Annotated in this window: 48 protein-coding genes and 1 pseudogene; 30 read left to right on the top strand and 19 right to left on the bottom strand. The window is 62.0% G+C overall.

Features of this window, described 5'->3' with window-relative positions; translation table 11 throughout:
* From CQ12_RS17245 to serA, 6 genes are all read left to right on the top strand, one after another.
* Window positions 1–1,165 (top strand): PQQ-dependent sugar dehydrogenase (locus CQ12_RS17245; RefSeq protein ID WP_347337432.1); only part of this gene is annotated, 1,165 nt, incomplete at its 5' end.
* A 124-nt stretch (window positions 1,166–1,289) separates the two neighbouring features.
* The gene (locus tag CQ12_RS17240) at window positions 1,290–1,856 is read left to right on the top strand and encodes a c-type cytochrome (protein ID WP_057836493.1); all 567 of its coding nucleotides are present in this window, start codon (window positions 1,290–1,292) and stop codon (window positions 1,854–1,856) included.
* A 250-nt stretch (window positions 1,857–2,106) separates the two neighbouring features.
* A complete protein-coding gene (locus CQ12_RS17235; RefSeq protein ID WP_057836492.1) occupies window positions 2,107–3,498 on the top strand; it encodes an amidase family protein in 1,392 nt (463 codons plus the stop codon).
* An 11-nt stretch (window positions 3,499–3,509) separates the two neighbouring features.
* Window positions 3,510–3,986, top strand: coding sequence for a glutathione peroxidase (locus tag CQ12_RS17230; protein ID WP_057836491.1), 477 nt, complete (start codon window positions 3,510–3,512; stop codon window positions 3,984–3,986).
* Window positions 3,983–4,252, top strand: a complete 270-nt coding sequence (locus CQ12_RS17225; RefSeq protein ID WP_157088269.1) for a DUF3297 family protein — start codon at window positions 3,983–3,985, stop codon at window positions 4,250–4,252. The genes CQ12_RS17230 and CQ12_RS17225 overlap by 4 nt, the downstream gene beginning before the upstream one ends.
* Before the next feature lie 247 nt (window positions 4,253–4,499).
* The gene (gene serA / locus CQ12_RS17220) at window positions 4,500–5,786 is read left to right on the top strand and encodes a phosphoglycerate dehydrogenase (RefSeq protein WP_430642228.1); all 1,287 of its coding nucleotides are present in this window, start codon (window positions 4,500–4,502) and stop codon (window positions 5,784–5,786) included.
* 24 nt (window positions 5,787–5,810) lie between these two features.
* On the opposite strand, the gene CQ12_RS17215 is transcribed toward serA, so the two are convergent.
* From CQ12_RS17215 to CQ12_RS17205, 3 genes are all read right to left on the bottom strand, one after another.
* Complete coding sequence (locus tag CQ12_RS17215) at window positions 5,811–6,242, bottom strand: GNAT family N-acetyltransferase (protein WP_057836490.1); 432 nt, start codon at window positions 6,240–6,242, stop codon at window positions 5,811–5,813.
* 169 nt (window positions 6,243–6,411) lie between these two features.
* Window positions 6,412–7,764: a malonyl-CoA decarboxylase gene (locus CQ12_RS17210; protein ID WP_057836489.1), complete on the bottom strand. Its 1,353-nt coding sequence runs from the start codon at window positions 7,762–7,764 to the stop codon at window positions 6,412–6,414.
* Window positions 7,765–7,883: 119 nt separating this feature from the next.
* Window positions 7,884–8,684 carry an AraC family transcriptional regulator gene (locus CQ12_RS17205; protein WP_057836500.1) on the bottom strand — a complete coding sequence of 267 codons (801 nt, stop codon included), beginning with the start codon at window positions 8,682–8,684 and terminating at the stop codon, window positions 7,884–7,886.
* A 68-nt stretch (window positions 8,685–8,752) separates the two neighbouring features.
* Between CQ12_RS17205 and CQ12_RS17200 the strand changes: the two genes are divergently transcribed.
* Entirely contained in the window at window positions 8,753–9,934 is a 1,182-nt protein-coding gene (locus tag CQ12_RS17200; protein WP_057836488.1) for an MFS transporter, read from the top strand.
* A 4-nt stretch (window positions 9,935–9,938) separates the two neighbouring features.
* Here CQ12_RS17200 and CQ12_RS17195 read toward each other — a convergent pair whose 3' ends face one another.
* Window positions 9,939–10,697 (bottom strand): bestrophin-like domain, encoded by a 759-nt coding sequence (locus CQ12_RS17195; RefSeq protein WP_057836487.1) that lies wholly within the window; start codon window positions 10,695–10,697, stop codon window positions 9,939–9,941.
* 177 nt (window positions 10,698–10,874) lie between these two features.
* Between CQ12_RS17195 and CQ12_RS17190 the strand changes: the two genes are divergently transcribed.
* The 3 genes from CQ12_RS17190 (at window position 10,875) to CQ12_RS17180 (ending at window position 12,824) form a co-directional block, all read left to right on the top strand.
* Window positions 10,875–11,291: a hypothetical protein gene (locus tag CQ12_RS17190; protein ID WP_063799762.1), complete on the top strand. Its 417-nt coding sequence runs from the start codon at window positions 10,875–10,877 to the stop codon at window positions 11,289–11,291.
* The gene (locus CQ12_RS17185; protein ID WP_057836485.1) at window positions 11,288–11,971 is read left to right on the top strand and encodes an OmpA family protein; all 684 of its coding nucleotides are present in this window, start codon (window positions 11,288–11,290) and stop codon (window positions 11,969–11,971) included. The genes CQ12_RS17190 and CQ12_RS17185 overlap by 4 nt, the downstream gene beginning before the upstream one ends.
* Window positions 11,972–12,044: 73 nt before the next feature.
* A complete protein-coding gene (locus tag CQ12_RS17180; RefSeq protein ID WP_057836499.1) occupies window positions 12,045–12,824 on the top strand; it encodes a transporter substrate-binding domain-containing protein in 780 nt (259 codons plus the stop codon).
* Between the two features lie 105 nt (window positions 12,825–12,929).
* Here CQ12_RS17180 and CQ12_RS17175 read toward each other — a convergent pair whose 3' ends face one another.
* Window positions 12,930–13,433 carry a methyltransferase family protein gene (locus tag CQ12_RS17175; protein ID WP_057836484.1) on the bottom strand — a complete coding sequence of 168 codons (504 nt, stop codon included), beginning with the start codon at window positions 13,431–13,433 and terminating at the stop codon, window positions 12,930–12,932.
* 346 nt (window positions 13,434–13,779) lie between these two features.
* Between CQ12_RS17175 and CQ12_RS17170 the strand changes: the two genes are divergently transcribed.
* The gene (locus tag CQ12_RS17170; RefSeq protein WP_245309968.1) at window positions 13,780–14,040 is read left to right on the top strand and encodes a hypothetical protein; all 261 of its coding nucleotides are present in this window, start codon (window positions 13,780–13,782) and stop codon (window positions 14,038–14,040) included.
* Window positions 14,041–14,473: 433 nt separating this feature from the next.
* Window positions 14,474–14,692: a hypothetical protein gene (locus tag CQ12_RS17160; RefSeq protein ID WP_057836482.1), complete on the top strand. Its 219-nt coding sequence runs from the start codon at window positions 14,474–14,476 to the stop codon at window positions 14,690–14,692.
* A 178-nt stretch (window positions 14,693–14,870) separates the two neighbouring features.
* On the opposite strand, the gene CQ12_RS17155 is transcribed toward CQ12_RS17160, so the two are convergent.
* Window positions 14,871–15,161 (bottom strand): GYD domain-containing protein, encoded by a 291-nt coding sequence (locus tag CQ12_RS17155; RefSeq protein WP_057836498.1) that lies wholly within the window; start codon window positions 15,159–15,161, stop codon window positions 14,871–14,873.
* Window positions 15,162–15,390: 229 nt separating this feature from the next.
* Between CQ12_RS17155 and CQ12_RS17150 the strand changes: the two genes are divergently transcribed.
* Window positions 15,391–15,813: a lipocalin-like domain-containing protein gene (locus CQ12_RS17150; RefSeq protein WP_198164184.1), complete on the top strand. Its 423-nt coding sequence runs from the start codon at window positions 15,391–15,393 to the stop codon at window positions 15,811–15,813.
* A 216-nt stretch (window positions 15,814–16,029) separates the two neighbouring features.
* Here the strand turns inward: CQ12_RS17150 and CQ12_RS17145 are convergent, their stop codons facing one another.
* Window positions 16,030–16,383 (bottom strand): cupin domain-containing protein, encoded by a 354-nt coding sequence (locus CQ12_RS17145; protein WP_057836497.1) that lies wholly within the window; start codon window positions 16,381–16,383, stop codon window positions 16,030–16,032.
* Between the two features lie 610 nt (window positions 16,384–16,993).
* Here CQ12_RS17145 and CQ12_RS17140 point away from each other — a divergent pair.
* The gene (locus CQ12_RS17140) at window positions 16,994–17,833 is read left to right on the top strand and encodes a formate/nitrite transporter family protein (protein WP_057836480.1); all 840 of its coding nucleotides are present in this window, start codon (window positions 16,994–16,996) and stop codon (window positions 17,831–17,833) included.
* 39 nt (window positions 17,834–17,872) lie between these two features.
* Window positions 17,873–19,606: a bifunctional protein-serine/threonine kinase/phosphatase gene (locus tag CQ12_RS17135; RefSeq protein ID WP_057836479.1), complete on the top strand. Its 1,734-nt coding sequence runs from the start codon at window positions 17,873–17,875 to the stop codon at window positions 19,604–19,606.
* A gap of 696 nt (window positions 19,607–20,302) precedes the next feature.
* Here CQ12_RS17135 and CQ12_RS17130 read toward each other — a convergent pair.
* The gene (locus CQ12_RS17130) at window positions 20,303–20,533 is read right to left on the bottom strand and encodes a hypothetical protein (RefSeq protein ID WP_057836496.1); all 231 of its coding nucleotides are present in this window, start codon (window positions 20,531–20,533) and stop codon (window positions 20,303–20,305) included.
* Window positions 20,534–21,200: 667 nt separating this feature from the next.
* Between CQ12_RS17130 and CQ12_RS17120 the strand changes: the two genes are divergently transcribed.
* Window positions 21,201–21,734 carry a phasin family protein gene (locus CQ12_RS17120; protein WP_057836477.1) on the top strand — a complete coding sequence of 178 codons (534 nt, stop codon included), beginning with the start codon at window positions 21,201–21,203 and terminating at the stop codon, window positions 21,732–21,734.
* Window positions 21,735–21,881: 147 nt separating this feature from the next.
* On the opposite strand, the gene CQ12_RS17115 is transcribed toward CQ12_RS17120, so the two are convergent.
* Complete coding sequence (locus CQ12_RS17115) at window positions 21,882–22,676, bottom strand: substrate-binding domain-containing protein (RefSeq protein WP_057836476.1); 795 nt, start codon at window positions 22,674–22,676, stop codon at window positions 21,882–21,884.
* 192 nt (window positions 22,677–22,868) lie between these two features.
* Window positions 22,869–24,092, bottom strand: coding sequence for a polyhydroxyalkanoate depolymerase (locus tag CQ12_RS17110; RefSeq protein ID WP_157088267.1), 1,224 nt, complete (start codon window positions 24,090–24,092; stop codon window positions 22,869–22,871).
* A 187-nt stretch (window positions 24,093–24,279) separates the two neighbouring features.
* On the opposite strand from CQ12_RS17110, the gene CQ12_RS17105 reads away from it, so the two are divergent.
* A complete protein-coding gene (locus CQ12_RS17105) occupies window positions 24,280–24,933 on the top strand; it encodes a glutathione S-transferase family protein (RefSeq protein ID WP_057836475.1) in 654 nt (217 codons plus the stop codon).
* A 305-nt stretch (window positions 24,934–25,238) separates the two neighbouring features.
* Window positions 25,239–25,673: a cupin domain-containing protein gene (locus CQ12_RS17100; protein WP_057836474.1), complete on the top strand. Its 435-nt coding sequence runs from the start codon at window positions 25,239–25,241 to the stop codon at window positions 25,671–25,673.
* 251 nt (window positions 25,674–25,924) lie between these two features.
* On the opposite strand, the gene CQ12_RS17095 is transcribed toward CQ12_RS17100, so the two are convergent.
* Window positions 25,925–26,140 carry a hypothetical protein gene (locus CQ12_RS17095; RefSeq protein WP_057836473.1) on the bottom strand — a complete coding sequence of 72 codons (216 nt, stop codon included), beginning with the start codon at window positions 26,138–26,140 and terminating at the stop codon, window positions 25,925–25,927.
* A gap of 195 nt (window positions 26,141–26,335) precedes the next feature.
* Here CQ12_RS17095 and CQ12_RS17090 point away from each other — a divergent pair, with 195 nt between their 5' ends.
* Window positions 26,336–26,722 carry a hypothetical protein gene (locus CQ12_RS17090; RefSeq protein WP_057836472.1) on the top strand — a complete coding sequence of 129 codons (387 nt, stop codon included), beginning with the start codon at window positions 26,336–26,338 and terminating at the stop codon, window positions 26,720–26,722.
* A 2-nt stretch (window positions 26,723–26,724) separates the two neighbouring features.
* Here the strand turns inward: CQ12_RS17090 and CQ12_RS17085 are convergent, their stop codons facing one another.
* Window positions 26,725–27,831, bottom strand: a complete 1,107-nt coding sequence (locus CQ12_RS17085) for a mandelate racemase/muconate lactonizing enzyme family protein (protein ID WP_057836471.1) — start codon at window positions 27,829–27,831, stop codon at window positions 26,725–26,727.
* Between the two features lie 119 nt (window positions 27,832–27,950).
* Between CQ12_RS17085 and CQ12_RS17080 the strand changes: the two genes are divergently transcribed.
* The 6 genes from CQ12_RS17080 to CQ12_RS17055 all read left to right on the top strand — a co-directional run bounded on the left by CQ12_RS17080 (window position 27,951) and on the right by CQ12_RS17055 (window position 35,234).
* Entirely contained in the window at window positions 27,951–28,787 is an 837-nt protein-coding gene (locus CQ12_RS17080; protein ID WP_057836470.1) for an AraC family transcriptional regulator, read from the top strand.
* 248 nt (window positions 28,788–29,035) lie between these two features.
* A complete protein-coding gene (locus tag CQ12_RS17075) occupies window positions 29,036–29,962 on the top strand; it encodes an SMP-30/gluconolactonase/LRE family protein (protein WP_057836469.1) in 927 nt (308 codons plus the stop codon).
* A gap of 113 nt (window positions 29,963–30,075) precedes the next feature.
* Window positions 30,076–30,669 (top strand): GNAT family N-acetyltransferase, encoded by a 594-nt coding sequence (locus CQ12_RS17070; protein ID WP_057836468.1) that lies wholly within the window; start codon window positions 30,076–30,078, stop codon window positions 30,667–30,669.
* A 24-nt stretch (window positions 30,670–30,693) separates the two neighbouring features.
* Window positions 30,694–32,337, top strand: coding sequence for a GMC family oxidoreductase (locus tag CQ12_RS17065; RefSeq protein ID WP_057836467.1), 1,644 nt, complete (start codon window positions 30,694–30,696; stop codon window positions 32,335–32,337).
* 264 nt (window positions 32,338–32,601) lie between these two features.
* On the top strand, window positions 32,602–34,185 hold the full coding sequence (locus CQ12_RS17060; RefSeq protein ID WP_057836466.1) for a response regulator: 1,584 nt from the start codon (window positions 32,602–32,604) through the stop codon (window positions 34,183–34,185).
* Between the two features lie 554 nt (window positions 34,186–34,739).
* Window positions 34,740–35,234 carry an RlpA-like double-psi beta-barrel domain-containing protein gene (locus CQ12_RS17055; protein WP_198164183.1) on the top strand — a complete coding sequence of 165 codons (495 nt, stop codon included), beginning with the start codon at window positions 34,740–34,742 and terminating at the stop codon, window positions 35,232–35,234.
* A 16-nt stretch (window positions 35,235–35,250) separates the two neighbouring features.
* Here the strand turns inward: CQ12_RS17055 and CQ12_RS17050 are convergent, their stop codons facing one another.
* From CQ12_RS17050 to CQ12_RS17040, 3 genes are read right to left on the bottom strand one after another with little or no spacing between them, the layout of a single operon-like run.
* A complete protein-coding gene (locus tag CQ12_RS17050) occupies window positions 35,251–36,231 on the bottom strand; it encodes a PDR/VanB family oxidoreductase (RefSeq protein WP_057836465.1) in 981 nt (326 codons plus the stop codon).
* A gap of 8 nt (window positions 36,232–36,239) precedes the next feature.
* Complete coding sequence (locus CQ12_RS17045) at window positions 36,240–36,992, bottom strand: GntR family transcriptional regulator (protein ID WP_057836464.1); 753 nt, start codon at window positions 36,990–36,992, stop codon at window positions 36,240–36,242.
* Between the two features lie 3 nt (window positions 36,993–36,995).
* Window positions 36,996–38,045 (bottom strand): aromatic ring-hydroxylating dioxygenase subunit alpha, encoded by a 1,050-nt coding sequence (locus CQ12_RS17040; protein WP_057836463.1) that lies wholly within the window; start codon window positions 38,043–38,045, stop codon window positions 36,996–36,998.
* A gap of 244 nt (window positions 38,046–38,289) precedes the next feature.
* Between CQ12_RS17040 and CQ12_RS17035 the strand changes: the two genes are divergently transcribed.
* Window positions 38,290–39,306: a methyltransferase gene (locus CQ12_RS17035; protein WP_063799761.1), complete on the top strand. Its 1,017-nt coding sequence runs from the start codon at window positions 38,290–38,292 to the stop codon at window positions 39,304–39,306.
* A gap of 218 nt (window positions 39,307–39,524) precedes the next feature.
* On the opposite strand, the gene CQ12_RS17030 is transcribed toward CQ12_RS17035, so the two are convergent.
* The 3 genes from CQ12_RS17030 to CQ12_RS17020 all read right to left on the bottom strand — a co-directional run bounded on the left by CQ12_RS17030 (window position 39,525) and on the right by CQ12_RS17020 (window position 42,291).
* Entirely contained in the window at window positions 39,525–41,027 is a 1,503-nt protein-coding gene (locus CQ12_RS17030) for a flavin-containing monooxygenase (RefSeq protein ID WP_057836461.1), read from the bottom strand.
* An 80-nt stretch (window positions 41,028–41,107) separates the two neighbouring features.
* Window positions 41,108–41,950 (bottom strand): AAA family ATPase, encoded by an 843-nt coding sequence (locus CQ12_RS17025; protein WP_057836460.1) that lies wholly within the window; start codon window positions 41,948–41,950, stop codon window positions 41,108–41,110.
* Between the two features lie 98 nt (window positions 41,951–42,048).
* Window positions 42,049–42,291, bottom strand: a complete 243-nt coding sequence (locus CQ12_RS17020) for a GlsB/YeaQ/YmgE family stress response membrane protein (RefSeq protein ID WP_057836459.1) — start codon at window positions 42,289–42,291, stop codon at window positions 42,049–42,051.
* Between the two features lie 141 nt (window positions 42,292–42,432).
* On the opposite strand from CQ12_RS17020, the gene CQ12_RS17015 reads away from it, so the two are divergent.
* The 3 genes from CQ12_RS17015 (at window position 42,433) to sseA (ending at window position 45,125) form a co-directional block, all read left to right on the top strand.
* Window positions 42,433–43,608 carry a vWA domain-containing protein gene (locus CQ12_RS17015; RefSeq protein WP_057836458.1) on the top strand — a complete coding sequence of 392 codons (1,176 nt, stop codon included), beginning with the start codon at window positions 42,433–42,435 and terminating at the stop codon, window positions 43,606–43,608.
* Between the two features lie 129 nt (window positions 43,609–43,737).
* Window positions 43,738–44,151, top strand: coding sequence for a rhodanese-like domain-containing protein (locus CQ12_RS17010; RefSeq protein WP_057836457.1), 414 nt, complete (start codon window positions 43,738–43,740; stop codon window positions 44,149–44,151).
* Window positions 44,152–44,270: 119 nt separating this feature from the next.
* A complete protein-coding gene (gene sseA, locus CQ12_RS17005) occupies window positions 44,271–45,125 on the top strand; it encodes a 3-mercaptopyruvate sulfurtransferase (RefSeq protein WP_057836456.1) in 855 nt (284 codons plus the stop codon).
* Between the two features lie 18 nt (window positions 45,126–45,143).
* On the opposite strand, the gene CQ12_RS17000 is transcribed toward sseA, so the two are convergent.
* Window positions 45,144–45,977 (bottom strand): hypothetical protein, encoded by an 834-nt coding sequence (locus CQ12_RS17000; protein ID WP_057836455.1) that lies wholly within the window; start codon window positions 45,975–45,977, stop codon window positions 45,144–45,146.
* Between the two features lie 349 nt (window positions 45,978–46,326).
* Between CQ12_RS17000 and CQ12_RS16995 the strand changes: the two are divergent.
* Window positions 46,327–46,964 (top strand): annotated as a pseudogene (locus CQ12_RS16995) (hypothetical protein); the annotation flags it as partial.

Raw genomic sequence — 46,964 nt, 5'->3', positions numbered from 1 at the left:
TGCGGCCTCGCCGGCGCTGCCTCCAGGCTCGCCGTTGATCGGCCGTCCTGCCGGCAACGATGCCGCCGCCAAGCTTGCGCCGATCGCGCCGCCGCCGATCGCAGCCGCGCCGGATAAATTGCCGACGGCGAAGCTCAAGGTGCCGGCCGGTTTCAACATCGAGGTGTATGCCGCCGGCATGGCGAACGCCCGCTCGCTCGCGCTCGGCGACAAGGGCACGGTGTTCGTCGGCAGCCGTCTGGTCGACAAGGTCTATGCCATCGTCAACAAGGACGGCAAACGCGAGGTCAAGGTGCTGGCCTCCGGCCTCTATCGTCCGAACGGCCTCGCCTTCAAGGACGGCACGCTGTACATCGCCGAACTATCCAAGGTCTCCAAGATCGAGAAGGTCGAGGATAACCTGGACAATCCGCCGAAGCCGACCGTGATCTTCGACAAGCTGCCGAAGGACGAGGCCCATGGCTGGAAGTTCATCGGCATCGGACCCGACAACAAGCTTTACGTTCCGGTCGGCCAGCCCGGCAACAACGTGCTGAACAGCGATGAGCACGGCCTCATCAGGCGGATGAACCTCGACGGCTCCGGCGCGGAAGTGATCGCCCGCGGCGTCCGCAACACCGTCGGCTTCGACTGGCATCCGGAAACCAAGCAGCTCTACTTCACTGACAACGGCCGCGACTGGATGTCGGAAGACGTGCCGGAGGACGAGCTCAACCGCATCACCAAGGTCGGCGAACATTTCGGCGCGCCGTTCTGCCTGCAGGGCAACATCGTCGATCCCGAATTCGGCTGGGGTAAATCCTGCAGCGAATATACCGCGCCGGTGGGTCTGCTGGGGCCGCATTCCGCGGCGCTTGGCATGCGCTTCTACACCGGAAGCATGTTCCCGAAGGCCTACAAGAACGTGGCCATCATCGCCCGGCACGGCTCCTGGAACCGCTCCAAGAAAGTGGGCGGCGATCTCGTGATGGCCAAGTTCAACAAGGACGGCACGATGAAGTCGATGGAGCCGTTCCTCACCGGCTTCCTGGAAGACAACAAATATATCGGCCGCCCGGTCAATGTACTGCAGATGAAGGACGGCTCGCTCTTGGTCTCCGACGACTGGAACGGCGCCGTCTACCGAATCACCTACGGCAAGCAGAAGGTGGCGGGGAAGTCGTAGTCTCAATCGTCATTGTGAGTAGCAGTCATTCCGGGATGGTGCGTAAGCACCAGACCCGGAATCTCGAGGTTCCGGGTTCGATGCTTCGCATCGCCCCGGAACGACGAAATGCCGGGAATAGCCGATGCGTAAGACGATAGCCGCACTTGCGTTTGCGTTGATTGCAACATCTGCATCGGCCGAAACCATCGAACAGCGCATCGCGCCCTGCCTCGCCTGTCACGGCGAGAAGGGCCAGTCCGAAACCGAAAACACGCCCTCGCTCGGAGGCCAGCAGGCGCCGTACACGCTGATCCAGCTCTTCATGTTCCGCGAGAAGCTGCGCGTCTTCGAGCCGATGAACGAGATGGCGAAGGGGCTGACCGACGACGATCTCCGCCTGTTCTCGGACTACGTCGCCAAGATGCCGAAGCCCGAGGCGCCAGGGGAAAATGGCGATCCCGCGCGGATGCAGCGCGGCCAGGCGCTGGTCCAGCAGCACCGTTGCGATACCTGCCACAACCCTGATCTCTCGGGGAAGGAAAACGTCCCGCGTATCGCCAACCAGCGCGAGGATTATCTCGCCAAGACGCTTGGCGAGTACAAGGACAACAGCCGCCGCGGCTACGACGCCAGCATGGCCGACGTGATGGCGCCGATTGCGACCGCGCAGATCGCCGATCTCGCCTATTACATCGCCCACATGCGCTAGCTTTGCTCAACCTCGCCCCGCTTGCGGGGAGAGGTCGGATTGCGGAGCAATCCGGGTGAGGGGGTACGGGTCTCACCGCACACGGAGCTCGCGGAAGCAGCCCCTTACCCCAGCCCTCCCAGCGCCAGCTTTGCTCGTCGCGGCCCCGAAATAGCGGGGCGAGGGAGCCGCGCTCGCTCGCCGCCACTTCCTCCCGCTGGCATTGCCCTGCGCCCGGCGCTAAAAGGGCGGCAATCAAACGGAGTTTTGCATGCAGGATCTCTGGCGTCTGTCGGCCGCGGAAATGGCCTCGCTGATCAGGTCGAAGAAAGTCTCGGCCAGGGAGGCGGCGACCGCCGCGCTGGCGCGGCTCGATGCGGTCAATCCCAAAATCAATGCCGTGGTCGACCACCGGCCCGAGGACGTTCTGGCTCAGGCTTCCGCCATCGATGCCGCCATCGCGCGCGGCGAAGACACAGGCCCCCTCGGTGGCGTGCCCGTCACGGTAAAGGTCAATATCGACCAGGAAGGCTTTGCCACCACCAACGGGCTGAAACTGCAGCGCGATACCATCGCGAAGAGCAACAGTCCGGTGATCGACAATCTGCACAAGGCAGGCGCCGTCATTCTGGGGCGCACCAATTGCCCGGCCTTCTCCTATCGCTGGTTCACTACCAACCTCATCCATGGCGACACCAAGAACCCGCGCGATCCCTCGATCACGCCGGGCGGCTCGTCCGGCGGCGCGGGGGCCGCGGTCGCGGCCGGCATCGGGCATATCGCGCACGGCACTGATATCGCGGGCTCGATCCGCTACCCGGCTTACGCCTGCGGCGTGCACGGCCTGCGGCCGACCTTGGGGCGCATCGCGGCATTCAACGCGGCGCTCCCGGACCGGCCGATCGGGCCGCAGATCAGCGCCGTCTCAGGCCCGCTGGCCCGCACCATCGGCGATATCAGGATTGCGCTGGCGGCGATGTCGGCGAAGGATTATCGCGATCCATGGTGGGTGCCGGCGCCGCTGGAAGGGCCGGCGATGCCCAAGCGCGTCGCGATGTGTCTCAATCCCGATGGCCTCGATCCCGTGCCCGAGGTGAGGGCTGCGGTCGCCGACGCCGGCAAGCGGCTGGAGCGCGCCGGCTGGATCGTCGAGGAGATCGCGAATACGCCGCCGCTGCGCGAGCCGGCCGACCTGCAGACAAAGCTCTGGCTCGGCGACGGCTACGAGGCGCAGCTCGAAGCGGCCGAGCGCGAAGGCGATCCCGGCGCGCTGACCTGCCTGCGCGGCAACCGCGCAAAAGTGCATCCGTTCGATCTGTCGAAGGCGTTGACACGGCGCGCGACGCTGACGCGCGAATGGCTGGCGTTCTTCGAAAACTATGCCGTGCTGCTGATGCCGGTATCGGGCGAATTGCCGTTCCCCGATCAGCTCGATCGCAAGGACGAGGCGTCGTTCGCGCGCGTCTGGCATGCGCAATTGCCGCAGATCGCCATTCCCTTCATGGGGCTTCCCGGGCTAACGGTTTCGACGGGATTGGTGGGACGTATTCCCGTCGGTGTGCAACTGGTTTCCGGGCGTTACCGCGAGGATCTCTGTCTCGCCGCGGGCGAGGCGGTGGAAGCCGGCGGAACGCCCGCGGCCGCGATCGATCCTGCCGGCTGATAGAGAGGACCATGCCAGGCGTCTATGATTTTACGGCGCAGTCGCTTGTTGGCGACGAGGTTCCGCTGAAACGGTTTGAAGGTCAGGTGCTCCTGATCGTCAATACCGCGAGTGCCTGCGGGTTCACGCCGCAATACAAGGGCCTGGAGCAGCTGCATCGTGACTTCGCGCCACGCGGCTTTGCGGTGCTCGGTTTTCCCTGTAACCAGTTCGGCGGCCAGGAACCGGGCGACGCCAAACAGATCGAGACGTTCTGCACGAGCAAGTACGACGTGACGTTTCCGATGTTCGCCAAGATCGACGTCAACGGCAGCCAGGCGCATCCGTTGTTCAACCATCTGAAGAGCGCGAAATCGGGATTGTTGGGTCCGTCGATCAAATGGAATTTCACCAAATTCCTGGTCGACCGGTCGGGCAAGGCGATCGGGCGTTACGCGCCGACCGCTACCCCCGAAGGATTGAGAAAAGAAATCGAGGCACTGCTGTGAGCGAGACCAACAAAGCGATGAACGACCAATTCCCCGACCGTCTCTCGGTCGATCCGAACAGCCCGTACTACAACGCCGAGATTCTCGCGCGCGATGTCGGCATCCGCTTCAAGGGCGTCGAGAAGACCAATGTCGAGGAATACTGCATCAGCGAGGGCTGGGTGCGCGTCACCGCCGGCAATGCCAAGGACCGCTACGGTAATCCGCTGACCATCAAGGTGCACGGCCCGGTCGAGCCGTATTTTCGCGACAAGCCGAAGGCTTGAGGAGGAGAAGGTCTCTCGTTCGTCATTGCGAGCGAAGCGAAGCAATCCATATCTCCGCTTGCTGAAGCATGGATTGCTTTGTCGCTTCGCTCCTCGCAATGACGGTGGAGGCACATAATCCGATCTCAAAAGGAAATGAAGGCGCTGGCGGCGTAGGGCGGGATCGCATAGGAAGGGGCAAAACCAGAGGCCCAGACCGGGCGTTCTCTCTGCCTCAGATCGCTGATTTCCGGGCCGCCAGTTTACGATTCATCCATTGAAGGACGCCGCGATCTTGGCCACCACGCTTCCCCAACTCTCGCTTGCGAAGGACAAGATTCGGGTCTTGCTCCTTGAAGGTGTCAACGACAGTGCCGCGCAGATGATCGAGGCTGCCGGCTATTCCAACATGGTGCGCCTGCCCAAGGCGCTTGAGGGCGATGCACTGAAGGAGGCGATCAAGGGCGTGCATCTGCTCGGCATCCGCTCGCGCACGCAAATCACCACGGATGTTCTCGACGCCGCGGACCGGCTGATCGCGGTCGGATGTTTCAGTGTCGGCACCAACCAGGTGGACCTCGACGCCACGCGCCGGGCCGGCATTCCGGTGTTCAACGCGCCGTTCTCCAACACGCGCAGCGTGGCCGAGCTCGTGATTGGCGAGATCGTCTTCCTGCTGCGCCGGATCGTCGCGCGCTCCAATGCGGCCCATGAGGGGCGTTGGGACAAGTCGGCCAACGACAGTTACGAGGTGAGGGGCAAGACGCTCGGCATCGTCGGCTACGGCAATATCGGCTCGCAGCTCTCCAACCTCGCCGAAGCGCTGGGCATGCGCGTGATCTTCTATGATCACACCGACAGGCTTCGTCACGGCAACACCGAGCCGACCGCGAGCCTGCATGAACTGCTGGCGCAAAGCGACGTCGTGAGCCTGCATGTGCCGGAAACTCCCGCCACGCACGGTATGATCGGGCGCAACGAGATTCGCGCGATCAAACAAGGAGCGTATTTCATCAACAACAGCCGCGGCACGGTCGTGGACCTCGAGGCGCTTGCCGAGGCGCTGCGCGAGAGCAGGCTTCGCGGCGCCGCGGTCGACGTCTTTCCGGTCGAGCCGCGCTCGAACGCCGAGCGCTTCGTCTCGCCGCTGCAGGGACTGGAGAACGTCATCCTGACGCCGCATATCGGCGGCTCGACCGAAGAGGCGCAGGAGCGCATCGGCGCCGAAGTCGCACGCAAGCTGGTCGATTACAGCGATTCCGGCTCAACCATGGGCGCCGTCAACTTCCCGCAGGTTCAATTGCCGCCGCGGCCCTTAGGCACGCGTTTCATTCAGGTGCAGCGTAACCTGCCGGGTATGCTCGGGCGCTTGAACGAAGTGCTGGCGCGTCATGCCGTTAACATCGCCGCGCAATATTACGAGACCGCCCACGACGTCGGCTACGTGGTGCTTGACGTCGACGCGTCGGCCGCCGACGGCCAGCGCGTGCTCGCGGACATTCGGGCGCTGGAAGGCACCATTCGGGCCCGGTTGCTCTATGAGTACAAGACCTGAAACGAAAACGCGCGATCGCTCCGATCAATTCTCGGACAACAGCCCCTTTTCGATCGCCGATTGCCGGTTTCGGAAGATCGCCATCGCGGTCTTCATCCGCAGGAAGCCGAACTTCGCATAGAACGGCTCGCGGCCGGCGACCGCATAAAGAATGATCTTGGTGTGTCCTTGCGACCTGGCGAGCAGCCGATCGACGATCTGTTTTCCCAGACCCGTCCCCTGATAACTCGGCAGGACCGCTACGTCGCAGAGATAGGCGCAGTCGCGTCCGTCAGCCAGGACGCGGCCGGCGCCGACCAGGCGGCCGTTGTCGCGGGCAAAGCAGCAGAACATGCTGTTGCCGAACACTACCTTCAGATCGTCCGCATTCTTGTTGCCAAGCGGCGCGGCGCGATAGAGCGCCTCCAGCTCATGCCAGTCCACGCTCGTCCGGTCGTCGGTCCAGTCTATCGTCATCGCGCGGCCTCAATTGATGAATGCAGCGTCGGCTGTCGCACACCATACATCAGTGTGCGCCACAGCCATTCGATAGCGCCGCAGCCGCGCGCGTCGCGGGCCAGGCGTAAGGCCGTTGGAAACCATGCGTGATGAATTCCAGTTGAGGCCGGCGCAGGAAGCGCGCCGGCTACGACAGCCGCATATCCAGCAACCGCCGCCCCTCGGTCTTGAGCAGCTTCTTCACCGCGCTGGAGGCAGCAATTTCGCCCTGGTTGGCGTACGCCTCGTGGTTCTTCTCGATATCCTCGAGCCGGTAGAGGTAGTTGACCATGACGCTTGCGGATTCGCGCAGGCCCTTGGGCGAGAGATCGCCGAGCCAGTCGATCTTCTCCAGCCGCGCGCCGTTGCCAATGTGGAAGCGCGCCACCGAATCGATCAGCCGGCCTTTTGAGGTGCGCGCTTTCAGGAAATAATGCGCCGCCAAGGGCTCGATCACGGCGCGCAATTGCGCGGTCAGTTCTGCATCCTCGAACCAGTCCGGCCTGTCGAGGGCCTCCAGCAGCGTGCGCTCCTCGTCGGTGAGGGGAACGTCGTCGCCCTTCTTCACCCACTGCATGAAGCCCGGCACCGGTGACAGCGTGATGAACGTATCGAGCTTCGGCAATTCGCGCCGCAATTCCTCGGCCACCTGCTTGATCAGGAAACTGCCGAAGGAAATGCCGCCAAGCCCCTTCTGGGTGTTCGAGATCGAATAGAACACGGCGGTGCGTGCGCGCTCGATCGGCACCGGCTGGCGCTCGGCGGCGAGCAGCGGCGCGATCGCGGTTGGAATGGTCTCGGTCAGCGCGACCTCGACGAAGATCAGCGGTTCGTCGTTGAGCTGGGGATGGAAGAAGGCGTAGCAGCGGCGGTCGACCGGGTCGATGCGGCGGCGTAAATCGTTCCAGTCGCGGATTTCGTGCACGGCCTCGTAGCGAATGATCTGTTCCAGAATATTGGCCGGCGTCGACCAGTCTATCCTTCGCAGCACAAGAAATCCCCTGTTGAACCAAGAAGACAGCAGATGCACGACGTCGCGGTCGAGCGCGGCCAGATCCTTGTTGCCCTTCATCAGGGCAAGCAGGTCGGCGCGCATCGCCACGAGGTCACTGGTGCCGCCGGGCGCGCGGTTGAGCCGGCGGATCAGCTCCTGACGCCGCGGCTCGGAAGCAAAGTGAAGGTTGCTGGCATCAGAGTCGTTCGGCTGACTGCGCCAGCTCTCGATCGCCTGCGACAACTTCTCACGGTCCGGCCCGAAGTCGCGGGCCAGCGCCTCGAAGAAGGTGAGGCGATGGGCGGGGTCGAGGTCGTGGTAGCGATCGAGCACGTCGCGCGCCAGTGCGGTCGCTGACGCTTCGCCGCGGCCCGACAGCAGCGCCTCGCAGAGTTCAAGCAGTTCGGAGGAGTCCTGGCGGGCGACCGACGGATCGCCCCTGCGCAGCAGCGTACGGCCGCGTTCTGAGATCGTTGCGAGTAGGTCGGAGAAAAAGGCGTTGGCCATGCGGTTAAGTCGAATCCAGAGAGGGGTGCCGGAATCTTATACGGAATTTAGGGCGGTGCCGATCACAATCAAGCGTATGGACCGTACGGAAATATGTCATGTCTCCGCAAAGGGATTACTCACTCCTTGCCGGCGAATTCCGTCGGCGTTTTTCCGGTAACCTGCCGGAAGGCATGGGAAAACGCAGGCACGCTGGCATAGCCCAGATCCGAGGCAAGTTGCTTGACCGAGACACCGGCCTCGGTCGACAGTTTCTCGATGGCGGCCGCAATCCGGGCGCGCTGGCACCAGCTCTTGAAGCTCAATTGCGTTTCCGCCGAGAACAGCCGCGACAGCGTCCGCGCCGAGGTGCCGACCTCGCGCGCCAGCGTTTCGATTTCGTGGTCGCTGGTTACGTCCGCGAGCACGATGTCGGCGGCGCGCCGACAGCGCGGCTCGTGCGGCAGCGGAATGAAGGTCGCGGAATCCTCGGCCTGATCAAGCTCCATCATGGCCAACCGCAGCAAAAGCTCCGTTCGCTCGCGGTCGCCGCGATCGTCGAACAGAGCGAGGATGGTCTGGTGCAGCAGCGGCGACACCCGCACCACGAATTCCGCGTCAAGACTGTGGCTGCGTGCCTCGCGCCGCAGCCAGTCGAGTTCGAAATACAGCGTCCGCATCTCGATATCGGCCAGCACGTCGATGGCATGTTCCGATAGCGCCGGGACCCACACCGCGCGGTCCGGTGGCACCAGCCAGCGGCCTTTCGGCGTCGTCACCTGCATCGTCCCCTTGGCCGCATAGACCAGCTGCGCCTCGCGGTGCATGTGGGTGTGGATCCGAAAGCCCTTCTTGTAGCTGTTGGCGATCATGTGGATGCCGTCGCCGGTCGAGGTGAGGCGTCCGATAATGGCGGCAATTGGCTTTTCGGCGATATTCATTGGCGACATCCCGTCAGGACATCCCCGTATAACCTATTTCAGGACATTACGGGATTCGGGAATCGACCATGAACAGCCCCAGCCGGGTCATCACTTTCGTCAATGCCGCGCATTTCATCGACCATTATGCGATGCTCATTTTTGCGGCCGCCGTCATCATCATGGGGCCGGCGCTTGGCATGGCCTATTCGGAGCTGCTGCCGTATGCCACCCCCGGTTTCGTCGCCTTCGGGGCCGGCTCGCTGATCACCGGCTGGCTCGGTGACCGCTGGAGCCGGCGCCACATGATGGTGATCTTCTTTCTCGGGATTGGCGCCTCGATGATCTCGGTCGGCTTCGTGCAGACCCCGCTGCAACTCGGCGCGGCGCTGCTGGCGATCGGCCTGTTTGCCTCGATCTATCATCCGGTCGGCACCGCGATGATCGTGTCCTATGCCGACCGGCTCGGCCGCGAGATGGGGCTGAACGGCGTCTGGGGCAATCTCGGCGTGGCTTCCTCGGCGCTGGTCACCGGCGTGATCGGGCAATATCTCGGCTGGCGCTGGGCCTTCATCGCCCCGGGCATCATCACCATCCTGCTCGGGATCGCCTTTGCGCTGATGGTGGTGCACGAGGACCGGACCGGCACCAAACAGGCGGCGGCGCAGGCGCGCATTGCGAAGCAGGACATGTGGCGGGTGCTGCTGGCGCTGCTGATCGTGGTGATCGCGATATCCACCACCTTCAACGCCATCACGGTGGCGATGCCAAAGCTGTTCGCGGAGCGGCTGGCCGGCGTGACCAACAGCCCGGCGCTGCTCGGGGTCATCGCGGCCGGCGTTTACGTGTTCGGCGCGATGACGCAGTATACGATCGGCAAATTGATCGATCATTATTCGCTGAAGACCGTGATGCTGCCGCTGTCGTTCCTGCTGGCGCCGTTCATGTATTTCGCGGCCACGCTGTCGAACCTGCCGCTGATCGTCGCGTCCATCGGCATCGTGATGGGCGCGTTCGGCCAGGTCACCGTCAACGACGCCATGGTCGGCAAATACACCACCGAGGAATGGCGCTCGCGCGCCTATTCGGTGCGCTACTTCGTCGGCTTCACCGCAGCCGGCGCCTCCGTCGGCCTGGTGGCGTGGCTCTATGAAAAGGGCGGCTTCTCCACCATGCTGCAGGCGTTCGGCGCGCTGTGCCTGCTGGTAATCGTGGCCGCGATCATCCTGCCGCGGGAGATCAAGGTGCCGGCGGCGCAAACCGCGCCATAGAAGTTCATTCGATCTTCGGCAGCACCATCTGCAGGTGATGGTTCGAGACCTGCATCAGGCCCTGGAAGGGGTGGCTGAGATCGACGATCAAGAACAGCGCGCTCGATACCGAGAGCGCGAAAACGAGCGTTGATATCACGACGATCAGCCCCGGTTCCGCGAACAGGCTGAAGCTCGCGAAGATCACCGCCAGCCAGAACACCAGCACGATAAAGAACGGCAGCGGTATCGCGTCGTCGGCTTGCGTGAACACGAGAAGCCGCGTCCGACCCATGTCGGTGGTGATCTGGATGATGCGGGATTTCAGCGAGGTCTGTTCCGCGTTGGCGGGATTGAGGCCCTCGACCGCCCGGTAGAATCGCTCGGCCGTCTCGCTGACGACGAAATCTGGATCGCCGCCTTTGCCTGCGGCGTTCTCCCGCCAGATGCGGGCGGTCGCGGACGGGATGATTTCCCGGAGCAGCGTGCGCGCCGCTTTCGCCTGCGGCCCATATTTGGTCAGCATCTCGTCGACCAGCACCGCATTGGTGCCGAGCTGCCTGATATTGCTGTTCTGGTTGTCGTAGGTGTTCTTCGCCGACGCGATCATCAGGCCGATCACGAGTGCGGCCAATGTGGAGAGGAAACCGGCGCTGAGGCGGATCGCTTCCTTGGCGCCGCCTTCGAGCAGTTCGGTCGGCAGGGCGCGCCTCAGGCCCGTGCCGAGGGCCGCGCCGATCAGGATCGCGGCGAAGGAGGCGAGGAACGCGGCGGTCGAACTCATGCTGTCATCACTCTGTCATGCTGCAGGCGGCTGGATGGTCATTCGCAGCCTAGCAAGTCCGGCCTGTCCGGTGGCCCGCCTTGCGACGATTTGTTGCGGCGCAATAGATCGAGGAGAACGTAGCCAAATCAAACAGAACACTTGACCATCGCCATCCTCCTTGTGTGAGGTGCGCGCATGACCCGAATCCGGCTTTTCCTTTGCATCATTGCGATGTCAGTGCCTTCGCTGGCGGCAGCGCAGACCATGAATTTCGAAAAGGCGGGGGCCATGCTGGCCGCAAGCTGCGGCAAGGACATCGATGACAATTGCCGCGGCGTCAATCTCGACGCGACGCGCCTGCGGGAGTGCCTGGGTCGCAACCAGGACGTGGTGTCGGCGAAGTGCAAGACCGATTATCCCCAGGCCCTCGGCGCCATCCAGGCGCGCATTACCGCGCGCACTTCCCTTGTAAAGCTGTGCAATTGGGAGCTGAACCGTTTTTGCGGCGAGGTGCGGCAGGACCCCGTCAAGGGCCTGCAATGCCTGTTGGAATCGACCAAGAAGGCGACCCCGAACTGTAACAAGGCAATCAGCGCGGCGGGGTATCAATGATGCGGTGGACAAGCGGAAAGCTGCGCGGCATCGGCCTTTTGCTAGGCGCCCTGTCCCTGATGGTATTGCCGACGGCCGCGGCGCGTGCGCAAACGGCGACGTCGACCGCAGATATCATTGAGAAGCTTGCCGTCGAAGCCGAATCGGATCTCGACGTGACTGCGTTGCGCCAGCAGGCTGCCGATCGCATCAAGGCGAGGGCGGATGCCCAGCCGCAAAAGCGGCCGCCGATCGCGCCGCAATTGACCAAACTGCCACAGCTCCGTTTCGACGTCGTGTTCGACCAGGACTCTTCCCTGATCCGGCCGGCCTCATACCAGACCATCGGCAGCATCGCCGACGCGCTCACGGACCCGAAGACGCGGCCCTACCGCTATCTGATCGTCGATCATGTCGAATCCGCTGGAAGGCGCGACCATAATCTGATCCTGAGCCAGCGCCGCGCGGAATCGATCCGCGACGTGCTGGTGAACACCTTCAAGGTGGCACCGAAACGGCTGCAGGCGCTTGGCTTGGGCGAAGAACAGTTGCAGGATGTCAACCGTCCGGCGTCGCCTGCCAATGCGCGCGTGCAGATCATCGTGGTCGGCAAGTTCGAAACGGCCGAGCCGGCCAAGCCGGCAACCCCGGCCGCGGCGACACAAAAAGGCACCGCTGGGGCAAAGAAAAAGAAGCAGTGATCATCCGTGAAAGGATGGGCGGCGCCAGCCGCCAGGGGAGGAGCTCCCGATGTTCAATCAGTTCCGGCCGGGAATGCCCGGCCTCTTTCTGGGATTAGCCATCATGACGACAACGCCCGCCGGCGCCGACGCGCTGAAAGACGAGATCGCGCCGACGGGCAAGCTACGGGTGGCGATCGCGATCAGTCCGGCCGGCGGCGCGTTCTGGTCGACCAGGACCGCAACCGGCTACGCCGGCGTACCGGTCGATCTCGGCAAGGCAATGGCGGAGCAACTCGGCGTTCCCGTCGAATATATCGCGCACAACAATTCCGGGCAGATCGTCGATGCGGCCTCGAAAGGCACCTGGGACATCACCTTCCTGCCGAAGGATCCCGAGCGGGAGGGCCGGATGTCGTTCGGCCCGATCTATGAAGTTGCGGATGCGACCTACATCGTCAAGCCGGGTTCGATGGTGACGAATTTTGCGACGCTGGATCAACCCGGCATCAAGGTCGCGGCGGTCAACAACACGACCACCATGCGCGGCGCGATCGCGCATCTGAAGAACGCCAAGGTTACGGGCTACCAGACCTACGACGAAATCTTCGGCCTGCTCAAGGCCGGCGAGATCGACGCGTTCGCGTTGTCGCGCGACCAGCTCAACGCGATGGCGAAGCAGATCCCGGGCACCCGCGTGCTGGACGAAACCTTCAAGCAAACGGTCACGGCGGTCGCGGTGCCGCCCAATCATCCGCTGTCGCTCGCGTTCGCGGTCAAGTTTCTGAACGAAGCGATCGCCAACGGTATGCTGCGCAAGGCCTATGACAATAACGGCCTGAAGGACCGGCCGGTGCGGACGCAGACGAAGTAGGCTGTGCGCCCATAAGCCGGGGCGAGGCCGCTAGGCGCGCTTGCTACGCTTCGCCGTCTCGCACTGTTTGTTGCAGCCGGCATCGAGCCGCTTGCAACGATTGCTTTATGCGGCTCGCCATGGCGTCAACCGCGGAATCCAGCGCGGCACATTAGTCCGAAAGCTCTCGTACTCCGTGCCGAATGTTTGCTTGAGCGTCGGTTCTTCGATCATCACCACCCAGACATGAAAAAAAAGCCAGAGTAGCACGCCGTACCAGAGGAGACGCCAGTCACCGAACAAAAGGGCCTGACCAAGAATGACTGCGACGACCGCGATGTAGATCGGATTTCGCACGTAGCGATAAAGGCCAGTCACTACGAGCTTTTGTGTCGGCGCGACCGGGGCGGGCGTCCCCAGCCCCTCCAGCGCAAAACGGGCAAATGAATCCACAACTCCGGGCACTCCGACGATGATCAATATACCGCCGAGGATGCGGGTTAGGTCGACGCCGAAAAAAGCTGGCCGAAATTCCCACTGCGTGACCCACCAGGGGACGAAGCCTGCCAGCACCAACGGCGCAATGACGAAGAACAGAGCGGAGCCCAAGACGGCAATTGCTTTCGACATTGCGCGCTCCCACGACCCGACAAGAATAGCTTGGCAAATCACTTTCTGCTACGAGCATTGAACTCGGTTCCACAATCAGTTGTCCCGGCCGTCGAGTTCTCTTCACCTCGCTTCTGATCTTCAGGCTGAGTCCGGTATGGGTCATCTTCAGCTGATTCAGCCATGACTATCGGCCGGCTAACGCCCGCTTTACCCCAGTGAGCGACCAAACTTGCGCGGTGGCGCAATATGTCGCGAAGGCCTGAAGCCGACATAGACAAATGTGAAGCTTTTCGGAAATTGCTCAGCCAAGCCTTAACTACTTTCGACTAATAAGGTGGCCGTTACCACCTTAAGGCGAGCCACAATGGACATGTTGACGCGTCCTGCAGAGATCACCGGCATCGCGTTCGGCGTTGTTGCCCTTATTGCGGTGGGCCTCGGCATCTATTGGCTCTTCAACAAGCGAGCAAGGCTGAAACATCTGGCCGAGCTGAGGAGGAGGCTTGATGACCTCAGACCTGCCGACCCTGAATACGGCGCGGTTAGAGCACTTTACACGTCCATGGTTATAGATGCGCACCGCTGGGGCTCTTTTTCATTCCGAGACTGGATCAAGCGACGGTAGCGGGAGCGCCCATCACAGCGGCGACGACAGCTCTGGCGGGGGCGGAGATCACTAATGATGTGTAACCGGACATGAGTACAGAATTGCTCTGTCAAGCCATAGCAGCGCGAGCAATGGTGTCGTTCACGCATCGAGGCGAACGGTACAGCGTTGAACCCTTTTCGATTGGATACGAGGAGGAGCGGGATGAGCGCGGCCGGCCGCTCCTTCTCCGCGCATGGCATGACGTCGCGTGGCGAGATTTCGAAGTCAAATTCATGAGCCAAATCGAAATTGACGGGCGACATTTTAGTGCTGACAGGCAGGGTCATGAGGCGATGACCATCGTCCTCTGCGATGTCTATGGAAGGACGTGGCCGAAACAACCACCTTCCGTAGATTGACCTCCTGATATGAAAAAGATCTGCCAACTGATGCGGCCGAATGGTGTGACATGAAGATCGGGGATCGCGTTGAAGTCGTAGCGGTGCCGGCGTCGCTGCCGTCCGGAATGGGCACCCAGGCGTTGTTCGAAGCTTGCGTAGGTCGCGTCTTTCCTGTTGAGGGCATCGAAAACGGGCTTCTGGAGCTGCACGTAGGCGAAGTCGTTGGCGAGAAGGGCTTCATGCACTCCATCTGGATTGAGCCAGAGTGCGTCCGTCTGCGCCCCTGATGCGGACAGTAATCGATTCAGCCAGGACCATCGTCCAGCTAATGTCCGCTTGGCCCCGTGAGCGCCCCAAACTTGCGCGGCGTCGCAATGTGTCGCGAAGGGCCACAAGGAGACATGCGTCATTAAGCAAAACCCCGGCAGCACGGCCGGGGTTTTGTATTTGAGAGATGCAGTTCGCTTACAATGATGCAGCCATTTTCCTGTAGTCGTCCTCGGCGAACGCTCGACAAGTCTGCGTCCGTACAAATCCGAGAGCTGCCGTCCCCATGGCGAGTTTTGTCGCCACTTCGTCATTCGGCGCTTCGATAATGGACACGGCATCATATTGGCCGGTTACGAGGTAGAAGGCTTTCATTTCGGCACCGGCATCGCGGAGGCGTTGCTTTGCTGCATCGAGGCGCTTGGGCCCGTCCTTGATTGCTTCGGCGCCCTTCTGAGTGAAGTTGATTAAGGAGATATAGGTGGGCATGGGTAAGCCTCCCTGGTCATTATCAGGTTGACCGGTCTTCGGCATTCCGTGTGCACAGACCAGACAGCATAACGCGGAATGCCTGTCTTTGACTTAAATCAAACCACGCGTCCGTTGCTGATCACGAAAGCGGATGCGACGCGACGCAATTGGCATGTCTCAAATGGGCCAATGGGCGACCAGCGCATGTTGGGTTAGCATCGCCGTTCTCAACGTACGGGAGTGGCCCATGGACCTCTGCGGAACGTACAGACTCGTCGATAGCTCGCGACAGATCGTTGAGACCGGCGAGAAGATGGACGCCTTCGGGAAGAATGCGAAAGGTCTGATCATGTATGGGAAAGACGGGCATTTTCTGGCGCTCATTACAAACGACGATCGGCCGCAACCTGTGTCGGTCGGTTCAATGACTGATCAGCAACGCGCTGACTTGCACCGCACGATGAGCGCCTATGGTGGTACGTACGCTTTCGATGGCAAAAAAGTTGAACATCACGTCGACCTCTCATGGAACGAAGTGTGGACCGGCACCACGGTTGTTCGAGACATCGCGGCAGAAGGCGATCGATTGATCTACACGACTCGGCCAGCCCCATTTACAGGTGATGGCAAGATTAGCGTCGTCACTGTGGTCTGGGAAAAGGTAAACTAGCCGCGTTGTAAACACTGCAACTGCAAGAGCTCGGGCTGACTTTCCCCGTCCGGCCGTTTGATGGCGTTGCAGTGTTGGCTCAGACTTACGCTTTGGGTCATTTTCGACGGATTCAGCTGAGACCATCGGGCCGGCTAATGTCCTTTTGACCCGTGAGCGACCAAGCTTGCGCGGTGGCGCAATATGTCGGGAAGGGCGACAAGGAGACGTGATGCGCTACGCAGTCTTGTGTGGCGCCGCCGTTTTGGCATCGCCGGTATTTGGCGTTCCGGTCGGTTCGATGAGCAGCAGGTGGACTTCCTCGCGGGCAACCGGGCGATGCTCGACGCCCTTTGGCACGATGTACATTTCGCCGGGGCCGAGCGTGATCGTTCGGTCGCGCAACTGGATGTCGAGAACGCCCTTCAGGACGAGAAAGAAATCATCCGTGTCATCGTGCTTGTGCCAGACGAACTCGTCCTTCACCTTCACGACCATGACGTCATAGTCATTGAGTTGCGCCACGGTTCTTGGCGACCAATACTCATTGAACGTGGACAGCTTGTCGGTCAGGCTGATCTTGTCTTTCATCGTTGCACCTTCCAGTCCTTGAGGCAGGCTCACCGTCGAGGTTATGAGGATAGCCATTACGTCATTCCGGGGCGACGCAAAGCAGCGACGCCCAGATCCATTGCGCCTCGAACGTACCGAAATCGATTCCGCCCGCGCCGTGCGTGCTTCGGAATGAATGATGGCGCCGGCCGCGCGGCAGGCGCAACATCTGTGCAACTGCACAAATACAAGGCATCAATCCTCATCGGGACATCCCCGACAGGGCCATAACCACGTAGAAATACGCGCATTTTCGAGGCCTGCGGCGCGATTTCGGGTTGGCACATCGATTGCTTAATCCTGTCTCAGTCAATGACGACTGCCGTCCTTTCGGATTGCCAAGGCCAGCGTTGGCCGAAGGCGTTGGGATCAAGCAGCCTCGCGTGAGGCGCTTCGAGCAGTCATCGGGACCACTTCACGATAGCTCGCGCATCCCAAGTCCCTGATCGGGCGTGACCGCGTCGTTCTGTTCCGCTCGGGAGCGGCACGGGACTCGTCGCGCGCGAGGACGGCAAGGATTTTCACACATCGGTGCACGGCTGCGCAGCATCCGGCGCGCTCTCACGTTGTCTCGAAAAGGGGAACAGGAATGGCCTATCTCGCGCCTTCGGAATTTGTGACCAAGATGGTCGACGCCGGAGAATCCAAGATCTTCATGTCGACGCGCGATACGGTCATCCGCGCCTACATGGCCGGTGCGATCCTCTCGCTTGCCGCTGCGTTTGCCGTCACCGTCAACGTGTCGACGGGCGTTCCGATCGTCGGCGCGGCGCTGTTTCCGGTCGGGTTCTGCATGCTCTATCTGCTCGGTTTCGACCTGCTCACCGGCGTGTTCGTGCTGGCGCCGCTGGCGCTGATCGACAGGCGCCCGGGCGTGACGCTCGGCGGCGTGCTGCGCAACTGGGGCCTCGTCTTCATCGGCAATTTCGCCGGCGCCTTCACCGTGGCGGTGATGATGGCGATCGTCTTCACCTTCGGCTGGTCGCAGCCGCCGGACAAGGTCGGCACGGTGATCGGCCATATCGGCGAGGGCCGCACCGTCGGCTATGCGGCGCACGGCGCGTCCGGCATGCTCACGCTGTTCATTCGCGGCGTGCTCTGCAACTGGATGGTCTCGGCCGGTGTCGTCGGCGCGATGATCTCCACCACGGTCAGCGGCAAGGTGATCGCGATGTGGATGCCGATCATGCTGTTCTTCTTCATGACCTTCGAGCATTCGATCGTGAACATGTTCCTGTTTCCGTCCGGGCTGTTGCTCGGCGCCAAGTTCACGCTGATGGACTACCTGATCTGGAACGAAATCCCGACCGTGATCGGCAACCTCGTTGGCGGTCTCGCCTTCACCGGGCTGACGCTGTACGCGACGCATGTCAAAACAGCGCCGAAGCGGTCTGCCTCGCAGCAGGCTTCCTCGCGCCTGGCGGCTTGATCTCGCGATGCGAGAGACCCATTGTCGTGAAAGCCGGGAATGCCGCGCCAGCTGAAAATATCGGTCGGACAATTTTCCGACAAGGGAGCCAAGGAAACCAATCAGGATTTCCATGGCGTCCTGATTCCGGACGAGCCGCTGCTCAGCCTCAAGGGCATTTCCATCGTGCTGGCCGACGGCATCAGCACGAGCAAGGTCAGCCGGGTCGCGGCGGAATCCGCGGTCAAGGGCTTCTTGACCGACTATTACTGCACCTCGGAATCCTGGTCGGTGCGCACCTCGGCGCAGCGCGTGCTGCAGGCGACCAATTCCTGGCTGCATTCGCAGACGCGCAGCCAGTATGCCTATGACAAGGACCGCGGTTACGTCTGTACGCTCTCCGCCATCGTCATCAAGTCGACCACGGCGCACCTCTTTCACATCGGCGATTCCCGCATCTATCGTCTCTCCGGCAATACGCTGGAGCAACTGACCAACGACCATCGCATCGTCATCTCCTCGCAGCAGAGCTATCTCGGCCGGGCGCTCGGTGTAAATCCGCAGATCGAGATCGATTACCAAATGCTGCGGATCGAGCCGGGCGACGTCTTTGTGCTCGCGACCGACGGCATCTACGAGCATCTCAGCGCCCGTCGCATCGCAAAGGCGGTGAACGAAGGCGGCGCCGATCTCGATGCGGCCGCAAAGGGGATAGTCGATCAGGCTTTTGAAGCCGGCAGCACAGACAATCTCACCGTCCAGATCGTCCGCGTCGACGAGGTGCCCGATGGCGCCGCGGCCGAAGTGTTCGCGCAGCCGCACGAACTGCCGCTGCCGCCGCTGCTGGAGGCGCGGGCGGCGTTCGACGGCTACCGCATCGTGCGCGAACTGCACGGCTCCAGCCGGAGCCACATCTACCTCGCCGTCGACATCGAGACCGATGCCGTCGTCACCATCAAGATCCCCTCGATCGATCTGCGCGACGATCCTGCTTACCTGAAGCGGTTCATGATGGAGGAGTGGGTGGCGCGGCGGATCGACAGTCCGCATGTGCTCAAACCCTGCCTGCTGCAGCGCAAGCGCAACTTCCTCTATGTCGCGACCGAATACATCGACGGCCAGACCCTGACGCAGTGGATGATCGACAATCCGAAGCCGAATCTAGAGACCGTGCGCGACATCGTCGAGCAGATCGCCAAGGGGCTGCGCGCCTTCCACCGCAAGGAGATGCTGCACCAGGATATCAGACCCGACAACATCATGATCGACGCCACTGGCACGGTGAAAATCATCGATTTTGGGTCGACCAAGATCACCGGCGTCGTCGAGGCCGAGCCGTCAGGCATGCGCGACGATATTCTCGGCACCCAGCAATACACCGCGCCCGAGTATTTTCTCGGCGAGCCGGCGACGATGCGCTCGGACCTGTTTTCGCTCGGCGTCATCACCTACCAGATGATGACGGGGAAACTGCCCTACGGCGCACAGATCGCACAGGCGCGAACGCGGTCGCAGTTCAACAAGCTGGTCTATCGCCCGGCGTCGCATAGCGACCGCGAATTGCCGCAGTGGATCGACGGCACGCTGGAGAAGGCGGTGCACCCCAATCCCCTCAAGCGCTACGACAGTTTTTCGGAATTCCTGTTCGACCTCAGGCATCCCAATGCGAACTATCTCTCCACGTCGCGGACGCCGCTGATCGAGCGCAATCCGCTGCTGTTCTGGAAGAGCACGACTATCGTGCTGGCGCTCGCGGTGATCGTGCTGCTCGCCATGCAGCACATGCATCGGTAGTTTCGTCACGTCCCGCCTTGTGCGCAATTGCGCATTGGGGCGGTCATCCAGCGCTCCGTGCCGTCAGTTTGCTTCACCGTTAGCGCCACGGCGTACTGGATCGCCCGGTGATGTAGTGCGTCAAGCCAAACGGCAAGACTGCTGACCTATTAGGAACGACCCTCCCGCCATGGATGTTAAAGTTGGTCACCGCATCGCCCAAAGGCACCACGGTGAGCAGAACGCAAGCAGAGAGTAAGCGATGGAGCAAGAGCCCTTCAATCAAGTCTATCGTTTCGATCAAAGCCCATCTGCGCAGGCAGCGCGGCTGCGCAAGGAAGCCCGCGGCACTCCCGCAGGGGTCAAGCGAGAGCAGTTGTTGCGCAGAGCGCGTCAGATGGAAAGCAGGGCACGTGTGGAGGGCCGGCTGAAGTCGCCCGACCCTGGAACGCCGACCTGACCGATGGATGAATATTCGGGCAATGCCCTTGCAGCAATGTCACGTCACATCAGGCCCAAGTAAAGGGCCCAAGACGAATTGATTGAAACCGATGTGATCCTGCTTGCAACTAGCTGGATTTGCCCTCAGCAGGCAGGCTCCAGCTTTCCCGATATCGGCTCCTGACCTAACGCCGATCACGTACGCGGTTCGCAAAATTGACCGAGCAGCGCGACATTATGCCGTACAAAGCCAGCTGGGACTCCGCCTCCGCGAATTTACGCGGCGCGTTGCTTGTCTGTCTGTTCCTCGACGGTGGTCGCGGTTTCTTGTAGCGCCTTTTCGTAATTGCCCGCGAATCTCGCGATGCTATCAGTCCACATTCTCAGCATCGAGACCTGAAAGTGAACGATTGGCTTCAAGGCATTCACGCCGATTTGCTTTCGCTGCGGTGAAGCGTCTTGTGGCTCGCGCGCGGAATGGTTCGCGTTAGTGGTGTCGACTGCCATGCTGTTCGTCCTTCTGCTCTTGTGCATGGTCCAAAAACTAAGTGTCTGCTCGCGCACGACCCGACTCTAAACGCTCGGCCAAAACTTGATCTGTCGCGAGTCTAGCGCCTTGGTCGTCATGCAACTCGTCCAGTTTTCTCAAGTACGCGACTGCCGCGATTTGCAGGAGATCGAAATCATATTCGGCGGCGTCACGAAGATCGGTGAGGTAGCGATAGAGCGCGGAACGCCTGCTATCGTTCTCGCTGATACTGCTGTGTCGGAGCAAGTAGTTCCGCCAAGCGAACGCACATGCACCCTCTATGGCCTGAGAAGTCATGGGCACCTCCCAAAGATCAGAGAAAGACTGAAGAGCCGTTTCGTTCCGCGAACTTCTCAGGTGTAATGCTGTTCCGTAGCTGCGCTGCAAGGTGTTTGCCCGCGGGCGATACCGGTGATGCCTCGATGGCCGCAAGCTGCACCTCCTTAAGGCGCATCTGAGCGAACAGCACGACCGAAGGGCGCTGAGGTGTTCAACAGCCTCAACGTTCGTCAGTGGGCGTTGCTATCTGAAACCACCGTTGAGATCACGAACGTCCCATCATTCGGAGTTTGGAACGCTACACCGCAAGGCCTGTTGTCTTTTCAGAAATGACCGTCGGCTTTTCCATTCCATTTGGAGCGTCATATGAGCAAGCGTAAACCAGCCATGGCGTCGAAGCGCCCCCGAGGCCAGAAAATGGCCGCCCGGGCGCAGCGGAACAAGCAGGCAATTGTTAGAAGCCCGAAAGAAGGCCACCTGCGCGCTGTCGCCGCAGGCTCTGCTGACTCGCCTCTCAAGCGCCATGAGGAAGCAAAGCAAACGCACCCCATCATTGAGCATCCGATGGCTGTCTTTAAAGCGGCTGCCTTACCCGATGGCGGCAGTCAGATGATGAGGGATGACAATCAAGAGAAACCTTTCGATTTTTCGTTAGCGACGGCTAGCATACCGGCTTATCAAGCGAAGCTTCTGGAAACGGCACAAGCCAACATGGAGTTTGCTTTTGAATTCAGCCAGAGGCTTGCGGCGATCAGGTCGCCATTCGAAGCTTTCGACGTCATTGCAGAGTTTACACGCAGGTGGATCGCCATGTTCGGGAAGTATTCGAAAGAAATGGCTGGATATCCGCTCTGGGGGATCGCTGCGTGCCGAGAGCTTACGACTCTGCCGGGGCGATGACTTCAAGCCGTACCGCTGTGGCAAAGGGATGCCGCATCCGATCAAATGTCACGACGCAATCCGCTCCAGGCATGTTAAGAGACGTTGCTGACCGCATTCAAACAAATCTCCGGGGTACCTGAAATCTCAGGTTCATGAGATCATGGCCTAGTTCGTCGCTCCCGTCGCGATCGGATCGAGTCCGCTCTTGACGATTTCGCCGCGCGCCGCAGGCGAGGCGAGAAACTTGATCAGTGCCTTGCCGGCGTCGGGCTCCTTGGAAACGCTGGCGAGCCCCGCGGAAAATACCGTGATCTTCTGCAGTTCGTCCGGCAACGGGCCGACGATGTCGATGCCCTCCACCGGCTTCAGTTCACTCATCTGCTGGAAGCCGATCTCGGCCTCGCCGCGGGCGACGATCTCGCCGACGGGCGTAGCCGGAATCTTCCGCGCCTTGTCCTTCATTTCGTCGGCAATGCCGAGCTTGCCGAACATCTCGGTCGAGACGTAAACGCCGCTGGCGCTGTCGGAATAGGCGACGGTCCTCACCGCCAGCAGCGCGCGCTTCACCGCGTCCGCGTTGCTGATGTCCGGCTTCGGCGCGCCCGATTTCACGGCAACGCCGATCGGTGACTTCACGAGATCGACGCTGGTGCCGGCGGTTACCTTGCCCTTCTTGGCGAGATCCTCGAGCGCATAGCCGACCATGATCAAGACGTCCGCCGGCTCGCCCCGCTCCAGCCGCACGGGAATGGCATTGGTCGTCGTGCCCATCGACGGCCCGTAGGCGGTCAGCACCTTGTGGCCCGTGGCCCGCTCGAATTCCGGCACCAGCGCCTTGTAGGCCGCCGACAATCCGCCGGAGATCATCACGCGCACTTCCGCGGCCGAGGCCGTGACGGATAGCAGGACGGCGCTGACGACGCCGAGTGCGAGGGCGCGAAGGTTTGCTGAAAGTCGCATGATGATTTCCTCCCGGGACGACTCTTGAGTGGTCGGCCTTGGGAGGGTTGTACAGGGTGAGGGGGAAGGCCGCTAGTGCTGCCACGCCGTCATTGCGAGGAGCGAAGCGACGAAGCAATCCATCCATCCGCGTATGCCGCGCGATGGATTGCTTCGCTTCGCTCGCAATGACGCAGAGGGTGAGCAGGCCTCTCACGAATTCCCATGTACGAAATCCCGCAGCAGCGGATAGATCTCGTTATTCCACTTCTTGCCCGAAAACACGCCGTAATGGCCGACGCCGGCCTGCATGTGGTGCACCTTGCGATAGGCGCGCACGCCGGTGCAGAGGTCCTGCGCGGCCAGCGTTTGCCCGATCGAGCAAATGTCGTCCTTCTCGCCTTCGACCGTCATCAGGCCCATGCGCCGGATCGAGGCCGGGTTCACAGGCCGGCCGCGATGCATCAGTTTGCCCTGCGGCAGCAGATGCTCCTGAAACACATCGCGCACGGTCTCGATGTAGAATTCGGCGGGCAGGTCCATCACGGCGAAATATTCGTCGTAGAAGGTCTTGATGACTGCCGCCTTCTCCTTCTCGCCCTTCGCCAGATGATTGGCGAGGTCGATGTGCTGCTTGATGTGCCGCTCCAGGTTCATCGAGACGAAGGCGGTCAGCTGCACGAAGCCGGGATAGACTTTTCGGAATGCGCCCTTGCATTGCACCGGCACGTAATTGATCAGGTTCTTCTCGAACCAGTTGAGCGGCTTGCTCTTGGCGAATTCGTTGACCCTGGTCGGCTGGATCCGGGTGTCGATCGGTCCGGCCATCAGCGTCAGCGTCGCCGGGCGGGCAGGGTGGTTGTCCTCCGACATCACGGCTGCCGCAGCCAGCGCCGAGACCGACGGCTGGCAGATCGCCACCATGTGCGCGCGCGGGCCGATCTTGTCGAGGAAAGCGATGAGGTGATCGGTGTAATCCTCGAGGCCGAACCGGCCGTGGCCAAGCGGAATGTCGCGCGGATTGTGCCAGTCGGTGATGTAGACGTCGTGGTCCTGCAGCAGCGTCTTCACCGTGCTGCGCAGCAGGGTGGCGAAATGGCCGGACATCGGCGCCACCAGCAACAGCCGCGGCTGCTCGGGCGCGTTCTCCTTCTTGAAGTGCAGCAGCGAGCCGAACGGGGTCGCATAGGTGACCTCCTCGGTCACCTCCATCTCCTGGTTGCCGACCAGTACCCGGTCGATGCCGTAGGCCGGCCGGTGATAGGTGAGGGAGGAGCGCGAGATCAGCTCGAGCGAGGCGGCCAGCCGGCCGAACAGTTTGTCCGATACGCCCTGCGGCACCAGATTGAGGTATTTCAGCGCCGCCGACGCCCCGGTCCGCCATGGTGCCGTCAGGTCCATGTGGTTCTGATAGGTCTGGTACATCATTGACATCATTCACATCAGCCCCTGTCCTAGGTGGCCATGCAATATCGACGCCAGAGCTGCGGTGGCCGCCTCTAGAACTGGCACGTGGCTTGCTGTGGAACATTCACGACGCACAGGCATTAGGCGGCGGCGTATTGGTGCGGCCCGTTGCCGGTGTCCGGGCGGCGGACGACGCTTCGCTGAGGGAAAAGGCCATATGGCAAAGACGACACTGACCATCTCCAGCAAGAACTACTCGTCCTGGTCGCTACGCGGCTGGCTGCTCGCGAAATTCTCCGGGCTCGAGTTCGAGGAGGTGGTCACCGCCCCGGACGATGCCTCGGCGCGGGCCGAAATCCTGCTGCTGTCGTCGTCGATCCTGGTGCCGTGCCTGCGCCATGACGGCGCCACCATCTGGGATACGCTGGCGATCGCGGAATACCTCAACGAGGTCAGGCCGGACGCCGGCTTGCTGCCGGGGGATCGGATCCGGCGGGCGCATTGCCGCTCGATCTGCGGCGAAATCCATTCCGGCTTCACCACGCTGCGCGCCTCGCTGCCGGTCAACCTCAAGGGCCATTTCCCCGGCTTCAAGATCTGGTCGCGCGCGCAGGCCGATATCGACCGGGTCTGCACCATCTGGCGCGAATGCCTCGCCGAATCAGGCGGGCCGTTCCTGTTCGGTGAGCGCAGCATGGCGGACGCCATGTACGCTCCCGTCGTCACCCGCTTCATGACCTATGACGTGAAGCTCGAACCGGCGCTCAGAGCCTACGCCAGCACCATCATGGCGATGCCCGAAATGCAGGAATGGATCGAGGCCGCCAGGGCCGAGCCCACCGATATCGAAGAGCTCGAGGTCGAATATTAGGCAGGGGCGCGAAGCCTTGCCCGTTTGAACGGCTCAGGCAACGCGCAGGCCTTGCCCAAGCCGATGTCAGCCGAGAACGGTGCGTGGCGTCGTCCCTGGCCGTTTGCACAGGCTGCCGAAACCGGATTCCTGCCTCCAGCCAATCGGTTCGGCGCATCGCGGCCATAGTCTCGCCGCAGTGCAACGCGGCTGGCGCGGATTTCGCATAGCAACATGTCAGCCGTGACGCGACGATGCGAGGCTGCCGAAAATTTGGACGCTCTCCGTACCTCGCGATCCCGCCAACGCGAACCGTGGAGGCTTCCATGAACAAGCAGGCTGTCGTCAGCAAATTCTCTCACGTCAAACCGGGCGATACCGAATTCAAGGGCGGAGGTCTGCGCGACTTCTTCCTGTATCGCGATCTCGGTATTGCGGATGCCACCGGCGGGCAGGTGATCTGCCACCTGGTCAAGGCCAACCCCGACCTGCCGCCCGAGGAGGGCACCGGCTGGCATCGTCACGAATGCGAATTCCAGATCGTGATCATGACCAAGGGCTGGGCGCGCTTCATGTATGAGGACAAGTCGACCCTGGTGCAGGCCGGCGATGTCGTGCACCAGCGGCCCGGCATCACGCATTACCTGTACGATTACTCCGAGGACATGGAATACCTCGAGATCGTCAGCCCCGCCGATTTCAAAACGATCGATGTGCCACCTGCCGTCGACAACGTGCCGCCGCCCACCCCCTGGAGCTGACCGCCATGTCCTCCCCCGAGGAATTAACGCTTGTCCTTGGCCGTTGGCTGCGCCCGGTTGTGATGGTGCTTTATGTTGTGCGTCGTCTCGGATGGCGGCCGACATCTAGCCGTGAACAACGGCGTACGGCGCTCAATCAGTGATTCGGGCGCGGTTCGTTCCGTCAGCGTTCCGAACATTAACGCCGCGCGTGTTCCCGTCGCATTCTGGCACAAATGCGGGGCGCGGCTGACCGCACCCCGCGATTTTCCTCACATCGCGCCGGAGCGCGGCAGCCGCCAGCCGACCACCGTGGCCTCGACCATGCCGCCGGTCCTGTCGTTGCGCCATTGACCATCGATCCAGCGGCAGGCGAAAGGCAGTTGATAGGTTCCGCTGTGATCCTCGCAAAGAACTTCCACCGGCAGGTTCTGCGGCGGGTCTCCGTTGCCGTCGAACTGCGCCAGGCGCTTTTCACGCGTTGCCATACAATCAATCTCCACTGCCGCGGCCGGTGAACACCGGTCTGAGGTTCGCGGCTAAATCCATCCACGTTAAGGGGATGAAGCACAGCGCCTGAATGAGGTATCAGTATGGTATCTCTGAGGTCGGGGACCTGCTTCGCGCAAATTGCCGTGATAGATGTTCCCGCTGCGCCAGATGCCTTTTGGAACGAGGATTTGATGATTGCTCCGAAGATCGCTTTCGCCGCTCTCGCGCTGCTGATGATCTCACTGCCTTCGACCGTGCACGCGCAGGACGTTCCCGGTATCGAGATCTGCACCGTCGAAAAAACCATGGAGCGGCGCACCTCCTGCCTGCAGAGCAATGTCGACTTCCTGCAGAAGACGATCACCAAGCTCACGACCGATCATCAGCAGAAATCGGATGCCGCCAACCGGCAGATCGAGGCGCTGAAGGGCGCGGTCATCAGCCTGCAGAAGGTGGTCAGCGATTTGCAGGCAGCACAGAACAAGGCGGCGGAGGATGCGAAGAAGGCAACGCCCGCATCGAAGGATGCGACGCCCGCTGCAAAGGATGCGCCTCCGGCAAAGGACGGCGCGAAGTAAGTTCACGCCACGCGATATTGCTCCATGACGGCCTTGTCCGGCTCATAACCGAGTCCCGGCTCCTGCGGTACCTCGACATTGCCATCGGCATCGACATCGATGCGGCCGCGCCACAAGCAGGCGGCGCGTTTCATGGAGAACACTTCGACGAAGCTTGCATCGTCGCGCAGCGACATCAGGTGCAGCGTCGCCAGGAAGCCCGGTCCGAAATATGGCGAATGCGGCGCAAGCCTGACGCCGAGTTCGTCGGCCAACGCGACGACCTTGAGATGTTCGGTGATGCCGCCGACCTTGATGACGGAAGGTTGCGCATGGCTCACCGCGCCGGCCTTCATCATCTGTCTGAACTGATGCACCGTGCAGGCGTTCTCGCCCGCCGCCACATTGAGCCCGCCTTTGGTTCGCACGTCGGCCAGCGTTGTAAAATCTTCCGGCGGCCAGACCGGCTCCTCCAGGAACATCGGCGCCGCGTCGCGGCAGGAATGCGCGAACGAGATCGCCTCCTCGCCGTTCAGCGGACAGTTCATGTCGACCATCAGCGGAATGTCAGGGCCGATCGCCTGTCGCGCAGCAAATACCGCGGACGTTGTAGTCTCATGCAGTTTGATCGCCTTGTAGCCCTGCCGCAGCGCCGTCTCGCACTCGCGTGCGATGAGTTCGGGTTTGCCGATCCGCAGCAGGCTCGCATAGGCGGGAATCCGCGCGCGCCTGGCGTCGCCGATCAGGCGATGCAGCGGCACACCCTCGACCTTGGCGGCAAGGTCCCACAGCGCGATATCCAGCGCGGAGATGGCAAACATGGTGATGCCGTAGCGGCCGAACAGATGCAGGTTGCGCTGGATCTGTTCCATGAACGCGGGAATGCCGGCGGCGTCGGGGGCTTCCTGCCCCTGCGCCTGCGGCGCAATCATCTCTTCGATCGCAGCATAGCTGGTGCGCGGGCAGACATAGGCAAAGGCATCGTCCCAGCCGGTGATGCCGGCGTCGGTGGAAACCTCCACCATGACGATTTCCAGCGCCGAGATGGCGGACGCACCTTGCTTGAAACTGGCCACGCCGGCGTCATAGGGAATGCGAATATGATGGGCCCGAACCTTCGTGATGAGCATGGAACCCCTCCCAAAGTTTCACATAGAGTGTCAGTGGTGAGATCAGAGAGCAAGGACTGTCAAACGACGCGCCGCGCCATCGATCATACTGCGGTCGCTTCGCATGAAAGCTGTCAGTCATGAATCCGGCCCAGAAAGCACTCTGGTACATTGAAAGTCATCTCGCCGAGCCGCTGACGCTCGATGATGTCGCTGGCATCGCCGGCGTCTCGCGCTTTCATCTGGTGCGGGCCTTTGCCGCCGCCACCGGCCTTTCGGTGATGCGCTACGTGCGCGCCCGCCGGTTGACCAAGGCCGCGCAGGCTCTCGCCGCCGGCGCCCCCGACATTCTCAGCCTCGCGCTGGATGCTGACTACAGCTCGCACGAAGCTTTCACCCGCGCGTTCCGCGACCATTTCGGCACGACGCCCGAAGCGGTCCGCGCCGCAACGTGCCTCGATCGTCTCAAGCTTCAGGAGCCCGTCGTCATGGATTCAACCCTGCTCGAAAACCTCAAGCCCCCGCGTTTCGAAACCTCCAAGCCGCTTCTGGTCGCCGGCATTGCCGAACGTTGCACCCACGAAAACTGCGGCGCCGGCATTCCGAACCTGTGGCATCAGTTTCACCAAAGTGTCGATCATCTCCCGGCGCGGATCGGCAAGGTCGCCTATGGCGTCTGCTGCAACGCCGACGATGCCGGCAATTTCGACTACGTCGCCAGCGTCGAGGTTTTGGACTTCTCCGACCTGCCGCGCGAGTTCGCCCGCGTGCGAATACCCGAGCAGAAATACGCCGTGTTCACTCACGCCGAGCACATCTCGACCATCCGCCGCACCGTCAACACGATCTGGAATCACTGGCTTCCCAACTCCGGCATGAAGGCCGCCGACGCACCGAACTTCGAGCGTTACGACGAGAAGTTCGATCCCGCCACCGGCAATGGCGGCCTGGAGATTTGGATTCCGGTCAAGGACTAATCGTAGGATGGGTGGAGCGAAGCGATACCCATGACCCCTTGCCGAGCCACGATTTGATGGGTTTCGCTTCGCTCTACCCATCCTACGGTCCGCAAGTTATTGCTGCCGCAATGCTGCCCTGCGGGCGCGAACGCCCGCGGTTGCTTGGCAAGCCAAACCGACTTTGCCATAACAGCTGCAACGAATTGTTGCGCGTGCGGGGTCGAGCCAAAATCCGCCTGCAGCCAAGAGCCAGCCGGGAGGATTTCATGGCCGATATCCGCGTTCTCGCCACCGATCTGGAATTTCCAGAAGGTCCGGTCGTCATGCCCGACGGCTCGGTGGTGCTGGTCGAGATCCGCGGCAAGCGGCTGACGCGGGTCTATCCCGACGGGCGGAAAGAAGTGGTCGCGCAAATTCCCGGCGGCCCCAATGGCGCAGCGCTCGGGCCGGACGGCAAGATGTACATCTGCAACAATGGCGGCTTTAGCTGGATCCCGACCGGCAAGATGATCATGCCGGGCCCGCAGCCGGAGGATTATCGGGGCGGCTCGATCCAGCGGGTGGACCTGCAGAGCGGCAAGGTCGAGACCGTTGTCGACAGATGCGGCGAGCATGCGCTGCGTGGCCCGAACGATCTGGTGTTCGATAAACACGGCGGGCTGTGGTTCTCCGATCTCGGCAAGCGCCGCGCCCGCGAGATGGATGTCGGCGCGTTCTATTACGTCAAGCCCGGCATGAAGGAGATCGTCGAGGCCGTGCACGGCGTGCTGCCCGCCAACGGCATCGGCCTGTCGCCGGACGAGAAGACGGTTTACATCGCGGAGACGCCGACGGCGCGGCTGTGGGCCTACGAGGTCGCCGAGCCCGGCACCATCAAGCCGCGCGACGTGATCTATCGCGGCGAACGCGGCAAGCCGATCGCGGGCCTCGGCGGCTACCAGATGTTCGACTCGATGGCGGTGGAGGCATCAGGCAATGTCTGCGTGGCGACACTGGTGTCGGGCTGCATCTCGGTGATCGCGCCGGATGGAACGCTGGTCGAGCAAGTGCCGACCGGCGACCGCGTGACGACCAATATCGCTTTCGGCGGACCGGAGCTCAAGACCGCCTACATCACGCTGTCGGGCAAGGGCGAACTGATCGCAATGGATTGGGCGCGGCCTGGACTCGCGCTGAACTTTTTGAACAAGTGAACCATCCGCGTCATTGCGAGCGCAGCGAAGCAATCCATCTCACCACAAGTGGAGACATGGATTGCTTCGTCGCTTCGCTCCTCGCAATGACGCGGTTTCTAGCGGAGAATTAAATGGCCTTTCTTGAACCGGTAACCCTGCAAGGCGCTCACGCCCGGCTTGAACCACTGTCGCACGATCACACCGCCGGGTTGGTGGAAGCCGTAAGCGACGGCGAGTTGTGGAAGCTCTGGTACACCGCCATTCCGACCGCCGAGAACATGAACAAGGAAATCGACCGCCGGCTCGGACTGTTCGCGGCCGGGACGATGCTGCCGTTCACCGTGTTCGACGCCGAGGGCAAGATCGCGGGCATGACGACCTACATGAACGTCGACGCCGCCAACCGCCGCGTCGAGATCGGCTCCACCTGGTACGCCAGGCGCGTGCAGCGCAGCGCGCTCAATACGCAGTGCAAATTGCTGCTGCTGACGAATGCATTCGAGAAGCTGAACTGCATTGCGGTGGAATTCCGCACGCATTTCTTTAATCACCAGAGCCGGCGCGGCATCGAGCGGCTGGGGGCCAAGCAGGACGGTATCCTGAGAAGCCACCAGATCGCACCGAACGGCACGTTGCGCGATACCGTGGTTTACAGCATCATCGCCAGCGAGTGGCCGACGGTGAAGGCGCATCTCACCTATCAACTCAACGACAAGCCGCGGTAGCGAAGCCGCGCGAGAAGCGAGACGATGGAAACGTTCGATTATGTGATTATCGGCGCGGGCTCCGCAGGCAGCGTGCTCGCCAACCGCCTGGGTGAAGATTCCGCGAGCCGTGTCTGCGTGCTCGAAGCAGGCCCGAGCGACTGGCACCCCTACATTCATTTGCCGGCCGGCTTCATCAAGACCTTCTACATGAAGAGCATCAACTGGGGCTATCAGCAGGAGCCCGGGCCGTGGACCGGCGGCCGCAGCATCTATGCGCCGCGCGGCAAGACGCTCGGCGGTTCGTCCTCGATCAACGGCCATATCTACAACCGCGGCCAGCGCCAGGATTTCGATACCTGGGCGCAGCTCGGCAATCGCGGCTGGGGCTATCCGGACATCCTGCCCTATTTCAAGCGGATGGAGCGCCGCGTCGGCGAGTGCGACGACACCTATCGCGGCCGCGATGGCAGCCTCACCGTCACCACCATGGACTGGCAGGACCCGCTCTGCGAGGCCTTCATGGAAGGAGCCGTCAGCCTCGGCATTCCGCGCAACCCCGATTACAACGGCGAGATCCAGGAGGGTGTGTCCTACTGCCAGCGCACCATCGAGAAGGGCCTGCGCGTCAGTGCCGCGACGGCGTTCCTGCATCCGGCGCGGAAGCGTGGCAATGTCGATGTGCGGACGCATGCGCATGTCACCAACCTCATCTTCGAGGGCAAGCGCGCCGTCGGCGTGCGTTATCTCAAAGGCGGCAAGGGCGGCACGCCCGTTGAGGTCCGCGCCGGCAAGGAAGTCATCCTCTCCGGTGGTACCTATAACTCGCCGCAGGTGCTGCAATTGTCCGGCGTCGGCTCGCCGGAATTGCTGCAATCACACGGCATCGAGGTCCGTCACGCGCTGCCCGGCGTCGGCGAGGGCCTGCAGGATCATTACGCGCCGCGTTCGGTCGCGCGCGTCAAGAACATCAGGACCATCAACGAACTCCGGCGCGGCGTGAGCCTCTGGGTCGAGGCGCTGAAATGGGCGACGACGCGGCGCGGCTTGCTGTCGCTGTCTCCGACCATGGTCTATTGCTTCTGGCACTCCGGCGAGACCACCGAAAGCTCCGACCTGCAGCTCACCTTCACGCCCGCAAGCTACAAGGAAGGCGTGCAGGGTCAGCTCGAGGACGAGCCCGGCATGACAGTTGCCTCATGGCAGCAGCGCCCCGAAAGCCGCGGCTATGTCCGCATCCGCTCCGCAGACCCGTTCGCGCCGCCGATCATCCAGACCAATTATCTGGTGGAGGAGATCGACCGCCGCGTCGTCGTCGCCGGCATGAAGCTGGCGCGCCGGTTGCTCGCGTCGAAGCCGCTCGCGCCGTATTACGCCTATGAGGATTTCCCCGGACCGAAGGTGCAGAGCGACGACGAATTATTGGCCGCCGCCACCGAGCGCGGCACCACCACGTTCCATCCCGGCTGCACCTGCCGCATGGGACCGGCGGACGCCAAATGGGCCGTGGTCGACGACGAACTGCGCGTGCACGGCCTGCAGGGCTTGCGCGTGGTTGATGCCTCGATCATGCCGCGGATGATCTCAGCCAATCTCAACGCCTCAACGCTGATGATCGCCGACAAGGCCTCCGACATGATCCGCGGCAAGACCGCGCTGGAGGCGGTGAGATTCCCGATGTCGGCGTAGCGCTGGCACGAGGAAGCACCGCGTTCGCGATCAAGGCCGAGATTTCCGATTCACGGCCGAAGACGTTAGCGTTGTCAGCGCAGAAGATCAGGCAAACGCCACGTGTGAGCCAAGCGGAACTTACGATCAGTTAGAGTATTACCGCTCGTGAGCCGCAGCAGACCTGGGCCGGAGACTCCCGTTTTCAATAAGGAATTGCTTGATGCAGATCAAAGCGGCTGCTGTTCTTGCTTGTGATTTGAATACCTGGGTGGAGAACCGGAGTTGGCGCAGGCGGTATCCCGCTCCGCCTGGGTGAACAAGATGACCATCACACCGGCAACCATCTACGTTGTCGACGACGACTCATCGTTTCGGGTTGCTATTGCCCGGCTGCTCCGAACTGCTGGTTACCGGGTCATGGTCTATGAATCCGGCCGACAACTTCTCGCAAATCCGCCGCGCACGGAAACAGGCTGTGTACTGCTGGACATGCGCATGCCCGACCTCGATGGGCTCGACGTGCAGGAGCGATTGAACGAAATCGGCTCTGGCTTGCCTATCTTGTTTTTGACGGGGCACGGGAGCGTTGAGACCAGCGTGCAAGCGATCAAGGCTGGCGCTGACGACGTTCTAACAAAGCCGATCCTAAAATCCACGTTGCTCGAAGCCATTGAGCGGGCCCTCGCCCGATGCCGCGGTCGCACCGAGCAGCGATCGAAATCGACAAGCCAAATCCGGACCGCGCCGGCAACTCGCTCTTCTGCCGAGCCGGCGGGTGGACTGGACGCGCGATTTGCCGAAGTCATGGATGCCGCCCCGGTGATGATCTGGGTGTCCGGACCGGACAAACAATGCATCTGGTTCAACCGGCCATGGTTGACCTTTACTGGCCGCGACATGCAGCAGGAACTCGGTAATGGTTGGTCGGAGGGCGTTCATCAGGAGGATTTCGATCGCTGTCTGGAGACCTACGTTAGCCACTTTGACGCGCGGAAGGAATTCAGAATGGAATATCGGTTGCGTCGCCATGATCGCACCTATCGTTGGATCGATGACACTGGAATTCCGCGCTATGCTCGCGACGGTTCCTTTCTTGGATACATCGGCTCCTGTACCGATATCCATGAGTACAGGGAAACGCAGAGCGAACTCCGACGTCGTCTCCTCGAAATCAGTCGATTAACTCGGCGTGCCGACGCTGCGGCGATAGCCTCGTTGTTTGCACACGAATTGAATCAGCCCTTGGCGGCTATCCTGAGCAATATCGAATCCGCAGAGCTGGACGTTGAAGGGTCTTCTGCGCCCGTTGGCGTGAAGGAAATCCTTTCCGACATTCGTCGCGACAGCCTGCGCGCATCACAAATCATCCGCCATATGCAGAAGCTGTTGCGAAGCGGCGAGCCGGAGATACAAAAGATCGACTTGAATGACGTCGTGGGTCTTGTTCATGAAATCTTGAAGCCACATGCTGCCGAAGTAGGTGTCGAAATGAAAACTCACCCCTCGCAAAGCATGCTGGCGGTGCGTGCCGATCCGACTTGGCTGCAGCAGGTTGTGTTGAATTTGGCGTTGAACGCGATGGACGCAACGATGAAAGATCGTCCGGGCCAACGGCGGGTCGTGATGGAAACTCGGCAGGTCGATCAGTCCAAAGCGCGGTTTTCCGTCTCTGATACGGGAACAGGTATTCCAGCTCACCGGCTTTCCAGCATCTTCGAACCGTTCGCGTCGAAGCGAGGCGGTTCGGGGCTTGGGCTGTCCACGTCGCGCGGGATCGTTGAGGCTTTTGGCGGAAGGATCTGGGCAACGAACAAAGCGGGTGGCGGTGCCGTTTTTCAGTTCACGTTGCCATTGCTCGGTGCATAGTTAGTCCAACGTTGCACCGTATGAGTCCGCCTCTGGCCTAAGAGGACATCACAGCCGTGGCGCCAAACGTTCGTTATTGGAGGTAGAGCCGAATGGGCTTGCGCTCGGTGATGTCGTTTAATGACCGACAGCGTTGAAAAAGTCCTCTCTCGCTGCGACGTGAGGGACCATATCAATTACCGCATTAGCTATCGCTGCCGTCCGTATCGAGTCTACAGAGCCTTGCAGCGGCTGAAATCGCCAATGCGCTACATTGGCGAGATTTTTGGAGCCCGGCGACTTTCGAGTTTTTCAACGCAATCGATCCCTAGCGGTATCGCCTAGATGGTTCCTCTTCGCCATGCTCTGTTGTCATGTTGCTGACGCAATCTCTGTCTTAGTCAGTGAGAACTAAGAACGCTGTGCGAGGACCATCGCGGTTCCCACAACGGTTCCCGTCGCCCCGGTTGGCGCGAATCCGCAAATAATTGGCTCGAGTTCGTGAACGCTTCCGCGTTCGCGTGACCATGTTTTGCGGCATCGGGAACCCCGATCGAAGAAAATCAAAAGGAGCTATGATGCTGTTCCGCTCGAGCGCCGCAATCTGCGGCGCGCTGGTTGCGCTTGTCATTTCTGTTCCCGCTGCTCGAAGTGAAATCGTTGCAGTTCATTCACTCGCTGTCGTCGCGGCCGCTTCGGGAGAGGCGATCGTTGGTGCAGCATCCACGTACAATCCGTTCAAGCCCGGATGGCGAGAGGGCGGCCCGAACACAGCCTCGGGCGAGCGCTATGATCCCTCTGTCTGGGCGGCTGCCATCAAGACGAGCTTGCGTCAGAAATTTGGTGGGGTCCTGTATGGCGCGAGAGCGAAGTTTGCCCTCGTTGAGGCCGTAGGCAAGAAGGTTATCGTCAAGATAAATGACGTGGGGCCACTAACGCCTGGTCGCATCATTGACCTCAATGAGCGGACGATGCGCTATTTCGATCCAAGCCTGCAGCGCGGAGTAATTAAAGGCGTAAAAGTAATGCCGCTCCTGGGCGACTATTGGATTCCGGGACCGGTCGGCTAAACATCGCACGCGAACGCTAGAAAGCCTCGGGCCGGTACAGCGTATCGATCGTCACCACTCCGATCGCGCGCGAGACGCACGGGCAGATCTTGCGGTTCTCGCGCTTCTGCTGATCGCTGAAGAACACGTCGCGGTGGTCGATCTCGCCCTCGACGGCGACGACATCGACGGCGCAGACGCCGCATTCGCCGCGCTGGCAGTCCGAGATCACCTCGAAGCCTGCGCCATTCAGCGCGTCGAGCATCGAGCTGTTCTGCGGCACGACGAGTTCGGTATCGGTGTCCCTCAGCCGCACACGGAATTCCGCCGTCGGCATCAGGCCGCTGGAGCCGAAGGTCTCAAAGCGCAGATCGGCAGGCGCGCGTCCAGCGTCGTTCCAGGCGCGGCGTGCGGCTTCGAGCATCCGCATCGGCCCGCAGATGATCGCGATAGCGTCATCGGGAAGCGCGTGGAACGTGGCGTCGAGATCGAGCCGCGCGCCTTGCTCGGAGGCGTGCACGGACAGCCGGTCGCCGAGCAGCGCTGTCAGCTCATCGAGGAACGCGGCATCGCTGCACGACTTCACGGCATAATGCAGCGGCGCGGCGATATTTCCTCGGCGCAGCGCGGCCGCGATCCCCGTGATCGGCGTGATGCCGATGCCGCCGGCGATCAAGCAATAGTTCTTCCTCGTCCAGTCGATTTCGAGCAGCGATGTCGGGTTCGAGGTCTCGATCCGCGCGCCGACTTTCAAATTCCACATGCCGCGCGAGCCGCCGCGGCTGTCCGGGGCCAGACGCACCGCGATCCGGTAGGTGCCGGCGTCACTGTTCTCTACCAGCGAGTAGGAACGCCGCGCCGGCTGTCCGTCGATCAGCACGGTAACACCAATATGGCTGCCGGCCGGGTAGGGCACGACGTGACCGCTCTCGGGCCGCAGGCGGAATTCGCGGATCGTCGGCGTCACGTCGCTGATAGCGTCGACCGTGCACCAGCTCCATTGTTCGGCAAAACGCATCGGCGTTCCTATTCGGCTGACGATTTGAGCAGAGCGAGCGCGGGCATCAGTTCGAGATGCGTGCGGTTGCGGACCGCGAGCCGCAGATTGCGCGCGGCGAGCCGCGAGTGCTCGCGCATCACGGCTTCGGCCCGGGCGCCCTCGCGGTTCTCGATGGCGTCGACCACGATGCGGTGATGATCCTGCCCGAGCAGCAGGATCTGGTGCGCTTCCGGCAGCGCCGACTGCGCCATCACGAACGCGCTGGGGGAAGCAAACGGCAGCGCGGAGACGCGGTCGATTTCGCGGATCAGCGGTGCGCTGGCGGACAGTTCGTTGAGGATCGCGTGAAATCGCGCGTTCATCGTCACATAGGCGGAAAACGCCTCGACGGAAATCGGGTCCTGCCGCACCAACTGGTCGAGATCGGCAAGGCATTCCTTGAGCGGCTCGAGGCTGCGCGCGCTGACGCCGCGCTCGGCGGCGAAGCGGGCGGCGAGGCCCTCCAGCGTGCCGCGCAACTCGATCGAATCCAGGATATCGCGTTCGGTGAAGGCCTTCACCATGAAGCCGCCGGAGGGGATCGCCTGCAGCAGGCCTTCATCCTCCAGCCGCACCAGCGCCAGCCGCACCGGCGTCCGCGACACGCCCGTGATATCGACCGCCTGCAATTCGCTGATGCGCTCGCCCGGACGCAACCGCCCGGACAGGATCATGTCGCGCAGCGCGAGTTGCGCGCGCACGGTCTGCGAGACGGAGCGCTCGGTGTCGCGTTCGCTCACGGCTCACTCCGCGGCTTGCATGGTCTGCGGGCCGGTCTCGCGTGCGACCATCCGGTCGATCACGCGCCGCGCCCACATCGCGCCGGCATCGATGTTGAGGTTGTAGAAGGTGCGGTCCGGATTCTCGTTCATCGCGCGCTGCTGCGCTTCGAGGATGATTTCATCCTCGTGGAAGATGCCGGCAACGCCCTCGCGGATGTCCGTGGTCAGCTTCTGCTCGGTTGTCCGGTAGTTGCGGACGAAGGCCCAGAAATAGTGACAGGTGGTCGCGGTCTCCGGCGTCATGGTGTTAAGCACAAAACCGTTGACGCCCTGCGAGCGGTCGCCTTCCGGCGCGCCGGTGCCGGCGGGCGCGACGCCGACGTCGATGTTGACGGTGCCGGGTGCCTGGAAATGGATGATCTGCCAGCGGTCGACCGCGCCCGGCTTCTGCAACTGCGCGGCCCAGAACGGCGGCGCGTCGATGCCCTTCATCCAGCGCGTCACGGTCACCGTCTTGTCGCCATGGGTGACGTCGAACGGCGCTTCGGCGACGTGGTCGTTGCCGATGCTGGAGCCGTGCACGAAGGTCTCGTGGGTGAGGTCCATCAGATTGTCGACGACGAGGCGGTAATCGCATTTCACATGAATGGTCTTGCCGTCGCCGGCCCAGGCCGGATCGTCGTTCCAGTGCATGTCGGGCACCAGCGCCGGATCGGCCAGCGCCGGATCGCCCATCCATAGCCAGATGAAGCGGTGCCGCTCGACCACGGGATAGGAGCGCACGCAGGCGGAAGGATTGATGGTGTCCTGCGAGGGCATGTAGGTGCAGCGGCCCTGCGCGTTGAATTTCAGCCCGTGATAGCCGCAGACGACGGTGTCGCCGTCGAGCCGTCCTTTCGACAGCGGCACCAGCCGGTGCCAGCAGGCGTCCTCCAGCGCGGAAACCTGTCCGTTGGACTGGCGGTACATCACGACATGCTTGCCGCAGATCGTGCGCGGAAACAGCGCGTGCTTGATGTCGACGTCCCAGGCGGCGGCGTACCAGGCATTGAGCGGGAATGAGGACGACATGGCTGTACTCCGTGTTGAACGCAAGATGTATACAGTAGCGACGCATACTAAGCAAATATACCTAAATTAGGGTTATATAATACCTATTAGGTATACATAGGACTTGTGAAGTGTCTCATTTCGCCGCCTCCCATTAGCCGTCACCTTGGTCGCAAGCCGACCGCACGGCTTCACGGACTTGCATGCGTGCTCGGCGCGAATAACTCCCGGCCGTGTTCGCAACAGCCACGAAAAAGGAGGCGCGATGTCATCTCAAGTATCGGCCCTCAGGCTTTTCGATTTGATCCAGTCGCACCGTGTGACGCAGGTGATCTATGTGGCGGCCAAACTCGGGCTCGCCGAGCTGCTGCGGGACGGCCCACAGACGCTTGGCAAGCTCGCACAGGCAACCCGTGCAGATGAACGGGCGCTTGGCCGCCTGCTCACCGCGCTCTCCACGATCGGTATATGTTCGCGTGCCGGTGAAGATAGCTACGCGTTGACGGAAGTGGGTGCCTGCCTCGACGGCGCCGCCGAGCAATCGTTCAAGGGCTGGGCGATCCTCGAAGCCGAAATGGTTTCAAAGTCCTGGAGCGGAATGCTTGAATCCGTCGTGACCGGCAAGACCGGAGCGCAACTGCAAGGTGTCGATGACAGCTTCGAGCTGATGGGCCGGACCCCGGAGATCGTGGACAAGTTCAACGTGGCGATGGTGGAGCTTACCCGTCTTGTCACACCGAATGTCCTTCAATCCTATGACTTCAGCGGGATATCTCACTTGATGGACGTAGGCGGTGGATCGGGCGGGTTGCTCGGCGCTATCGCGCAGCAAAACCGGGAATTGCGCGGAACCGTTTTTGACCTTCCGCGGTGTGCCGAAGCTGCCGGCAAGCATCTTCGGCAGATCGATGTCGGGGATCGCGTGGAATTTGTGGCCGGCGATTTCTTCAAGGCTGTGCCGGCGATCGCTGATGCGATCATCCTCAAGAGCATCATTCACGACTGGGACGATACGCGCAGCATCACTATCCTCCGAAACTGTCGCAAGGCGCTACCGGACGAAGGCAAGCTGCTTCTGGTGGAAAGGCTGATGCCGGAGAAGCCAACCATGGCAGATGAAGACAGGGAGCACGCGTTGAGCGATCTCAGCATGCTTCGCGGGCCCGGAGGGCTCGAACGCACCGAGGGACAGTACCGCGAACTGCTCGACCAGAGCGGCTTTGATCTGGTCACGAGTTATTCAGCCGGCCGCTTCAACGTGATTGAGGCGCGTCCCGGCTGACACCTGAGAGTCTGACTCAAAATGCAGCCAATGAAATATGAGCGCTCATAGAAACTCGTCATGCCCGGCCTTGTGCCGGGCATCCACGTCTTTGCTGCAACAATGCAGGAAAGACGTGGATGGCCGGGACAAGCCCGGCCATGACGAAAAAAGCCACTCGGTTAGGCTCTGAAGAGTTACCGGATGTCGGCCGTCACTCAGCTCATCAGCCGGTGGACTCAGCCGTAAACGAACGCCTTGTCCTTGAGGTCGATCGCGGGGAATTCGTCCTTCTCCGCCCAGTAATCCTGATTGTGCTGCCATTCCGGCTTCTCGCCACGCTTGGGCAGCAAGTGCATGCCGCGCATCATGTAGCCGGGATTGAAGTTCTCCGGATCGATCCAGGGCAGCAGCGGCATGTTGTGGTCTTCGGGGCGGAGTTGCGGCGTCACCTTTTTCGCGCCCGTTGCCTTCATGTGGTTGAGCAGCCGGCAGACGAAGTCGGCGACGAGGTCGACGCGCAACGTCCAGCTCGCACGGAAATAGCCGAACACCCAGACGAGGTTCGGCACGCCCGTGAACATCATGCCGCGATAGGTGACGGTATCGGCGAAATCGAGCGGCTTGCCGTCGATGGCAAACTCCATGTCGCCATTGGCGCAGAGGTTGAAGCCGGTCGCTGTCACGATGATGTCGGCCTCCAGCTCCTTGCCTGACTTCAGCAGAATGCCCTTTTCAGTGAAGCGGTCGATCTCGTCGGTGACGACGGAGGCCTTGCCGGACTTGATGCCTTGGAACAGGTCGCCGTCGGGAATGAAGGCGATGCGCTGCCGCCACGGCCGATATTTCGGCGTGAAGTGGGTCGCGATGTCGTAATCCTTGCCGAGATAGGCTTCGACGGCCGACAGCAGATCCTTCTTGGCCGCTTCCGGCTCGGCAAAGGTCTTGCGGGTGAAGGCGTCCTGGTCGAACAGGATTTTTCGCCGCGTGATCTCATGGATCCAGTGCTCGTCGACCTGAAGTTTCCGCAGCTCCTCGGCGATCTCGATCGCGTTGCGCCCGGTGCGAAAGTAGGTCGGCGAGCGCTGCAGCATGGTGACATGCGCGCAGTCGGCGGCCATCGCCGGGATCAGCGTCGCCGCGGTGGCGCCCGAGCCGATCACGATGACGCGCTTGTTCCTGTAGTCGAGATCCTCAGGCCATTTCTGCGGATGGACGATCCGGCCCTTGAAGCTCGCCATGTCCTTCCACTCCGGCGTGTAGCCCTCGGTGTGGCGGTAATAGCCCTGGCACATCCAGAAGAAATTGGTGGTGAAGCGCCGTCGCTCGCCGGTGTCGGTGCGCGTGGCCTCGATGGTCCAGAGATTCTCCTCGCTCGACCATGAGGCCGAGGTGATGGTGTGCTGATAGCGGATGTGAGGCGCGAGACCGTTCTCCTCGATCACCTCGCCCATGTATTTCAAAATTTCCTTGGCACTCGCGATCGGCGCCGTGGTCCAGGGCTTGAAGCGATAGCCGAAGGTGTGCAGGTCGCTGTCGGAGCGGATGCCGGGATAACGGTGCGTGGTCCAGGTGCCGCCAAAGGTCTTTTGCGCTTCCAGCGCGACGAACGTCGTTCCCGGGCACTGCGTGGTGAGGTGATAGGCAGCTCCAACGCCGGAAATGCCGGCACCGGCGATGACGACGTCGAAGTGCTCGGTGGTGCGGGGCGCAGTTGCATCAATCTGGGTTTGAACGTTCATCTTCCCTGTTCTTTTTCGTTTGTTTTGAAAAGCGAAACGCCAGAACCGTGAGGTTCTGGCGCCGTAGGTCGTCAGCGAAATTACACTTCGCGGCGGCTGAGGAACGCCAGCCGCTCGAACAGGTGCACGTCCTGCTCGTTCTTGAGCAGCGCACCATGCAGCGGCGGGATCAGCTTGCGCGGGTCGCGCTCCCTCAGCATTTCCGGCGTGATGTCCTCGTTCAAGAGCAGCTTGAGCCAGTCGAGCAGCTCCGAGGTCGAGGGCTTCTTCTTCAGGCCCGGCACTTCGCGCACCTCGAAGAAGATGCGCAGCGCTTCTTCCACCAGCCGCTTCTTGATGCCGGGGAAGTGCACGTCGACGATCCGGCCCATGGTGTCGGCGTCGGGGAACTTGATGTAGTGGAAGAAGCAGCGGCGCAGGAACGCGTCCGGCAGCTCCTTCTCATTGTTCGAGGTGATCATCACGATCGGGCGCAGGCTCGCCTTGATGTTTTCGCCGGTCTCATAGACGAAGAACTCCATGCGATCGAGTTCGAGCAGCAGGTCGTTCGGAAACTCGATGTCGGCCTTGTCGATCTCGTCGATCAGAAGCACCGGGCGCTTGTCGTGGGTGAAGGCTTCCCACAATTTGCCGCGCTTGATGTAGTTCGAGATGTCGGAGACGCGGGGATCGCCGAGCTGGCTGTCGCGCAGGCGCGACACGGCGTCGTATTCGTACAGGCCCTGCTGCGCCTTGGTGGTCGACTTGATATGCCAGGTCAAAAGCGGCGCGCCGAGCGCCTTTGCGACTTCCTCCGCCAGCACGGTCTTGCCGGTGCCGGGCTCGCCCTTGATCAACAGCGGGCGCTCGAGCACGATCGAGGCGTTGACGGCGACCTTGAGGTCGTCGGTGGCGACATAGTCCTTGGTGCCGGTAAATTTCATCTATCCGTTTGCCTTGTTGTTCGTTCGTAAGCCGCTATTGGTCCTGAACAGTAAACGACCGCCGGTCCGGCGGTCGCGACTGGAATTGAGGCATTTCCTCAGCGTCTGATCAGCGACAGGATCACCAGGATGATCACCGCGCCGATGGTGGCGTTGATGATATCGCGAACCCAGCCGACGCCTAGGCTGACGCCCAGTTGCGGCAACAGCCAGCCCGCGAGCAGCGCGCCGATGATGCCGACCACGATATTGCCGATCAGCCCGAACCCTGCGCCGCGTACGATCAGCCCGGCAAGCCAGCCCGCAATACCGCCGATGATCAGCGCCGCAATGATACTCATTGAATTTCCCCTGCCGGAATAAACCCTTTACGGGTCAATTGTAATTGAAAAAGTCCCCCGGTCTAGGCCTGACAGCTATGCGCTGGCCTTTGACATGCTACGGCCCTTGACGGGCGCGGCGCGGCGGGCAATCTGTCATCCATGTTCCTGCAATTCTTCACATCGCTCCGCGACGCCCAGGTCCCGGTGACCTTGCGCGAATATCTGACGCTGATGGAGGCGCTCGACGCCGACCTCGCCGACCAGACGGTGGAGAATTTCTATTACCTGTCCCGCGCCGCGCTGGTGAAGGACGAGCGCAACCTCGACAAGTTCGACCGCGTCTTCGGCACCGTGTTCAAGGGGCTGGAAAGCCTGCTCGACGCCATGGACAAGGCCGAGATCCCCGAGGAGTGGCTGAAGAAGCTCGCCGAAAAATACCTCACCGAGGAAGAGAAGAAGCAGATCGAGGCCATGGGCTGGGACAAGCTCATGGAGACGCTTCGCAAGCGTCTTGAGGAACAGAAGGGCCGCCATCAGGGCGGCAACAAGTGGATCGGCACCGCCGGCACCTCGCCGTTCGGCGCCCATGGCTATAACCCGGAAGGCGTCCGGATCGGCCAGGAGAAGAACCGCAACAACCGCGCCGTGAAGGTGTGGGACAAGCGCGAGTTCAGGGATCTCGACGGCAATGTCGAGCTCGGCATCCGCAACATCAAGGTTGCGCTACGCCGTCTGCGCAAATTCGCCCGCACCGGCGCGCCCGACGAACTCGATCTGGACACCACGATCCGGGAGACCGCCAACCACGGCTATCTCGACGTCGTCATGCGGCCCGAGCGGCGCAACGCGGTCAAGGTTCTGGTGTTCTTCGATATCGGCGGCTCAATGGATTCGCATATCGAGCAGGTCGAGGAATTGTTCTCGGCGGCGAAGTCCGAGTTCAAGCACATGGAGTATTTCTACTTCCACAACTGCCTCTATGAAGGCGTCTGGAAGCAGAACAAGCGCCGCTTCACCGACCGCACGCCGACCTGGGACGTGCTGCACAAATATCCGCACGACTACAAGGTGGTGTTCGTCGGCGACGCCTCGATGTCGCCTTACGAGATCATGGTGCCGGGCGGTTCGGTCGAGCATGTCAACGAGGAGGCCGGTTCGGTCTGGCTGGAGCGCGTCACGCGCACCTATCCGCACACGGTGTGGCTCAATCCGGTGGCGCAGAAGCACTGGGATTATTCGGAATCCACCACCATCATCCGCCGGCTATTGTCGGGCCGCATGTATCCGATCACGATCGAGGGCCTCGAAGGCGCGATGAAGGAATTGGTGCGGTAACCATAGACCTCGTCATTCCGGGGCGCGCGCGGCGCGAACCCGGAATCTGGAAGTTGTCTTGCCGATCGAGATTCCGGGTTCGATGCTTCGCATCGCCCCGGAATGACAAGAAGAACAAGGGAGGGCCCAATGCCCCAGACCATTCACCGCGGCATCAAATCCCTGATCGACGAAGCCAACGCTGCGATCGAGACCGTCAGCGCCGCTGACGCCATCAAGGCCGCGCAGGATCCGAACGTCGTGATCGTCGATATCAGGGACCCGCGCGAGATCGAGCGCGAGGGCAAGATCCCCGGCGCGTTTTCCTGCACGCGCGGCATGCTGGAATTCTGGATCGATCCGCAGAGCCCTTACGCCAAGCCGATTTTCCAGGAAGACAAGAAGTTCATCTTCCACTGCGCCGGCGGCCTTCGCTCGGCGCTCGCCGCCAAGACCGCGCAGGACATGGGCCTGAAGCCGGTCGCCCATATGGGCGGCGGTTTCGCCGCCTGGCGCGACGCCGGCGGTCCGGTCGAGAAGTGGGAGCCGAAGAAGAAGGGGTAAAAGACTCGTCACACGCGGGCTTGACCCGCGTGTCCATCCCTTCAAGAAATCCTTCGAAGCAGATGGATTGCCGGGTCAAGCCCGGCAATGACGTCTGGGAAATATCGGAGACCTGAAACATGCCCGCCACCACCGATCCGCTCGTCTCCACCGAATGGCTCGCCGCACACATCGGCGATCCCAACGTCAAAATCATCGACGCTTCATTCAAGATGCCGGGGGTGCTGCCGCTGCCGAAGGACGATTATCTCGCGTCGCATCTTCCGGGCGCGGTGTTCTTCGATGTCGACGCGGTATCAGACCATTCCAACCCGCTGCCGCACATGTTTCCCTCCGCCGAGCAGTTCGGCCGCGATGTCGGCGCGCTCGGGATCGGCAATGACGACCTTGTCGTGGTCTACGATTCCGGTGGCTGGGTCGCCGCACCGCGGGCGTGGTGGATGTTCCTGTCGTTCGGCAAGCCGGTGCGCGTGCTCGATGGCGGCCTGAAGAAATGGGTCGCAGAAGGTCGCAAGGTCGAGAAGGGCGAGGTCGTGCCAAAACCTTCGACGTTCAAGGCGACGTTCGATGCGCGGCGCGTGCGCAGTGTGCAGCAGCTCGTCGCCAATCTCGCAACCCGCGCCGAGCAGGTGATCGATGCCCGCGCCAATGAGCGCTACCAGGGCAAGGTTGCCGAGCCGCGGCCGGGGCTGCGCTCCGGTCACATCCCCGGCAGTCTCAGCCTGCCCTACAACAATCTGTTCGATGCCGCGACCGGCACGATGAAGCCGCTCGATGCGTTGCGCGCGGCGTTCGCGGGCGCCGGTGTGAAGCTCGACGCCCCCATCGTCACGAGTTGCGGCTCCGGCGTCAGCGCCGCGGTGCTGACGCTGGCGCTCTATCGCCTCGGTGTCGAGAACCCGGCGCTCTATGACGGCTCGTGGACGGAGTGGGGCGCCGCCGACGGCCCGCCGGTCGCGACCGGCCCGGCCTGATCTTCTTGATCGAGCCCGCTACCGCGTCGCGCGCGGCGTCTGGAATTGCGTGAACGGATTGGCCAGCAATTGCTGCTGCTGCAGCGTCGCTTCACGTGCCAGGCGTGCGCGGCGCGCGGCCAGCTGCCGCCGTTCTCGGGCCCGCTCCGCGGCCCGCTTCTTGAGGGCGTTGCGGTCCGGCTTCGCTTCCGTGGTCACGGCCGATGTCTTTTCATCCACGACGACGGCGGGACCGCCGAGCGTCGCGATCCGGGGCGCGGCCGGGCTGTCTTCGGGGGAGGCCGCTGCCGTCGCCGGCTCGGCCGGGGAAGAGGTTGCCACGGCCGAAGGCTGAGGCGTTTCCGCGATGGCGGCGAGCTTCGCTTCGGCCTGGACCGCGGGCGCTTCGGGCGTGGGCGCTGCAGCGGGCGGTGTCTGGGCGCTTGCCTCCTGCGCAGGAGGTTCCGGCGTGGCGGCTTCCTTTGCGGTTTCCTTTGCAGTTTCGTTGGCAGCTTCGGCCTGCACAGGCTCAGCCGTCTTCAGCGCAGCCAGCTTCTCGGGCTCGGCCGTGCCGGCGTCCGGTGTTTGCCCGATGGTCACCGGGTTGTCCGCGGCCGCTTCCGGAATGGCGGCGGCCGGGACGCTCTCTGTCGGCTTGTCCGCAACCGGCGTATCGACACGCAGCAGCGCCAGCGTCGGCAGCGAGTCGTCGGTCTGACGGGCAAACATCGGCTCGGGCGCCGCCCGTCGCGAGGGAAGATTGGCAAATTCCTCATGCGCGGCGCGCAGCAGCGCGGCGGCGCCAAGGCCGAAAATCAGAACCGACGTCGACAGGATGATTGCAGTGAACAGAAAACGAAAGCCGGGAAGCATGGACGCGAGTTCCACCCCTCCTTGAAGATCGCTGGAGGGTTATTGATTGCCAAGGGAACGCGGTGACCACTGTTGCGGCTGGAATTCGCGGGGGCTGCGCGCGCGAATCAGGCCGATTTGAGAGTATCTCAATGCCCGGCGGCCTTTTGTTGCAAAATCTGCGTTTTGGAGTCGTTCGCCACGCGATATCTGGCGATTTTTGCCGCGCTGAGGCATCTTTGCCGCAGCCAGGCGGCGATCACAAATCACTGGTACGGGCCGAGTTTCCGGGATTTGTCTTGAATGCGCCGCTATCTTCCGTCATCTGCTGTTAACGGTCCGGTCGGGCTTTGGGGTCTATACAAAGGCGATGATGAATAACCGCATTCTGACGATTTGTGCCGCCATTGCCGCTGCCATGGCGGGCACCTCGCTGGCCCATGCGCAGGGCTATCCGTCAGCTCAAGGCCAAGTATACCAAGGCCAAACCTATTCGACGGCTCCGGGACAGTACGTGCCCGGTGGCTACCCGGCCCAGGAACGTCGCAGCCCCGGTGCGCCCGATTTCGATGCACTGGATGATGATGACGACGAGGCGCAGAGCTCTGCCGCGTTGCCGCCGCCCGGTCCCGTGATGTCGCCGAGCGACCCCCGATATGGCCGGCCAGCCGGTGCGCCGGTTTACTCGGACCGTGGCGCTCCGGCGCCGACGGGCCCGATCCTTTCCCCTGATGATCCGCGCTATGGCCGCCCGGCCACCGCTGCGGCGCCCACCGGTCCGGTCCTTTCTCCTGACGATCCGCGTTATGGCCGCCCGGCCGGCCCGCCGCCGGTGATCTATGCGGACCGTCCGCCCGCTTCGCAGCAGCAGGTCTATTCGGACCGCGGCGACAGCCGCATTCCCGGCGCCGGCATCGTCTATCCGAACGACGACCGCGCTGGCCTGCGCCCGCCGGGGGCCATCGGTGCCGCACCGGCGCCAGCGCCCGGCACCACCACCGGCGCGCT

It is taken from the genome of Bradyrhizobium jicamae, assembly GCF_001440395.1.
GTDB classification, from domain to species: Bacteria; Pseudomonadota; Alphaproteobacteria; order Rhizobiales; family Xanthobacteraceae; genus Bradyrhizobium; species Bradyrhizobium jicamae.
This window is presented reverse-complemented; position numbering and strand designations above follow the sequence as displayed.

What these genes read in the sequence shown, in the direction of transcription:
- CQ12_RS17240 (WP_057836493.1), top strand. Translation starts at nt 1,290, where the DNA reads ATGCGTAAGACGATAGCCGCACTTGCGTTTGCGTTGATTGCAACATCT.
- CQ12_RS17235 (WP_057836492.1), top strand. Translation starts at nt 2,107, where the DNA reads ATGCAGGATCTCTGGCGTCTGTCGGCCGCGGAAATGGCCTCGCTGATC.
- CQ12_RS17230 (WP_057836491.1), top strand. Translation starts at nt 3,510, where the DNA reads ATGCCAGGCGTCTATGATTTTACGGCGCAGTCGCTTGTTGGCGACGAG.
- CQ12_RS17215 (WP_057836490.1), bottom strand. Translation starts at nt 6,242, where the DNA reads ATGACGATAGACTGGACCGACGACCGGACGAGCGTGGACTGGCATGAG.
- CQ12_RS17210 (WP_057836489.1), bottom strand. Translation starts at nt 7,764, where the DNA reads ATGGCCAACGCCTTTTTCTCCGACCTACTCGCAACGATCTCAGAACGC.
- CQ12_RS17205 (WP_057836500.1), bottom strand. Translation starts at nt 8,684, where the DNA reads ATGAATATCGCCGAAAAGCCAATTGCCGCCATTATCGGACGCCTCACC.
- CQ12_RS17200 (WP_057836488.1), top strand. Translation starts at nt 8,753, where the DNA reads ATGAACAGCCCCAGCCGGGTCATCACTTTCGTCAATGCCGCGCATTTC.
- CQ12_RS17195 (WP_057836487.1), bottom strand. Translation starts at nt 10,697, where the DNA reads ATGAGTTCGACCGCCGCGTTCCTCGCCTCCTTCGCCGCGATCCTGATC.
- CQ12_RS17190 (WP_063799762.1), top strand. Translation starts at nt 10,875, where the DNA reads ATGACCCGAATCCGGCTTTTCCTTTGCATCATTGCGATGTCAGTGCCT.
- CQ12_RS17185 (WP_057836485.1), top strand. Translation starts at nt 11,288, where the DNA reads ATGATGCGGTGGACAAGCGGAAAGCTGCGCGGCATCGGCCTTTTGCTA.
- CQ12_RS17180 (WP_057836499.1), top strand. Translation starts at nt 12,045, where the DNA reads ATGCCCGGCCTCTTTCTGGGATTAGCCATCATGACGACAACGCCCGCC.
- CQ12_RS17175 (WP_057836484.1), bottom strand. Translation starts at nt 13,433, where the DNA reads ATGTCGAAAGCAATTGCCGTCTTGGGCTCCGCTCTGTTCTTCGTCATT.
- CQ12_RS17170 (WP_245309968.1), top strand. Translation starts at nt 13,780, where the DNA reads ATGGACATGTTGACGCGTCCTGCAGAGATCACCGGCATCGCGTTCGGC.
- CQ12_RS17160 (WP_057836482.1), top strand. Translation starts at nt 14,474, where the DNA reads ATGAAGATCGGGGATCGCGTTGAAGTCGTAGCGGTGCCGGCGTCGCTG.
- CQ12_RS17155 (WP_057836498.1), bottom strand. Translation starts at nt 15,161, where the DNA reads ATGCCCACCTATATCTCCTTAATCAACTTCACTCAGAAGGGCGCCGAA.
- CQ12_RS17150 (WP_198164184.1), top strand. Translation starts at nt 15,391, where the DNA reads ATGGACCTCTGCGGAACGTACAGACTCGTCGATAGCTCGCGACAGATC.
- CQ12_RS17145 (WP_057836497.1), bottom strand. Translation starts at nt 16,383, where the DNA reads ATGAAAGACAAGATCAGCCTGACCGACAAGCTGTCCACGTTCAATGAG.
- CQ12_RS17140 (WP_057836480.1), top strand. Translation starts at nt 16,994, where the DNA reads ATGGCCTATCTCGCGCCTTCGGAATTTGTGACCAAGATGGTCGACGCC.
- CQ12_RS17135 (WP_057836479.1), top strand. Translation starts at nt 17,873, where the DNA reads ATGCCGCGCCAGCTGAAAATATCGGTCGGACAATTTTCCGACAAGGGA.
- CQ12_RS17130 (WP_057836496.1), bottom strand. Translation starts at nt 20,533, where the DNA reads ATGGCAGTCGACACCACTAACGCGAACCATTCCGCGCGCGAGCCACAA.
- CQ12_RS17120 (WP_057836477.1), top strand. Translation starts at nt 21,201, where the DNA reads ATGAGCAAGCGTAAACCAGCCATGGCGTCGAAGCGCCCCCGAGGCCAG.
- CQ12_RS17115 (WP_057836476.1), bottom strand. Translation starts at nt 22,676, where the DNA reads ATGCGACTTTCAGCAAACCTTCGCGCCCTCGCACTCGGCGTCGTCAGC.
- CQ12_RS17110 (WP_157088267.1), bottom strand. Translation starts at nt 24,092, where the DNA reads ATGATGTCAATGATGTACCAGACCTATCAGAACCACATGGACCTGACG.
- CQ12_RS17105 (WP_057836475.1), top strand. Translation starts at nt 24,280, where the DNA reads ATGGCAAAGACGACACTGACCATCTCCAGCAAGAACTACTCGTCCTGG.
- CQ12_RS17100 (WP_057836474.1), top strand. Translation starts at nt 25,239, where the DNA reads ATGAACAAGCAGGCTGTCGTCAGCAAATTCTCTCACGTCAAACCGGGC.
- CQ12_RS17095 (WP_057836473.1), bottom strand. Translation starts at nt 26,140, where the DNA reads ATGGCAACGCGTGAAAAGCGCCTGGCGCAGTTCGACGGCAACGGAGAC.
- CQ12_RS17090 (WP_057836472.1), top strand. Translation starts at nt 26,336, where the DNA reads ATGATTGCTCCGAAGATCGCTTTCGCCGCTCTCGCGCTGCTGATGATC.
- CQ12_RS17085 (WP_057836471.1), bottom strand. Translation starts at nt 27,831, where the DNA reads ATGCTCATCACGAAGGTTCGGGCCCATCATATTCGCATTCCCTATGAC.
- CQ12_RS17080 (WP_057836470.1), top strand. Translation starts at nt 27,951, where the DNA reads ATGAATCCGGCCCAGAAAGCACTCTGGTACATTGAAAGTCATCTCGCC.
- CQ12_RS17075 (WP_057836469.1), top strand. Translation starts at nt 29,036, where the DNA reads ATGGCCGATATCCGCGTTCTCGCCACCGATCTGGAATTTCCAGAAGGT.
- CQ12_RS17070 (WP_057836468.1), top strand. Translation starts at nt 30,076, where the DNA reads ATGGCCTTTCTTGAACCGGTAACCCTGCAAGGCGCTCACGCCCGGCTT.
- CQ12_RS17065 (WP_057836467.1), top strand. Translation starts at nt 30,694, where the DNA reads ATGGAAACGTTCGATTATGTGATTATCGGCGCGGGCTCCGCAGGCAGC.
- CQ12_RS17055 (WP_198164183.1), top strand. Translation starts at nt 34,740, where the DNA reads ATGATGCTGTTCCGCTCGAGCGCCGCAATCTGCGGCGCGCTGGTTGCG.
- CQ12_RS17050 (WP_057836465.1), bottom strand. Translation starts at nt 36,231, where the DNA reads ATGCGTTTTGCCGAACAATGGAGCTGGTGCACGGTCGACGCTATCAGC.
- CQ12_RS17040 (WP_057836463.1), bottom strand. Translation starts at nt 38,045, where the DNA reads ATGTCGTCCTCATTCCCGCTCAATGCCTGGTACGCCGCCGCCTGGGAC.
- CQ12_RS17035 (WP_063799761.1), top strand. Translation starts at nt 38,290, where the DNA reads ATGTCATCTCAAGTATCGGCCCTCAGGCTTTTCGATTTGATCCAGTCG.
- CQ12_RS17030 (WP_057836461.1), bottom strand. Translation starts at nt 41,027, where the DNA reads ATGAACGTTCAAACCCAGATTGATGCAACTGCGCCCCGCACCACCGAG.
- CQ12_RS17025 (WP_057836460.1), bottom strand. Translation starts at nt 41,950, where the DNA reads ATGAAATTTACCGGCACCAAGGACTATGTCGCCACCGACGACCTCAAG.
- CQ12_RS17020 (WP_057836459.1), bottom strand. Translation starts at nt 42,291, where the DNA reads ATGAGTATCATTGCGGCGCTGATCATCGGCGGTATTGCGGGCTGGCTT.
- CQ12_RS17015 (WP_057836458.1), top strand. Translation starts at nt 42,433, where the DNA reads ATGTTCCTGCAATTCTTCACATCGCTCCGCGACGCCCAGGTCCCGGTG.
- CQ12_RS17010 (WP_057836457.1), top strand. Translation starts at nt 43,738, where the DNA reads ATGCCCCAGACCATTCACCGCGGCATCAAATCCCTGATCGACGAAGCC.
- sseA (WP_057836456.1), top strand. Translation starts at nt 44,271, where the DNA reads ATGCCCGCCACCACCGATCCGCTCGTCTCCACCGAATGGCTCGCCGCA.
- CQ12_RS17000 (WP_057836455.1), bottom strand. Translation starts at nt 45,977, where the DNA reads ATGCTTCCCGGCTTTCGTTTTCTGTTCACTGCAATCATCCTGTCGACG.